At 71.5% G+C, this 55,662-nt stretch carries 51 protein-coding genes, 2 tRNA genes and 1 riboswitch (2 of these 54 running past the window's edge); of the genes, 25 read left to right on the forward strand and 28 right to left on the reverse strand.

Going from position 1 to position 55,662, the window contains the following annotated elements; all coding sequences use genetic code 11:
- Together moaC and DK419_RS01615 are read left to right on the forward strand one after the other, a co-directional pair.
- A protein-coding gene (moaC, locus tag DK419_RS01610) for a cyclic pyranopterin monophosphate synthase MoaC (protein WP_109957554.1) crosses the window boundary here: on the forward strand, nt 1-397 show its 3' portion. It extends 98 nt beyond the left edge of the window; 397 of the gene's 495 nt are visible here — the last part of the coding sequence; its start codon lies beyond the left edge, outside the window; its stop codon occupies nt 395-397.
- Nucleotides 394-1,629, forward strand: coding sequence for a molybdopterin molybdotransferase MoeA (locus tag DK419_RS01615; protein WP_109957555.1), 1,236 nt, complete (start codon nt 394-396; stop codon nt 1,627-1,629). The genes moaC and DK419_RS01615 overlap by 4 nt, the downstream gene beginning before the upstream one ends.
- A gap of 71 nt (nt 1,630-1,700) precedes the next feature.
- Here DK419_RS01615 and DK419_RS01620 read toward each other — a convergent pair whose 3' ends face one another.
- A complete protein-coding gene (locus DK419_RS01620) occupies nt 1,701-1,985 on the reverse strand; it encodes a hypothetical protein (protein WP_109957556.1) in 285 nt (94 codons plus the stop codon).
- 385 nt (nt 1,986-2,370) lie between these two features.
- On the opposite strand from DK419_RS01620, the gene DK419_RS01625 reads away from it, so the two are divergent.
- The 3 genes from DK419_RS01625 (at nt 2,371) to DK419_RS01635 (ending at nt 3,656) form a co-directional block, all read left to right on the forward strand.
- Nucleotides 2,371-2,646, forward strand: coding sequence for a NepR family anti-sigma factor (locus tag DK419_RS01625; protein WP_109957557.1), 276 nt, complete (start codon nt 2,371-2,373; stop codon nt 2,644-2,646).
- An 8-nt stretch (nt 2,647-2,654) separates the two neighbouring features.
- The gene (locus tag DK419_RS01630) at nt 2,655-3,200 is read left to right on the forward strand and encodes a sigma-70 family RNA polymerase sigma factor (protein ID WP_109962056.1); all 546 of its coding nucleotides are present in this window, start codon (nt 2,655-2,657) and stop codon (nt 3,198-3,200) included.
- A 219-nt stretch (nt 3,201-3,419) separates the two neighbouring features.
- Nucleotides 3,420-3,656: a hypothetical protein gene (locus tag DK419_RS01635; protein ID WP_109957558.1), complete on the forward strand. Its 237-nt coding sequence runs from the start codon at nt 3,420-3,422 to the stop codon at nt 3,654-3,656.
- Nucleotides 3,657-3,682: 26 nt separating this feature from the next.
- Here the strand turns inward: DK419_RS01635 and DK419_RS01640 are convergent, their stop codons facing one another.
- Nucleotides 3,683-6,754 (reverse strand): glycosyltransferase, encoded by a 3,072-nt coding sequence (locus tag DK419_RS01640; RefSeq protein WP_162561113.1) that lies wholly within the window; start codon nt 6,752-6,754, stop codon nt 3,683-3,685.
- Nucleotides 6,755-7,009: 255 nt separating this feature from the next.
- Nucleotides 7,010-7,090: riboswitch (ZMP/ZTP riboswitch) on the forward strand.
- 15 nt (nt 7,091-7,105) lie between these two features.
- Between DK419_RS01640 and DK419_RS01645 the strand changes: the two genes are divergently transcribed.
- Nucleotides 7,106-7,738 carry a LysE family translocator gene (locus DK419_RS01645; RefSeq protein ID WP_109957560.1) on the forward strand — a complete coding sequence of 211 codons (633 nt, stop codon included), beginning with the start codon at nt 7,106-7,108 and terminating at the stop codon, nt 7,736-7,738.
- A 59-nt stretch (nt 7,739-7,797) separates the two neighbouring features.
- Here DK419_RS01645 and DK419_RS01650 read toward each other — a convergent pair whose 3' ends face one another.
- Nucleotides 7,798-9,231 carry a cobyric acid synthase gene (locus tag DK419_RS01650; protein ID WP_109957561.1) on the reverse strand — a complete coding sequence of 478 codons (1,434 nt, stop codon included), beginning with the start codon at nt 9,229-9,231 and terminating at the stop codon, nt 7,798-7,800.
- Between the two features lie 217 nt (nt 9,232-9,448).
- Between DK419_RS01650 and DK419_RS01655 the strand changes: the two genes are divergently transcribed.
- Entirely contained in the window at nt 9,449-10,357 is a 909-nt protein-coding gene (locus tag DK419_RS01655; protein WP_109957562.1) for an outer membrane protein, read from the forward strand.
- Nucleotides 10,358-10,531: 174 nt separating this feature from the next.
- Here DK419_RS01655 and DK419_RS01660 read toward each other — a convergent pair whose 3' ends face one another.
- Nucleotides 10,532-10,987: an Rrf2 family transcriptional regulator gene (locus DK419_RS01660; RefSeq protein ID WP_109957563.1), complete on the reverse strand. Its 456-nt coding sequence runs from the start codon at nt 10,985-10,987 to the stop codon at nt 10,532-10,534.
- Nucleotides 10,988-11,072: 85 nt separating this feature from the next.
- On the opposite strand from DK419_RS01660, the gene DK419_RS01665 reads away from it, so the two are divergent.
- Nucleotides 11,073-11,852 (forward strand): class I SAM-dependent methyltransferase, encoded by a 780-nt coding sequence (locus DK419_RS01665; protein WP_109957564.1) that lies wholly within the window; start codon nt 11,073-11,075, stop codon nt 11,850-11,852.
- 66 nt (nt 11,853-11,918) lie between these two features.
- On the opposite strand, the gene mmsB is transcribed toward DK419_RS01665, so the two are convergent.
- The 3 genes from mmsB to DK419_RS01680 all read right to left on the reverse strand — a co-directional run bounded on the left by mmsB (nt 11,919) and on the right by DK419_RS01680 (nt 15,785).
- Nucleotides 11,919-12,806 carry a 3-hydroxyisobutyrate dehydrogenase gene (gene mmsB / locus DK419_RS01670; protein ID WP_109957565.1) on the reverse strand — a complete coding sequence of 296 codons (888 nt, stop codon included), beginning with the start codon at nt 12,804-12,806 and terminating at the stop codon, nt 11,919-11,921.
- A gap of 61 nt (nt 12,807-12,867) precedes the next feature.
- Nucleotides 12,868-14,010, reverse strand: a complete 1,143-nt coding sequence (locus DK419_RS01675; RefSeq protein WP_109957566.1) for an acyl-CoA dehydrogenase family protein — start codon at nt 14,008-14,010, stop codon at nt 12,868-12,870.
- 275 nt (nt 14,011-14,285) lie between these two features.
- Nucleotides 14,286-15,785: a CoA-acylating methylmalonate-semialdehyde dehydrogenase gene (locus DK419_RS01680; RefSeq protein ID WP_109957567.1), complete on the reverse strand. Its 1,500-nt coding sequence runs from the start codon at nt 15,783-15,785 to the stop codon at nt 14,286-14,288.
- A gap of 96 nt (nt 15,786-15,881) precedes the next feature.
- Between DK419_RS01680 and DK419_RS01685 the strand changes: the two genes are divergently transcribed.
- On the forward strand, nt 15,882-16,802 hold the full coding sequence (locus DK419_RS01685) for a LysR family transcriptional regulator (protein ID WP_109957568.1): 921 nt from the start codon (nt 15,882-15,884) through the stop codon (nt 16,800-16,802).
- A gap of 79 nt (nt 16,803-16,881) precedes the next feature.
- On the opposite strand, the gene DK419_RS01690 is transcribed toward DK419_RS01685, so the two are convergent.
- Nucleotides 16,882-17,583, reverse strand: a complete 702-nt coding sequence (locus DK419_RS01690; RefSeq protein ID WP_109957569.1) for a hypothetical protein — start codon at nt 17,581-17,583, stop codon at nt 16,882-16,884.
- Between the two features lie 95 nt (nt 17,584-17,678).
- Nucleotides 17,679-18,701, reverse strand: a complete 1,023-nt coding sequence (locus tag DK419_RS01695) for a TRAP transporter substrate-binding protein (RefSeq protein ID WP_245442788.1) — start codon at nt 18,699-18,701, stop codon at nt 17,679-17,681.
- A 137-nt stretch (nt 18,702-18,838) separates the two neighbouring features.
- On the opposite strand from DK419_RS01695, the gene DK419_RS01700 reads away from it, so the two are divergent.
- On the forward strand, nt 18,839-19,642 hold the full coding sequence (locus tag DK419_RS01700) for an IclR family transcriptional regulator (protein WP_109957571.1): 804 nt from the start codon (nt 18,839-18,841) through the stop codon (nt 19,640-19,642).
- 46 nt (nt 19,643-19,688) lie between these two features.
- Here DK419_RS01700 and glgX read toward each other — a convergent pair whose 3' ends face one another.
- The 3 genes from glgX to DK419_RS01715 form a co-directional block, all read right to left on the reverse strand.
- Nucleotides 19,689-21,773 carry a glycogen debranching protein GlgX gene (gene glgX, locus DK419_RS01705; RefSeq protein ID WP_109962057.1) on the reverse strand — a complete coding sequence of 695 codons (2,085 nt, stop codon included), beginning with the start codon at nt 21,771-21,773 and terminating at the stop codon, nt 19,689-19,691.
- Between the two features lie 90 nt (nt 21,774-21,863).
- On the reverse strand, nt 21,864-22,883 hold the full coding sequence (dusA, locus tag DK419_RS01710) for a tRNA dihydrouridine(20/20a) synthase DusA (RefSeq protein ID WP_109957572.1): 1,020 nt from the start codon (nt 22,881-22,883) through the stop codon (nt 21,864-21,866).
- Between the two features lie 68 nt (nt 22,884-22,951).
- Entirely contained in the window at nt 22,952-23,587 is a 636-nt protein-coding gene (locus DK419_RS01715) for an urease accessory protein UreE (RefSeq protein WP_109962058.1), read from the reverse strand.
- A gap of 241 nt (nt 23,588-23,828) precedes the next feature.
- Here DK419_RS01715 and DK419_RS01720 point away from each other — a divergent pair, with 241 nt between their 5' ends.
- The 5 genes from DK419_RS01720 to sorU all read left to right on the forward strand — a co-directional run bounded on the left by DK419_RS01720 (nt 23,829) and on the right by sorU (nt 27,524).
- Nucleotides 23,829-24,098 carry a hypothetical protein gene (locus DK419_RS01720; protein WP_109957573.1) on the forward strand — a complete coding sequence of 90 codons (270 nt, stop codon included), beginning with the start codon at nt 23,829-23,831 and terminating at the stop codon, nt 24,096-24,098.
- Nucleotides 24,099-24,249: 151 nt separating this feature from the next.
- Nucleotides 24,250-24,975 carry a J domain-containing protein gene (locus tag DK419_RS01725; RefSeq protein ID WP_109957574.1) on the forward strand — a complete coding sequence of 242 codons (726 nt, stop codon included), beginning with the start codon at nt 24,250-24,252 and terminating at the stop codon, nt 24,973-24,975.
- Nucleotides 24,976-24,996: 21 nt separating this feature from the next.
- The gene (locus DK419_RS01730) at nt 24,997-25,752 is read left to right on the forward strand and encodes an N-acetylmuramoyl-L-alanine amidase (RefSeq protein WP_109957575.1); all 756 of its coding nucleotides are present in this window, start codon (nt 24,997-24,999) and stop codon (nt 25,750-25,752) included.
- A 117-nt stretch (nt 25,753-25,869) separates the two neighbouring features.
- Nucleotides 25,870-27,141, forward strand: coding sequence for a SorT family sulfite dehydrogenase catalytic subunit (sorT, locus tag DK419_RS01735; RefSeq protein WP_245442789.1), 1,272 nt, complete (start codon nt 25,870-25,872; stop codon nt 27,139-27,141).
- A gap of 56 nt (nt 27,142-27,197) precedes the next feature.
- Nucleotides 27,198-27,524, forward strand: a complete 327-nt coding sequence (sorU, locus tag DK419_RS01740; RefSeq protein ID WP_109957576.1) for a SorU family sulfite dehydrogenase c-type cytochrome subunit — start codon at nt 27,198-27,200, stop codon at nt 27,522-27,524.
- 64 nt (nt 27,525-27,588) lie between these two features.
- Here sorU and DK419_RS01745 read toward each other — a convergent pair whose 3' ends face one another.
- Nucleotides 27,589-28,656, reverse strand: coding sequence for a TerC family protein (locus DK419_RS01745; RefSeq protein ID WP_109962060.1), 1,068 nt, complete (start codon nt 28,654-28,656; stop codon nt 27,589-27,591).
- A 238-nt stretch (nt 28,657-28,894) separates the two neighbouring features.
- Here DK419_RS01745 and DK419_RS01750 point away from each other — a divergent pair, with 238 nt between their 5' ends.
- Entirely contained in the window at nt 28,895-30,103 is a 1,209-nt protein-coding gene (locus DK419_RS01750) for a TIGR03862 family flavoprotein (RefSeq protein WP_425352625.1), read from the forward strand.
- Nucleotides 30,104-30,345: 242 nt separating this feature from the next.
- On the opposite strand, the gene DK419_RS01755 is transcribed toward DK419_RS01750, so the two are convergent.
- Together DK419_RS01755 and DK419_RS01760 are read right to left on the reverse strand one after the other, a co-directional pair.
- Nucleotides 30,346-31,191, reverse strand: coding sequence for a collagen-like domain-containing protein (locus DK419_RS01755; RefSeq protein ID WP_109957578.1), 846 nt, complete (start codon nt 31,189-31,191; stop codon nt 30,346-30,348).
- 107 nt (nt 31,192-31,298) lie between these two features.
- The gene (locus DK419_RS01760; RefSeq protein ID WP_109957579.1) at nt 31,299-31,844 is read right to left on the reverse strand and encodes a formaldehyde-activating enzyme; all 546 of its coding nucleotides are present in this window, start codon (nt 31,842-31,844) and stop codon (nt 31,299-31,301) included.
- Nucleotides 31,845-31,994: 150 nt separating this feature from the next.
- Here DK419_RS01760 and DK419_RS01765 point away from each other — a divergent pair, with 150 nt between their 5' ends.
- Nucleotides 31,995-32,207: a hypothetical protein gene (locus DK419_RS01765; RefSeq protein ID WP_109957580.1), complete on the forward strand. Its 213-nt coding sequence runs from the start codon at nt 31,995-31,997 to the stop codon at nt 32,205-32,207.
- A gap of 10 nt (nt 32,208-32,217) precedes the next feature.
- On the opposite strand, the gene DK419_RS01770 is transcribed toward DK419_RS01765, so the two are convergent.
- The 5 genes from DK419_RS01770 to DK419_RS01790 all read right to left on the reverse strand — a co-directional run bounded on the left by DK419_RS01770 (nt 32,218) and on the right by DK419_RS01790 (nt 39,462).
- Nucleotides 32,218-32,727, reverse strand: a complete 510-nt coding sequence (locus DK419_RS01770) for a DUF3016 domain-containing protein (protein WP_245442790.1) — start codon at nt 32,725-32,727, stop codon at nt 32,218-32,220.
- Between the two features lie 83 nt (nt 32,728-32,810).
- Nucleotides 32,811-33,236, reverse strand: coding sequence for a hypothetical protein (locus DK419_RS01775; RefSeq protein WP_109957581.1), 426 nt, complete (start codon nt 33,234-33,236; stop codon nt 32,811-32,813).
- Nucleotides 33,237-33,665: 429 nt separating this feature from the next.
- Entirely contained in the window at nt 33,666-37,415 is a 3,750-nt protein-coding gene (metH, locus tag DK419_RS01780) for a methionine synthase (protein WP_109957582.1), read from the reverse strand.
- Nucleotides 37,416-37,512: 97 nt separating this feature from the next.
- On the reverse strand, nt 37,513-38,427 hold the full coding sequence (gene metF, locus DK419_RS01785) for a methylenetetrahydrofolate reductase [NAD(P)H] (RefSeq protein WP_109957583.1): 915 nt from the start codon (nt 38,425-38,427) through the stop codon (nt 37,513-37,515).
- A 33-nt stretch (nt 38,428-38,460) separates the two neighbouring features.
- Nucleotides 38,461-39,462, reverse strand: a complete 1,002-nt coding sequence (locus DK419_RS01790; protein ID WP_109957584.1) for an ArsR/SmtB family transcription factor — start codon at nt 39,460-39,462, stop codon at nt 38,461-38,463.
- Nucleotides 39,463-39,773: 311 nt separating this feature from the next.
- Here DK419_RS01790 and DK419_RS01795 point away from each other — a divergent pair, with 311 nt between their 5' ends.
- The 3 genes from DK419_RS01795 (at nt 39,774) to DK419_RS01805 (ending at nt 42,503) form a co-directional block, all read left to right on the forward strand.
- Nucleotides 39,774-42,158 carry a type IA DNA topoisomerase gene (locus tag DK419_RS01795; protein WP_208642265.1) on the forward strand — a complete coding sequence of 795 codons (2,385 nt, stop codon included), beginning with the start codon at nt 39,774-39,776 and terminating at the stop codon, nt 42,156-42,158.
- A 108-nt stretch (nt 42,159-42,266) separates the two neighbouring features.
- Nucleotides 42,267-42,342: transfer RNA gene (locus DK419_RS01800), tRNA-Phe, on the forward strand.
- An 85-nt stretch (nt 42,343-42,427) separates the two neighbouring features.
- Nucleotides 42,428-42,503, forward strand: a tRNA-Phe gene (locus tag DK419_RS01805).
- A gap of 209 nt (nt 42,504-42,712) precedes the next feature.
- Here the strand turns inward: DK419_RS01805 and cyoD are convergent.
- The 5 genes from cyoD to DK419_RS01830 all read right to left on the reverse strand — a co-directional run bounded on the left by cyoD (nt 42,713) and on the right by DK419_RS01830 (nt 47,327).
- The gene (cyoD, locus tag DK419_RS01810) at nt 42,713-43,171 is read right to left on the reverse strand and encodes a cytochrome o ubiquinol oxidase subunit IV (RefSeq protein WP_109957585.1); all 459 of its coding nucleotides are present in this window, start codon (nt 43,169-43,171) and stop codon (nt 42,713-42,715) included.
- Nucleotides 43,168-43,863 (reverse strand): cytochrome o ubiquinol oxidase subunit III, encoded by a 696-nt coding sequence (gene cyoC, locus DK419_RS01815; protein WP_245442791.1) that lies wholly within the window; start codon nt 43,861-43,863, stop codon nt 43,168-43,170. Before cyoC ends, cyoD begins: the two co-directional genes overlap by 4 nt.
- Entirely contained in the window at nt 43,860-45,869 is a 2,010-nt protein-coding gene (locus tag DK419_RS01820) for a cbb3-type cytochrome c oxidase subunit I (RefSeq protein WP_109957586.1), read from the reverse strand. The genes cyoC and DK419_RS01820 overlap by 4 nt, the downstream gene beginning before the upstream one ends.
- A gap of 2 nt (nt 45,870-45,871) precedes the next feature.
- Nucleotides 45,872-46,813, reverse strand: coding sequence for a ubiquinol oxidase subunit II (gene cyoA / locus DK419_RS01825; protein ID WP_109957587.1), 942 nt, complete (start codon nt 46,811-46,813; stop codon nt 45,872-45,874).
- Nucleotides 46,814-47,099: 286 nt separating this feature from the next.
- Nucleotides 47,100-47,327, reverse strand: a complete 228-nt coding sequence (locus DK419_RS01830; RefSeq protein WP_109957588.1) for a hypothetical protein — start codon at nt 47,325-47,327, stop codon at nt 47,100-47,102.
- Nucleotides 47,328-47,422: 95 nt separating this feature from the next.
- Between DK419_RS01830 and DK419_RS01835 the strand changes: the two genes are divergently transcribed.
- Nucleotides 47,423-49,756 (forward strand): FdhF/YdeP family oxidoreductase, encoded by a 2,334-nt coding sequence (locus tag DK419_RS01835; RefSeq protein WP_109957589.1) that lies wholly within the window; start codon nt 47,423-47,425, stop codon nt 49,754-49,756.
- Between the two features lie 94 nt (nt 49,757-49,850).
- Here the strand turns inward: DK419_RS01835 and DK419_RS01840 are convergent, their stop codons facing one another.
- The gene (locus DK419_RS01840) at nt 49,851-50,807 is read right to left on the reverse strand and encodes a protein-methionine-sulfoxide reductase heme-binding subunit MsrQ (protein ID WP_109957590.1); all 957 of its coding nucleotides are present in this window, start codon (nt 50,805-50,807) and stop codon (nt 49,851-49,853) included.
- 148 nt (nt 50,808-50,955) lie between these two features.
- On the opposite strand from DK419_RS01840, the gene DK419_RS01845 reads away from it, so the two are divergent.
- Nucleotides 50,956-51,267 (forward strand): hypothetical protein, encoded by a 312-nt coding sequence (locus tag DK419_RS01845; RefSeq protein ID WP_109962064.1) that lies wholly within the window; start codon nt 50,956-50,958, stop codon nt 51,265-51,267.
- A gap of 40 nt (nt 51,268-51,307) precedes the next feature.
- Here DK419_RS01845 and DK419_RS01850 read toward each other — a convergent pair whose 3' ends face one another.
- Together DK419_RS01850 and DK419_RS01855 are read right to left on the reverse strand one after the other, a co-directional pair.
- Nucleotides 51,308-53,419, reverse strand: a complete 2,112-nt coding sequence (locus DK419_RS01850; RefSeq protein ID WP_109957591.1) for a multicopper oxidase family protein — start codon at nt 53,417-53,419, stop codon at nt 51,308-51,310.
- A gap of 47 nt (nt 53,420-53,466) precedes the next feature.
- The gene (locus DK419_RS01855; protein WP_162561114.1) at nt 53,467-53,766 is read right to left on the reverse strand and encodes a hypothetical protein; all 300 of its coding nucleotides are present in this window, start codon (nt 53,764-53,766) and stop codon (nt 53,467-53,469) included.
- A gap of 546 nt (nt 53,767-54,312) precedes the next feature.
- Here DK419_RS01855 and DK419_RS29285 point away from each other — a divergent pair.
- From DK419_RS29285 to DK419_RS01865, 3 genes are all read left to right on the forward strand, one after another.
- Entirely contained in the window at nt 54,313-54,597 is a 285-nt protein-coding gene (locus DK419_RS29285) for a Uma2 family endonuclease (protein WP_245442792.1), read from the forward strand.
- Between the two features lie 42 nt (nt 54,598-54,639).
- Nucleotides 54,640-54,783: a hypothetical protein gene (locus tag DK419_RS29290; protein ID WP_245442793.1), complete on the forward strand. Its 144-nt coding sequence runs from the start codon at nt 54,640-54,642 to the stop codon at nt 54,781-54,783.
- Nucleotides 54,784-54,851: 68 nt separating this feature from the next.
- Nucleotides 54,852-55,662: the 5' portion of an adenosine kinase gene (locus tag DK419_RS01865; protein WP_109957593.1), read on the forward strand. The gene runs 185 nt beyond the window's last position; only the first 811 of its 996 coding nucleotides appear in the window; it begins with the start codon at nt 54,852-54,854; its stop codon lies off the right edge, out of view.

Consider the following 55,662-nt stretch of genomic DNA (forward strand, 5'->3'; position numbering starts at 1 on the left):
GGTGGTGATGAACCCCGACACCCTGCGGCTGATCCGCGAGGGCGACGCCAAGAAGGGCGACGTGCTCGGCACCGCGCGGCTCGCCGGCATCATGGCGGCCAAGCGCACCCATGAGCTGATCCCGCTCTGCCACCCGCTGCTCCTCACGAAGGTCCGCGTCGAGTGCGAGCCCGACGACGGCCTGCCCGGCATCCGGATCACCGCGGAGGTGCGGGTGCAGGGCCCGACCGGGGTCGAGATGGAGGCGCTGACCGCCGTCTCGGTCGCGTGCCTGACCGTCTACGACATGGTGAAAGCCGCCGACCGGGGCATGCGGGTCGAGGGCGTGCGGCTGCTGCACAAGAGCGGCGGGCGCTCGGGGGTGTGGCAGGCGGATTCGTCGGAGATGGGCGCGTGAGCGCGCTCCTCCCCGTCTCCGAGGCGCTGGCGCGCATCCTGGCGGGCGCGAGCCCGGTCGAGGCCGAGACCGTCGCCATCACGGAAGCGGCCGGCCGCACCCTCGCCGAGGACGTGCGGGCCCTGCGCACCCAGCCGCCCTTCTCGACCTCGGCGATGGACGGCTACGCCGTGCGCGCCGCCGACGTCGCCGGTGCCTCGCCGGAGGCCCCCGTGCGCCTGATCGTCACCGCCACCAGCGCCGCCGGCCACGGCGCCCGCGGGCCGGTGGGCCCGGGCGAGGCGATCCGCATCTTCACCGGCGCGCCGCTGCCGTCGGGCGCCGACACGGTGGTGATCCAGGAGGACACGGAGCGCGACGGCGACGCGGTCCTGGCGAGGGCCGGCAACCCGCCGGGGCGCCACATCCGCGGCAGCGGCCTCGATTTCCGCGAGGGCGACCGGCTGCTCCAGGCCGGCGAGCGCCTCGACGGCTGGCGGGTGGCGCTCGCCGCCGCGGGCGGGAACCCGTCCTTACGCGTCCGGCGCCGTCCCCGGGTCGCGGTGCTCGCCACCGGCGACGAGCTGGTGCGGCCGGGCGAGCCGGCCGAATGGGACCAGATCGTCGCCTCGAACGGCCTGGCGCTCGCCGCGATGGCGGAGGGCGCCGGAGCCGAGGCGATCGATCTCGGCATCGCCGGCGACAGCTTCGCCGACCTCGAAGCCGCCATCACCCGCGCCCGCGACGAACGCGCCGACCTCCTGGTGACGTTAGGGGGCGCCTCGGTCGGCGACCACGACCTCGTGCAGTCGGCGCTGACGCGCCAGGGGCTCGACCTCGGCTTCTGGCGCATCGCGCTCCGGCCGGGCAAGCCGCTGATGCACGGCCGTCTCGGCCCGATGGCGGTGCTGGGACTGCCGGGCAACCCGGTCTCGTCGGTGGTGTGCGGGCTGCTCTTCGTCCAGCCGCTGATCCGGGCATTGCTGGGCGATCCGGAGGCCGGGGCCGACCGCAGCGAGCCGGGCCTGCTCGGGCGCGACCTGCCGGCCAATGACGGGCGCCAGGACTACATGCGGGCCGCCCTCGACACCGCGCCGGACCGGCTGCCCGTGGTCCACCCGGCCGAGCGCCAGGATTCCTCGATGCTCTCGGTGCTCGCCCGCTCCGAGGCGCTGCTGATCCGCGCGCCCCACGCACCGGCGGCCCTGGCCGGCGATCCCTGCCGCATCCTGCGGCTCGACAGGGGGCTGTGATCCTGAGTCCCAGAGGCCGGGGGACCGGCGGGTCCCCCGATGCCTCGCCGACGCGTCCGGCGAGCCCCCGGTCAGTCGTCCGACGAATTCTTGCCGCCGGTCTTGCGGTCGTAGGCGGTGATCGCCGCCCGGCACTGGGGCGAGAGCTTGGCGCGGTTGCGCGTGAAGCAGCGCTCCACTTCCGGGCTGTCCGGATCGGCCCCGGCGCAGAGCTTGAAGTAGTCGCCGGCACAATTCATCTGGAGGCCCTGATCGTCCCGCTGGGCGAGGGCCGGCGTCGCCGCCAGGGAGGTCAGGGCCAGAAGCGTCAGGAAGGCCGCGGTGGCGGCGGGCGCACGAAGCGACGTCGGGTTCAAGGTGTCATCCCCGCTGGAGAAGCTGAGGCCCTAGGGTAGGTGTCCCGGGCCGCCGGACAAGCGCGGAGAGGTCACACAGGCGCGGGGATGCGCGCCGCGCCGGCGTCGCACCCGTCGGGCCGGCGGGCCGCGCCGCGCTTCTCAGATCTTGGCCGTATTCTTGCCGCAGCGCCAAGTTCAAGATGCCGGCCGCGGGCAGACGAGCTTGCCTCTCAAGGCCAAGCTTGGATTAAAGTTCGCTGAATATCGTTTTCAGATCGCATTAAAATCCACGGCTTTATTGCGGCGCCAACGAAGCACGAGGCGGCTCCCATCGGCGCCCGCGGCTCCGGCAGGCATTCCGTCCGCCGCGGCCCGGCCCCGTCAGCCGCGAGGCCATGCGGCGATGCGCGACGACGAGACCGACACCGACGCTCCGGCCGGACCGGAGCCGGTATCCCGCGAGCGGCCCGCGGGGCCGCCGAGGGCCGAACTCGACGCCGGCACCCGGCGCCGCCTCGGCCGGGCGCTGCGCGCCCATTACGCCGACCTGCTGAGCGCTCCGGTGCCGGACCGCTTCGCCGCGCTCATCGCCGGGCTCGACGGGGGACCCCCGCCCGCGAACGCCGCCGGACCGGCCGATAGCCCCGAGGCCGCCCCCGGCCAGGAGGACGCCCGATGACGCCCGCGATGAAACCCGTCGATCCCGAGATGCGCGCGCTGCTGCTCGGCTCGATCCCGGCCCTGCGCGCCTTCGCGTTCTCGCTGACCCGCGACTTCGACCGCAGCGACGACCTCGTGCAGGAGACCCTGGTGCGGGCCTGGACCAAGGCCGACAGCTTCACCCCCGGCACCAACCTCTATGCCTGGCTGTTCACCATCCTGCGCAACCTGTTCTACTCCGAGCAGCGCAAGCGCCGGCGCGAGGTCGAGGATGCCGACGGGGTGATGGCCGGGCGCCTCACCGCCCTGCCGGACCAGGAGGCGCGGGTCGAGCTCTCGGCCTTCCAGGCGGCGCTGAGCACCCTGCCGGCGAACCAGCGCGAGGCGCTGGTGCTGGTGGGCGCCCAGAACTTCACCTACGAGGAGGCGGCCGAGATCTGCGGCGTCGCCGTCGGCACGATCAAGAGCCGGGTCAGCCGGGCCCGCGGCCGCCTGGTCGAGCTGCTCGGCATGACCGGCCCCGACGACATCGGCAGCGACGGCGCGACGCTGGCGGCCATGAGTCATCCATGATCAGTCATCCATGATCGGTCATCCATGATGGGTCATCCCTGATGGGTCCTGCGCGATCGGGGCTCCCCATGACCGGCCGTCCGCCGTCGGGCGGGGACGCCCGCGCCGGCCCCGGCGCGGGCCGGAACGCCGCATCCCGGAACAGTTTCCCGGGCTGCACGGTTTCGACGACCCAGCGGCAGTTCCGCCGCGCCACCTGCATCCGTGGAGTTGGTCTCGATGCCCCGCCCCTACGAAGCCGTCGCGGACGCGATCCGCATCGCCCGCGCCATCGTGATGCACGAGGGCTCCGCGCTCGCCGCGGCGGCGCGGACGGGAAACGATGCGGCGCTCGATGCGGCGAGCTGCGACCTCGTCAGCCGGATCGCCCAGGCGATCCTCGACGCCGAGAACGAGGCCATGGCCCGGACCGTCCTCGCCGCCGATCCCTTTCCGGAGAGGCGTCTGAGCGCGTGAGGCTCCGCCCCGCCTGACGCCGCGCCTCAGAGGTCCGATCCCTCCGCCGCGATCGCCGCTTCGTAGGCCGCCAGGCTCGGCGCCTCGGCCGGCAGGGACGGGATCGCGACCTCCGCGAGCCGGGAGCGGGCCTCGACCAGGGCGTCGAGCAGGATCGCGGTGTCGCGGGTGAACGGCAGCAGCAGGCCGCCGCCCTGGGCACGGATGCGCTCGGCCGGGGCGCCCGCATCGAGGGCGACCACCTTGTAGCCCGCCGCCCACACCTCCGACAGGACGTAGGAGTAGGTCTCGGGCCAGACGCTCGACAGGAACACGTAGTCGGGGTCGACATCGGCGAGGAGGTGCGGCAGTTCCTCCGGCCGGTAGGAGCCCGTCACCGCGAGGGTGCCGAGGCCCTCGACCCGCGTGAGGTCGGCGACGGAGCCGATCACCGTGAAGGCGATCGGGCGACGCTCCCGTGCCGCGCGCTCGGCGAGCGCCACCACGAGCTCGAACCCCTTGTGAGCGCCGATGCCGCCGACGAGGGCGACCCGCACGGCGCCGGTGCGCGGCCGGCGCGCGCGCTCGGCGATGGGGCCGGGCGCCGCGTCGGGATGCGGCACCACCGCGATGCCGGTCAGGCCGAGGCGGCGGGCATAGCGCTCGGCGGTGTCGCGGGAGGGCGCCACGAGGCGCCGGGCCCCGCGCAGGATGCGCTCGTTCGTCGCGAGCCAGCCGTCGAGGCCGCCGCCCATCAGGGCGTTCTGGTCGGCGTAGTCGTAGGCGACGCCGCTCACCGTGCACTGGCGGCAGATGTCGGCCGGCGGCTCCTCGCAGTAGAAGTTGCGTCCGTCGACCAGATGAACCTTCGGGCAGTACCACTGGTAGTCGTGCAGCGTGACCGCGTAGGGCCAGCGGCCCGAGAACAGCCGGTCGAGGAGGGCCGCGTCGTAGCCGATGCGCGCGTTGAGGTGGAGATCGACGGCGACGCCGCGCGCCTCGAGCGCCTCGAGGAGCCCGAGCAGCTCGTCGGGCCGCAGGGTGACGCTCGCCGCGGCGGCGTGGAGGGCGAGGATCAGGCGCCTGGCCGGGCCCCGACCCGTCGGCGCCAGGGACCCGATCTCGTGGTCACCCGCCCGGGCGAGGCCGGAGACCTGGTCGATGTACCGCCCCGCGCCGCCGCCGAAGCCGTGGCCGACATGGAGGGTCAGGCGGCGGACGCGCTCGGCGAGCAGGGTGCCGAGGACGGCGGTCCGCAGCGGGCGCAGCGGGTCGGCGGCGATGAAGGCGTCGACCTCGTCCTGATACTCGGGGTAGAGGGCGAGGAGGCGGTCGTGGTTGCGCTCCAGGATCGCCAGCCGCTCCGACTTCCCGAACGACACCGAGCCCTCGTGCTCGACGTAAGCATCGGTGGCCGCGACGTGGATCCAGCCGAGGTCGCGGGCCTTGAGGCACCAATCGACCTCCTCGCAATAGCCCCGGCCCCATTCCGGCGAGAGCGCCCCGACCTCGTCGAGGGCCTGCCGGTTCAGGTAGAGGCAGAAGCCGACCCCCGTCGGGATCGTGACGGCGCCGAACCCTGCCGCCTCGAGGGCGGCGTCGATCGCCGCGGGGGGCAGCCCGAGGAGCGGCCCTTGCGCCTCCGGCATGCCCGGGAAGCCCAGGATGGTGGCGTTGTTCGAGAGCGGCGTGGCGCTGGCGATGCCGGGGCGGCGGTGGCAGGCGCGGGCGAGCTTCTCCAGCGCCCGGGGCGCCAGCACCGTGTCGGCGTTGACGAGGACGCAGTCCTCGCCGGGCTCGAGCAGGGCGAGGCCGCCGTTGACCGTGCCGATGAAGCCGAGATTCTCGCGGTTGCGCAGCACCGTCAGGGCCGGATGCCCCGCGGCCGCGAGGTCGTCGAGGGCGCGGGTGACCGCCGGATCGGGCGAGGCATCGTCGATCACCAGGGCGCGCATCCGCCCGGGGGCGAGCTGCGGCAGCAGCGAAGCGAGGCAGGCCTCGAGGTCGGACAGGCCGTTATAGACCGGCACGATCGCGCAGGCCGGGGGCGGCGTGCGGCCGCTCTCCGGCACCGGCTCGGGCGCCGCCGGCTCGGCGAGGACGAGGCGCGCGCCGCCCCCGGGCCGGATCGCCGCGACGAGGCGCTCGCGCAGGGCCAGGCGCTCGTCGCGCGTCGCCGCCGGGTCGTTGGGCAGGAGGAGCGCCCGCGCCTCCGCCCGGGCGAGCTCGATGGTGCCGCGCAGGTGGCCGATGACCTCGCCGGCCCCGACGGGGCCGACCGCGAGGTCGGTGCCGGGCGTGAGCGCGCCGGGCGGGAAGGCGAAGGCGGCCGAGTGGCGGCCGAACAGCTCCAGCAGGTCGGCCCGCGGGTGGGTCTCGACCTGCGCCACCTCCTCGCCGTCGCGCACCGCCCGCACGGTGCTCGGCCTGTCGGGCCCGGCGGCGTCGAAGACCCAGCCGGTGACGCGGCTCGGGGCCTCGACGTGGAGGCTGGAGCGCAGCCGCGGGGCGTAGGCGCCGAGATCCGCCACGGTGTCGCCGGCCCGCACCGCGATGCCGTGGGGCCGCCCGTCGAGGGCCCAGGCCGGCAGGCTCAGGCGAAAGCCGTTCCAGCCGCCCTCGCGCCCGCCGAAGCGCAGCTCCGGACGGTAGAGCCCGGGCCGGACCGGCTCGCCCTCGAGCCCGTCGACGACGAGGTGCACGGCCGGCAGCGGCTCGGCGGACAAGGACGAGACCCAGCCCGTCAGCACGCCGCCGACGACGCCGTCGAGGTGGACCGCGTGGCATCCCGGCCCGACCGCGATCCGCTGCTGGTCGGCGCGGCCCGGCTCGGTCACCGTCAGGCGCAGCGTCGCCGGACCAGCGAGGAGCGCCGGATCGAGGGCGGCGTGCAGGTAGGCGGTGCCGTCCTCGACGAAGCGGCGGTCGACCGGCAGCGCGTGCTCACGCTCGGAGCCCCGCGCCAGGGCCAGCTCGACCGCGTCCGGATCGGCCTCCGGGTTGAGGGCGACCAGGATTCCGCAATTGTAGGCCCGGGTCCAGGCGACCGGGCCGGGCGGAGGCACGAACCACTGGCGCCCCGTCTCCGCGAGGCGCCGCGCGCGTTTCAGGATCGTCACGTCGCTATAGACCGCACACAGGAGGGAGCCGCCGGCACGGAACCGGGGCCGTCGATCTCCTCTAACCGAGACCACGGCCGTGTGCGAACTGCCGCGGCGTCACACTGTTCCGTGCCGTCCGCAGAAACCGGTGGCGGCAACCGGGACGGTCGCGCGGATCCGGTCGGAGGCGTCCGGCGACGCCTGTGCTGGTGTCCTCGAGCGCCGGGATCTCAGCCGGGGCTTTCCGTGCGGGAGCCATGGCGGTAGGATCCGACGACCTCGCGTGACTGACGCTGGAGATGGGCAACCATCGGGGAGCGCGAGCGGACATCGCCGCGCGTCTGGGCATCCTCCTGCAATGGAACAGTGATGCCCACCTTGAGCAACCTTCTTGCTTTCGCGGCGATCGCGCTCGGCATGGTCCTGACGCCTGGGCCCAACATGATCTACCTGATCTCGCGCTCCATCTGCCAGGGCAGGATCGCGGGTTTGATCTCCCTCGGCGGCGTGGCCTTGGGCTTCGTCTTCTACATGCTCTGCGCGGCCCTCGGCATCACCGCCTTCGTCCTCGCAGTGCCCTACGCCTACGACGCGATCCGCATCGGTGGCGCGCTCTACCTGCTCTGGCTCGCGTGGCAGGCCGTCCGGCCCGGCGGACGCTCGCCCTTCGAGGTCAAGAACCTGCCGAAGGACAGCCCGCGAAAGCTGTTCCTCATGGGCCTCCTGACCAACCTGCTCAATCCGAAGATCGCGGTCATGTATCTCTCGCTGCTGCCGCAGTTCATCGATCCCGCGGCCGGCGGCGTGCTGGGCCAGGCCCTCGTGCTCGGCGCGACGCAGATCGTCATCAGCGTCCTCGTCAACGCGACCATCGCGGTCGCGGCCGGATCAATCGCGCTGTTCCTGACCCGCCGGCCGTCCTTCGCGGTCGTGCAGCGCTGGATCATGGGAACGGTGCTGGCCGCGCTGGCCGTCCGGATGATGACGGAGGCTCGCCGCTGAAGCGGGCGGTCTGAACCCGGTCTCTCGCATCCGCCGAACGCGCGGCTCGGCGCTGAGCTCTAGACCGCCAGCGCCAGCAGCCGGTCGCAATCGACATGCGCCTCGAGGTGGTCGGCGAGGCGGTCGAGCACGCCCTCGATCACCGCCTCGTAAGCCTCCGGGCCCGGCGCGGCGCCGAGGCGGGCCAGCCACAGGGCGCGCTGGCCCTCGTCGGAGAACAGCCCGTGGACGTAGGTGCCGCTGACGAGCCCGTCGGCGGAGACCGCGCCGTCGGTGCGGCCGTCGGCGAGGCGCAGCAGCGGCCGGGCGGCGTCGGGCCCGCCGGTCTCGCCGACATGCATCTCGTAGCCGGTGAACGGGGTCCCGTCCGGCAGGCTCACGCCGCTCGCCGCGGCCAGCCGCTTCTCGGCGGTCATCACCGTCGCCACGTCGAGGAGGCCGAGGCCCGCCACCGTGCCGGGCGGGCCCTCGATGCCCTGCGGGTCGCTCAGGGTCGTGCCGAGCATCTGGTAGCCGCCGCACAGGCCGAGCACCCGCCCGCCCCGGCGGCGATGGGCCAGGATGTCGATGTCCCAGCCTTGCGCGCGCAGGAAGGCGAGGTCGGGGATCGTGGTCTTCGAGCCCGGCAGCAGCACGAGGTCGGCCGGCGGGATCGGCCGGCCGGGATCGACCAGCACCACGCTCACCCCCGGCTCGGCCCGCAAGGGGTCGAGATCGTCGAAATTGGCGATGCGGGGCAGGACCGGCACCGCCACGACCCTCCCACCCGGCCGCTCGGCCCCTTTCAGCCCCATCACGTCCTCCGCCGGCAGCCGGGCGGCCTCGGGGAAGTGCGGGATCAGCCCGAGCGCCTCCCAGCCGGTGCGGGCGGCGATGAGCCCCATGCCGTCGGCAAACAGCGACGGGTCGCCCCGGAAGCGGTTGACGAGGAAGCCCCGCACCATCGCGGCATCCTCGGGATCGATCACCGCCTTCGTGCCGACGAGGCTCGCGATCACCCCGCCGCGGTCGATGTCGCCGAGCAGCACCACCGGCGTCCCGGTGGCGCGGGCAAACCCCATATTGGCGATGTCGCCGCGGCGCAGGTTGACCTCGGAGGCCGAGCCCGCGCCCTCGACCAGCACCAGGTCGGATTCCGCCCGCAGCCGCCCGAAGCTCTCGACGACCGCCGCAAGGAGGCGCGGCTTCCAGGCCTGGTACTCGCGGGCCCGCGCGGTGCCGACCATCCGCCCCTGCACCACCACCTGGGAGCCGGTCTCGCTCTGGGGCTTGAGGAGCACCGGGTTCATGTGGACCGAGGGCGCCACGCCCGCCGCCCGGGCCTGGAGCGCCTGGGCGCGGCCGATCTCGCCGCCGTCGGCCGTCACGGCGGCGTTGTTCGACATGTTCTGCGGCTTGAACGGCCGCACCCGCAGGCCCCGTCGCGCGTAGAGGCGGGCGAGCCCGGCGACGATCAGCGACTTGCCGACATCCGAGCCGGTGCCCTGGATCATCAGGGCCCGCGGCCTCGATTCGTCTCGTGCGGGCATGGATCCTCGGGATTGGCCGGTCGGGTGCACCGGCGGTTCTTGCCGGGACCGTGCGGCAGCGCACGGAAAAAATTCAGAAACCGTGGCGGTCGACAGGCGGGTGTGGCGCCGCGGTCATAGGCGCCCGGCCACGGTCAAGGTAGCGTCCCGGCATATATCCGTTCAACCGGGGCGTATTCCAGTGATCAAGAAGCTCATGCTCGCCGGCGCCGCGACGTCGCTCCTCGCCGGAGCGGCCTCCGCGGCCGACCTGCCGCGCCGCGTCGCCCCGCCGCCGGTCTTCACGGCCGTGCCGGTCTTCACCTGGACCGGCTTCTACGCCGGCCTGCACACCGACTACACCTTCACCGACCGCCAGCGCATCACCACGATCGGCAACGACGTGGCGCCGACCAACACGATCGGCAACGTCGCGACCCTGCGTCGCCCGCCGTCGGTGCGCAACGAGCAGGACGGGCTGGCCAACATCGGCGGCGGCTTCGGCTACAACTACCAGTTCACGCCGGGCTCGGGCTTCGTGGTCGGCGTCCAGGCCGACTGGGCCTGGACCGACCTCCACAAGAACACCTTCTACCTCGGCCCGCAGCTCGCCGCGAATGGCGGCTTCTCCGACCCGAGCGCCTTCCGCCAGGAGCTGTCCTGGCTCGGCACCGTCGTCGGCCGCGTCGGCTACGCCTTTGACCGCGTCTTCGTCTACGGCATGGGCGGCTTCGCCTATGGCGGCGTCGATTACCGCGCCAACTTCTACACCACGGCCGGCGCCACCCCGCCGCTGGCGCTCGCCTATAGCGGCCGCTACAACCAGCTCGAGACCGGCTACGCCTATGGCGGCGGCATCGAGTACGCGCTCCCGACCGACTCGTTCCTGGCCCGCTTCAGCCTGCTCGGCCTGCTCGGCATCCAGTCCCAGGCCGTGACGATCAAGGCCGAGTACCTCCACTACGACCTCGGCAGCCGCAACGTGCTCGTCAACAACACCGGCCTCACGGTGGCCGCCGCCGCCCAGCCGCGCGGCTCCTACACCTCGCGCTTCCACACCGAGGGCAACCTCGTCCGCGCCGGGTTCAGCTACAAGTTCAACGGCCTCTGATCCCCGGATCGGCTGAGCCGCATCGGCGGGCCTGCTCAAGGCCCGCCTCTCTTCACGGCCGCGGGGCAGATCGCCCGGCGGCCGTTTTTGCTTGAACCTCCCGGCTCTCGCATCCACCGGGTTCCATTCAGCGGAGCAGCGCGGGCAGACTCCCCGGCGGATGGGCGGGCCGCCTCACTCGCAGACCGCCGCCGCCCCGGACCCGGCCGGGCGACACCGCGCATCGAAGCCGCGCGCCAGTTCCGCGAGGCTGACCGAGGCCAGCCGCGCGACCAGCAGCGCCTCGGCCTCCCGCAAGGTCCCCTCCACCGCCTCGTTCACGACCCTCTCGACGGCGCAGGCGGGATCCGGGCGATCGCTGCCGATCGCGAAGAGGCGCGGGCCGCCGACGGCGCGATGCACGTCGAGCAGCGACACGTCTTCCAGGTTCGCGGCGAGGGTCCACCCGCCGCCGTGCCCCTTCTCCGACCTGACGTAACCGGCCTTGCGCAGCCCCGCCATCGTACGGCGGACGACGACCGGATTCGTGCCCAGCATCCGCCCGATCGCCTCGGAGGTCATCGGCGCGTCGCTCCGTGCCATGTGGAGGAGCACGTGGAGCGTTCGGGAGAGGCGGCTGTCGGTGCGCACGCCGCCATCCTCCACGCACCGACCGGATTGGCAAGCGCGACCTCTTACGATACTTTTGGAGTTACATGACGAGGAGACGCCGACGATGCGCGAGTTCGAGGACCCCGCCCGGTGGGACAAGGTCGCCGAGCATTACGAGGAGACCGCCCACCCGTTCACCGCGCGCTTCGCCGAGGCGGCGCTCGCGCGGGTGGCGCTGACTTCCGACAGCCGGATCCTCGACGTCGCGACGGGGACGGGCGCCCTGGCGCGCGCCGCGGCACGGACGGGCGCGCAGGTGCTGGCGATCGATTTCTCGCCCGGCATGGTCGCCCGCGTCGCGGCCTCGCGGTGCCCGACCATCGAGGCGGCGGTGATGGACGGGCAGGCCCTCGCCCTGCCGGATGCCGGCTTCGATGCCGTATTCTCGATCTTCGGGGTGATCATGTTCCCCGATTGGCGCCGGGGGCTCGCCGAGATGGCCCGGGTCACGAAGCCCGGCGGCCACGGCGTCGTGGCGACGTGGCAGGAGCAGGGTGCGGCCACCTTCCTGCTGCTCCGCCGGATCCGCGAGACGCTGTTTCCCGACCGCGAGGCGATGCCGATGCCCGAGGGCGCGACGGCCTTGGGCGATCCGGACCGGCTTTCCCGGGAGATGGTCGCGGCGGGCTACCGCGCCCCGCGGATCACCCGGGCCGTCTTCGACTACGAGCTCGCCGTCGCGAGGCTCGACGCGCCCGACACGGTGTTCGGCCTGTCGCCCGACTGGACGGGCCTGAGCGACGCGGACCAGGCGGCGGTCGTCGCCGAAGCGCACCGGCTGGCGGCGGGGCGCCCCATCCTGCCGATCGCCTCCACCGCCCTGATCGCCGTGGCCGAGCGCTGAGACCGGCGTCGTTTGCGCCCGCTCGACCGGGCGGAGCGCGCGTGCGACCCGGTGCCGGCGGCGGGGCTACTCCCGCCCCGCCTCCCGCAGGTGGCGGATGATGCCCGAGAAGTCGGTGCCCCCCTGCCCCGCCGCCTCGAAGGCGGCGTAGATGGCCTCCGCGTGCGCGCCGAGCGGCGTCGCGGCGCCGGCGCTCGTCGCGGCCTCCTGCGACAGGCGCAGGTCCTTCAGCATCAGGGCGGCGGCGAAGCCCGGCTTGTAGTCATTGTTGGCCGGCGAGGCCGGGACGGGACCCGGGACCGGGCAGTAGGTGGTGAGCGACCAGCACTGGCCCGAGGAGGTCGAGGCGACGTCGAACAGGGCCTGGTGCGAGAGGCCGAGCTTCTCCGCCAGCACGAAGGCCTCGGCGACGCCGATCATCGAGATGCCGAGGATCATGTTGTTGCAGATCTTGGCCGCCTGGCCGGCGCCGGCCTCGCCGCAATGCACGACCTTGCGGCCCATCCTCGCCAGCACCGGCTCGGCCCGGGCGAAGGCCTCCGGGGAGCCCCCCGCCATGAAGGTCAGGGTCGCGCCCTTGGCCCCGCCGACGCCGCCGGAGACCGGGGCGTCGAGGCCGGCGAGCCCGCGCTCGCGCGCCTTGTCGTGGGCCGCCCGGGCGCTGGCGACGTCGATGGTCGAGCAGTCGATCATCAGCGCGCCCTCGGCCACGTGCGGCAGCACCGCGTCGTAGACCGCGAGCACGTGACGCCCCGCCGGCAGCATGGTGACGACGATCTCGGCCCCCTCGACCGCGTCCTCGGCGCTCCCCCCCACGGCGATTCCCGCCGCGCGGGCGGCGTCCAGCGCCTCCGGCATCAGGTCGAAGCCCGTCACCGCGTGACCGGCCGCGACGAGGTTGGCGGCCATCGGGCCGCCCATGTTGCCGAGGCCCAGGAAGGCGATCTGCGTCATGGCTCAGCGTTTCCTCTGTTGATCTCTGCTTTTGCGACGCGGGGCTGCCGACGGCACGGTCTCAGCCCGCGACGAGGCCGCGGGCCACGATCACCCGCATGATCTCGTTGGTGCCCTCCAGGATCTGGTGCACCCGCAGGTCGCGGACGATCTTCTCCACGCCGTATTCCGACAGGTAGCCGTAGCCGCCGTGGAGCTGGAGCGCCTCGTTGGCGACCCGGAAGCCGGTATCGGTCGCGAAGCGCTTGGCCATCGCCGAGCGCTGGGTGGCGTCGGGATCCTTCCGGTCGAGGGCGGCCGCGGCGCCGTAGAGGAGCGCGCGGGCGGCCTCGAGCTCGGTCGCCATGTCGGCGAGGCGGAACTGCAGCGCCTGGAACGCGTCGAGGCGCTTCCCGAAGGCCTTGCGCTCGGCCATGTAGGCGAGGCTCTTGTCGAGCGCCGCTTGCGCCCCGCCGAGGGAGCAGGCGCCGATGTTGAGCCGGCCGCCGTCGAGCCCCGCCATGGCGATGCGAAAGCCGATCCCCTCCTCGCCGAGGCGGTTCTCCACCGGCACCCGGCACTCCTCGAAGATCACGGCGCGGGTCGGCTGGGCGTTCCAGCCCATCTTGCGCTCGTTCGGGCCGAAGGACAGGCCCGGCGCGTCGGACGGCACCACCAGGGTCGAGATGCCCTTCGGCCCCGCCTCGCCGGTGCGCACCATCGTCACGTAGAGGTCGGCCGCGCCGGCGCCCGAGATGAACTGCTTGGCGCCGTCGAGGACGTAATGGTCGCCCTCCCGCCGGGCGGTGGTGCGGAGCGAAGCCGCATCCGAGCCGGAGCCGGGCTCGGTCAGGCAGTAGGCGGCGACCTGATCCATCCGGCACAGGCCCGGCAGGAAGCGCTCGCGCTGGGCCGCCGATCCGAACCTGTCGATCATCCACGCGGCCATGTTGTGGATCGACAGGAACGCCGCCACCGTCGGGCAGCCGAGGCTCAGGGCCTCGAAGATCAGGGCGGCGTCGAGCCGGGTCAGGCCGGAGCCGCCATGCTCCTCGGAAATGTAGATGCCGCCCATGCCGAGGGAGGCCGCCTCCCGCAGCACGTCGAGGGGGAAATGCTTGCGCTCGTCCCAGTCGAGGGCGTGCGGCGCGATCCGCTCGGCCGCGAAGCTGCGCGCCATGTCGCGAATGGCGACCTGGTCCTCGGGGAGGGTGAACAGGGTCATGGCGGCGGTTCCTCCCGTTCTGTTTAGGTTTTTGTCTCTAACCCAGCGCCAAAAAAGGCGCCGCCTTCCCCTCTCCCCGCGGGCGGGGAGAGGGCTGCGTCTCCGTTCAGGAGACACAGCGAGGCGTCAGCCGAGGGTGAGGGGGAGGTGCCGGATGTGACTCCTCCGGAAACGCCCCCTCACCCTCGCCCTTCGGGCTTGCTGCATTCCCTGAACAGGAATGCAGCCCTCTCCCCGCCCACGGGAGAGGAGAAGGCCCGCGCGTCCCGTCTTGCCTACTGCATCACCGGCATCGAGAACTGCGCGCCTTCCTTGACCCCCGACGGCCAGCGCTGGGTGACCGTCTTGGTCTTGGTGTAGAAGCGCACCGCATCGGGCCCGTGCTGGTTGAGGTCGCCGAAGCCCGAGCGCTTCCAGCCGCCGAAGGTGTAGTAGGCCAGCGGCACTGGGATCGGCACGTTGATGCCGACCATGCCGACCTGCACCTTCGCGGCGAAGTCGCGGGCCGCGTCGCCGTCGCGGGTGAAGATCGCGACGCCGTTGCCGTATTCGTGCTCGTTGGGGAGCCGCAGGGCCTCGGCGTAGTCCTTGGCGCGCACCACCGAGAGCACGGGGCCGAAGATCTCCTCCTTGTAGATCCGCATCTCCGGCGTCACGTGGTCGAACAGGCAGCCGCCCATGTAGAAGCCGTTCTCGTAGCCCTGCATCTTGAAGGCCCGGCCGTCGACCGCGAGCTTGGCGCCCTCGTTCACGCCGATCTCGACGTAGTTGCGCACCCGCTCCAACGCCGCCTTGGTGACGAGCGGGCCATAATCGGCGCTCGGGTCGGTGGACGGGCCGATCTTCAGGCTCTCGACCCGCGGGATCAGCTTGCTCATCAGCGCGTCGGCGGTCTTCTCGCCGACCGGCACCGCCACCGACACCGCCATGCAGCGCTCGCCGGCCGAGCCGAAGCCGGCGCCCATCAGGGCGTCGACGGCCTGGTCCATGTCGGCGTCCGGCATGATGATCATGTGGTTCTTGGCGCCGCCGAAGCACTGGGCGCGCTTTCCCGTGGCGGTGGCCCGGGCATAGACGTACTGGGCGATGTCGGAGGAGCCGACGAAGCCGACCGCCTGGATGATGTCGTCGTCGAGGATCGCGTCGACCGCCTCCTTGTCGCCGTTGACGACGTTGAGGATGCCGGCCGGGAGCCCGGCCTCGATCATGAGTTCGGCAAGCCGCATCGGCACGCCCGGATCGCGCTCCGAGGGCTTGAGGATGAAGGCGTTGCCGCAGGCGATGGCGGGCGCGAACTTCCACATCGGGATCATGGCGGGGAAGTTGAACGGCGTGATGCCGGCGACCACGCCCAGCGGCTGGCGCATCGAGTAGATGTCGATGCCGGGGCCGGCGCCTTCCGTGTACTCGCCCTTCTGCAGGTGCGGGATGCCGCAGGCGAACTCCACCACCTCGACGCCGCGCTGGATGTCGCCCTTGGCGTCGGGGATGGTCTTGCCGTGCTCGCGGGCGAGGAGATCGGCGAGGCTGTCCATCTCGCGCGCCACGAGGTCGAGGAAGCGCATCATCACCCGCGCGCGGCGCTGCGGGTTGGTGGCAGCCCAGGTCACCTGCGCCTTGGCGGCGTTCTCGATCGCGGCGCGCATCTCGGCCCGGCTCGCCAGCGCCAGGCGCCCGATCACCTCGCCGGTCATCGGCTGGTAGATGTCGGAGGTGCGGCCCGAGCGGCCGGGAACGTGCTCGCCGCCGATGAAGTGCCCGACTTCGCGCGCCATTGGGGATCCTCCCTGGATCAATCGTGTGTTGGGGGGCACCTTGCCCTGGCGATCCCCATAGCGGAAGGGGCGTGGGAGCGGAACGGGTGTGCGCGGATGCGGGAACCGGAGGGTGGAAAAGGCGACGTGTGGGACGATTACCGCTTCGTGCTGGCGGTGCACCGGGCCGGCACGGTCTCGGCGGCGGCGCGCCGGCTCGGGGTCGACCACGCGACGGTGATCCGCCGCATCGACCGCCTCGAGCGGCGCCTGAGCGAGAAGCTCTTCCACCGGCGCGCCTCGGGCTACACCGCGACGCAAGCGGGCCTCGCGCTCGTGGCGACGGCGGATGCCGTCGAATCGGCGATCATCCACGGCGAGGCGGCGGTCGGCCGGGCGGCGTCGCAGCTGGTGGGCACGGTGCGGATCGGCGCGCCGGACGGCTTCGGCAGCACCTTCCTGGCCCCCCGCCTCGCCGGCCTCGTCGAGCGCCACCCCGAGCTCGACATCGAGCTCGTGGCGACGGCCCGGCTGTTCAGCCTGTCGAAGCGCGAGGCCGACATCGCCATCGGGCTGAGCCTGCCGCCGGAGGGGCGGATCGTCGGGCGCAAGCTCACCGACTACGCGCTCCGGCTCTACGCCGCCCCGGCCTACCTCGCGCAGCACCCGCCGATCCGGACGAAGGCCGACCTCGAGGGCCACCGCTTCGTCGGCTACATCGACGAGCTGCTCTACTCGCCGGAGCTCGACTACCTGCAGCAGGTCGCGCCGGGGGTGAGCGCCCGCTTACGGAGCGCCAACCTCAACGCCCAGCTCCAGGCGACGGTGGCGGGCCTCGGCCTCGCGGTGCTGCCCTGCTTCATGGCGGCCGGGCGGAGCGACCTGACCTGCGTGCTGCCGGACGAAATCACGCTCACCCGCGGCTTCTGGCTGATGATGCACGCCGACAGCCGCGACCTCGCCCGGATCCGGGCAGTGGCGGAGCACATCTACGCGGTGGTCGAGGCGGAGCGGGCGCTGTTCGGGCCGGTGGGATGAGGGGCGGGACCTCAACCCGGACGACTCGACTGCGCACCGAGCCGGCAGGGTCAGCCCCATCGTCACGGTGCCGCCGCGCTCACACCGCAGCCGATGATGCGCCAACATCCACGGCCGTCATGCAGAAGGACAATCGATGGTGGCCGACGATGACGGGACGATCCTCGTTCAGGCCGTGAAGGGTGCTCGCGGAGACATGCTGCGTCACGCAAGCCTGGACACGAGCCGGATCGTAGCCCGAGACCAGCACGACCCAGTCGGCCGTGCGGTCGCCGCCGCGGATTTCCTGCTCGCGCGTCGGGGCGCGCGCGCGCGGCGTATCCGTCACCAGGAGATGCGCGCCGGTCAGGCCAGGCTCGGAGGCGAGATTCGCGAGCCTGCCGACGATCCGGTCGCGCAAGGCCGACCTGTCCCCGTCCCCGGGCGACAGCCGGACCGTGGCGAGGGAGAGCGCCACGCCGCCGCCGAAGCTCGCCTCGACGCGGCATTGGCTGCGCACCATTCCCAAGTGGTGGGGCATCATCGTCGTGGACCAGGGCGTCGGCGCGTTGAGCCGGTCCAGATACCCTTGCGAGGTGAGCGTCTCGTAAGCCTCGAGCTCGTAGAGCACGAAAAACCCGCCGTCCTCCAGCGTGCTCGCCCAGCGCGACCCGCGCAGGAAACCGGGGATGCTCAGCCGTTCCGGGAAATGCTCGTGAGAATGCCAGTCACCGAACTCCGCCCGCATCTCCGGTTCGATGCTCCACCACATGGCGACCGCGGCGCGGCCCAGTAAAGACATGCTGGCCTCTCAGACTCGCGTGGTATCGGGCGGCAGCTCTGCAGGAATGCACCGGACCGCCCGTCCCCCCATGACGGCACCGGTCCCGCGCGGCCTCAGCCGAAGGACGCCCCGGCGGCCTCTTCCAGGATCTGGAACGCCTGGTCGCCGAACTTGCGGCGAACGTCCGTGTAGTAGCCGGCAGATCTCAGCTTGGCGCGAAACGAGTCGGCATCGACGTCGTTGAACGCGATCCCGCTCCTGACCATCGTGTCGCGATAGCTCTGCTCGAGCCCGGCGAGATCGTTGCGCTGCGCCCGCCCCGCCTCGTTCAGCCGGCTTTCGACGATCTCCTGAAGCGCCTCCGGGATACCCTTCCAGACGCGGCCGTTGAACAGGACCCAGTTGCCCTGCCAGATGTGATTGCTCAGGGAGCAGAATTTCTGAACTTCATGGAAGCGCGACGTCACGATCAGGCTGAGCGGGTTTTCCTGCGCATCGACGATCCGGGTCTGCAACGCGGGATAGACGTCGGTGAACTGCACGCTGGTCGGCGCCGCGTCCAGCGCCTTGAACAGGCTCGTATAGGCGGCGGCGCTCGGAACGCGGATCTTCAGCCCGCTCAGGTCCGCGACCGTCCGGATCGGCTTCACCGACGTGGTGATCTCCCGGAAGCCGAGGTCCCAGGACGTGCGAGCGGCGTACAGGTTGCTCTTCGCGAATGCGTCCCGGATGTGGGCGCCGAGCTTGCCATCCATGGCCGGCCAGACCTTCGAGGCATCGCTGAAGGCGAACCCGGTTCCGTCCAGGGCCGCCGCGGGCACGACCGTCGACACGACGAGGCCGCCGATGACGTAACCTTCGACGGCTCCGGACCGCAGCTGGCTGAGGGTGTCCGCTTCGCCCCCGAGCTGGCCGTTCGGAAAGATCCGCAGCTCGACCCGGCCGTCCGTGTCCTTCGCGATCCTGTCGGCGGCCTCCAGGAGACGGGTGTTCGTCGGATGTGCCGCGGCCAGCGGGTGCGCGATCTTGAGGCTGAACTCGGCGGCGGCGGCACGACGGACGAACGGTGCGGCGACGAACGGCACGGCTGCGATCGCGGGCAGCGCAGTCCTGCGGTGAATGAGGCCCATCCCCATCGTGGTCGCCCTCCCCTGTCGAGCTGTCGCTATTCGCGCCCTGAACTCCCGCATCGTGCCGGCCACGAATCGACCAGGCAACATTTTTTGACTATCTTTCAAATTTTGAAAGCAAGAGCAGATCGCGAGAGGTCGGCATGAGCGGTTCGATGGAGAAGGCGCTGGCTATTCTGGAGTATCTGGCATCCCGCCCGCACGGAGCACCGCTCGTGGCGATCGCGACCGATCTCAATCAGATCCGCAGCGGCTGCCATCGCACCCTGAACGAGCTGGTGAAGTCCGGTTACGTCCGGCCGCTTCGGCGCGGGGAATACGCCCTCACCACGAAACTCTCCTCGATGGGCATGAGCTTCCTGAGCAAGTCCGGCATCATCGACATCGCGCAGCCGGTCATGAACAGGTTGGCCCGGGAGACGGACGAACTCGTTCGTCTCGCCATCCTCGACGGAAACCGGCTGACCCTGGTCGCGAAGGCGGTGGGGTCGAAGGTCGGTCTGCTCTACGATCCCGACATGGGCATCGACCTGACGCTCTCATGCAGCGCGGCGGGCCATGCCTGGCTTGCAACCCTGAGCGACCAGCAGGCGACCGAAATCGTGGTCCGTCAGGGCCTCGGCGATCCGGCGAGCTACGGGCCGAACGCGCCGGTCACCGTCGAGGCTCTCCTCCCGATGCTGCAGGCGCACCGGAAGCGGGGCTTCAGCATGATCCAGGACATGTATGCGTCCGGCATGAGCTCGGTGGCCGCGGTGGTGAGGCGCAAGGGCGAGCCGGCGGCGGGCGCCCTCGTCATCGCCGGTCCGTCCTCCCGCTTCACCGAGGAACGCATGCTCCGTCTCGGACCGAGCCTGGTGAAGATGGCGAACGAACTCGCGCTGATCGGAAGTGCGTCACCGCTTCTCAAGACGGACGGCCGCGGCACCTGGGGCAACATGGCGTGACGCCGTCCGACAAGCCGGTTCCGGACGGCCTTCCGGGCCGCGCGCGCTACGCCCCATCCCGCGCCAGCACCAGGAGCGCCCGCCCCGGCAGCCGCACGCTCCCCCCGCGCCGCACCGCCTCCCGCCCCGCCGGCCGCCCGTCCGCGACCGTGGTGTCGAACAGCGGCGTCCACGGCCCGCCGATCACCTTGGCGAGCCGGAACTCCAGCGCGCCCTCCCCGGCATTGGCGAGGATCAGGAGGCGGCGCCCGTCCGGCGCGTCGTTGCCGATCTGCATGCCGAAGGCGCGGCGCTCAGGCTCGCCCCAGGCGCCGTCGTCCATCTCGGCGCCGCAGGGCGAGAGCCAGTGCACGTCCTTGAAGCCCCCCGGCGCCACGGTCTCGCCGGTGAGGAACTTCCGCCGGCGCAGCGCCCGGTGATCGCGACGGAGCGCCAGGAGGTGGCGCACGAACTCGGTGAACTCGGCGTCGCCGCCGTCGCTCTCCCAGTCCATCCAGGAGGTGGGATTGTCCTGGCAATAGGCGTTGTTGTTACCGCCCTGGCTGCGCGAGCGCTCGTCGCCCATCAGCAGCATCGGCACGCCCTGCGCCAGCAGGATCGTGGCGAGCAGGTTGCGCTTCTGGCGCGCGCGCAAGGAGAGGATCTCGGGGTCGTCGGTCGGGCCCTCGACGCCGTAGTTGCGCGAGACGTTGTGGCCGTGGCCGTCGCGGTTGCCCTCGCCGTTGGCCTCGTTGTGCTTCTCCTCGTAGGCGACGACGTCGGCGAGCGTGTAGCCGTCGTGGGAGGCGATGAAGTTGATGCTGGCGGACGGCCCGCGGCCGGAAGCCGAAAAGATCTCCTTGGAGCCGGTCAGCCCTTGCGTCAGCTTCGGCAATTGGCCGGCGTCACCCCGCCAGAAGCCCCTTGCCGCGTCGCGGAACTGGTCGTTCCAGTCGCTCCAGCCGACCGGGAAGCCGCCGAGCTGGTAGCCGCCCATGCCGATGTCCCACGGCTCGGCGATGAGCTTGACCCGGGACAGGACCGGGTCCTGCGCCATCGCCTGCAGCACCGCGGCGCGGGGCGTGAAGTCGTGGGGGGAGCGGGCGAGGCTGGACGCCAGGTCGAAGCGGAAGCCGTCGATCCGGTACGCCTCGACCCAGTGGCGCAGCGAATCGAGCACCATCTGCATCACCCGCGGCACCGCGACGTCGAGGGTGTTGCCGCAGCCGGTGCAGTCGATGTCGCGGCGCGGATCGTCGGGCTGGAGCTTGTAGTAGCTCGCATTGTCGATGCCGCGGAACGACAGGCTCGGGCCGGTATGGTCGGCCTCGCAGGTATGGTTGTAGACCACGTCCATCAGCACCTCGATGCCGGCGGCATGGAGCTGGCGGATCGCGCTCCTCAGGCCGGGGATGCCGGCGGGGCCGAGGTAGCGCGGCTCGGGCGCGAAGTAGTTGAGCGGCGAGTAGCCCCAGAAGTTGGAGAGGTCCTTCTCGACCAGGAAGCGGTCGTCGACGAAGGCCTGGATCGGCAGCAATTCGACCGCCGTGACGCCGAGGCGCACCAGATGCTCGACGATCGCCGGGTGGCCGAGCGCCGCGTAGGTGCCGCGCCACGGCAGGGGCACCCCCGGATGGGTGTGGGTCAGGGCCCGGACATGGGCCTCGTAGATCACGCTGTCGACCAGCGGGTGGCGGAGCGGCGGGTCGTCGTGGACCGGTGCCTCGGGAGCCGTCACCACGCCCTTCGGCATCATCGGGGCGCTGTCGCGCCGGTCGAGCACGTCCTCGCGGTGGCTGCCGCGGCGATACGGGTAGAGCGCGTCGTGCCAGCGCACCCGGCCGTGCAGCTCGCGGGCATAGGGGTCGATCAGGAGCTTGTGCGGGTTGAAGCGGTGGCCCCGCCCCGGATCCCAGGGGCCGTGCACCCGGTAGCCGTAGAGCTGGCCCGGGAGCACCCCGGAGAGGTAGCCGTGCCAGACGTCGTCGGTGCGCCGCGGCAGCCGGACCACGTCGGTCTGGACGCGCCCCGTCGGATCGAACAGGCACAGGTCCACTGCCGTGGCGTGGGCGGAGAACAGCGCGAAGTTGACCCCGCGCCCGTCGAAATGGGCGCCGAGCGGGGCCGGGGCGCCGTCATCGAGTGCGATCATCCGGTCCGTCATTCCCTGGGGCACGAGCCTGTTCACGAGCGAACATGCCCGCGGACCGGCCGGCTGCCAAGCTGACGGATGCTCCCGTCCTCAGGCCGCCGCGCTCGCCGGCTCGCGGGAGACGAGTGCCACCGCCTCGCGCAGCGTGTCGAGGCCCGCATCCGGCCGCGTGCCGGCGACCGAGAGGTGGCGGCGGTAGGGCCGTGCCCCGGGCCGTCCGTTGAACAGGCCGAGCATGTGCCGGGTCATGGTGTGCAGGCGCACGCCCTCCTGGAGCCGCTTCGCGATGTAGGGCGCGTAGGCCTCGATCGCCGCGAACGGATCCGTCACCGGGGCCAGCTCGCCGAACAGCTCCGGATCGACGCCCAGCAGCAGCGCCGGCTCGGCATAGGCCGCGCGGCCGAGCATCACCCCGTCGAGGGCGATCCCGTCCCGCGGCGCGAGCTCGGCCGCGGCGATCGCGAGATCCTGCAGGCCGCCGTTGAGGGCGATCGGCAGATCCGGGTTCGCGCGCTTGAGGCGGTGGACCCGGCTGTAATCGAGGGGCGGGATGTCCCGGTTCTCCTTAGGCGACAGGCCCTTCAGCCACGCCTTGCGGGCATGCACGATGAGCGCGTCGACCCCCGCCGCCCGGACGGCGGCGGTGAGCGCGTCGAGCGCCGCCTCCGGGTCCTGGTCGTCGACGCCGATGCGGCACTTCACCGTCACCGGCACCGAGACGGCCGCCTTCATGGCGGCGACGCACTCAGCCACCAGGCCTGGCTCGCGCATCAGGCAGGCGCCGAAGCGCCCGTCCTGCACCCGGTCCGAGGGGCAGCCGACATTGAGGTTCACCTCGCGGTAGCCGAACTCTTCCGCGATGCGGGCGGCCGCCGCGAGGTCGCCCGGATCCGACCCGCCGAGCTGGATCGCCACCGGATGCTCGGCCGCATCGAAGCCGATCAGCCGCTCCCGCGGCCCGTGCAGCACGGCGCCCGTCGTCACCATCTCGGTGTAGAGCAGGGCGCGGGCCGAGAGGATGCGGTGGAACGCCCGGCAGTGGCGGTCGGTCCAGTCCATCATCGGGGCGACGGAGAAGCGCCAGGGCGAGGAAGGAGCAGTATCGGTCATGGTCGTGAGGTGGTGATCCGCCCGGTCTGGTCCATGCCGGGACCCGTCATGAGATGGGGAGCGCGGCGTCAGTGCCCGTGCTTGCAGTTCGGACCGTGGACGTGCCCGTGATCGTGCGGGTGGCCATGGTCATGGTGGTGATCGTGATGGGCGTGGTCGTGATGGGCGTGGTCGTGATGCCCGTGATCGTGGTCCCCGTGACCATGGTCGCGGTGGTCGTGCTCAGCGTGGGCATGACCATGGTGATGGTCGTGCCCGCAGGTGCTGTGGTCGTGGGCCGCCGCCTCCTTCTCGGGGCGGAACGGGCGCTGGAGCGCGCTCGCGGTGCAGCCCTGGCCGCGGATCAGCTCGGCCACCACCGGGTCGTCGAGGACGTAGAGCGCGTCGGCCGTCACCTCGGCCTGGACGTGGTTGCTGCCGAGCTGCCAGGCGAGGCGGGTCAGGCGGAGCGGGTTCTCGGCCTTGACCGCGAGCAGGGCCTGCGGGGCGGCGAGGATGCGCACCAGGCGCCCGTCCTCCAGGCGCACCGCGTCGCCGTCCTCGAGGGTGGTCTCGCGGTCGAGGTCGAGACGGAAGGCGAGGCCGCCCCGCGCCGTCAGCTCGGCGCTGCGGCGCGAGCGGGCGGCGTGGTCGAGGGCGACCTCGTCGGCGACGGCGTCGGGGCGCACGGCGGCTTTGCGGACGATGGTGGTGGCGCGCTGCATCGGGTCCTCGCGGGCGTTCAAGCCGGGCATGTCCGGCCCCTTTAGAGCATTTGGCGCCCGGGCGGCAGGGGCCCGGGCCTGTGGCCTGCGCGCCGCACCGCCCCGATTCGCGCCTCGGGCCCGGGAACCATCGGACGGCCAAGCTCATTTTGCGTTCAGGCACGGTACGGCTAAGCTGCCGGACAGCGGCGCGGGCGCGACGCCCGGAGCCAGACCGCGAGACGCACGAGGGGACAACACCATGAAGAAGCTCATCGCCGCCACGCTCGCCGGCGCCCTGGCCCTGTCGGTCGGCGCCTGCAACACCCCCGGCGACCGCGCCGCCGGCGGCGCCGCCCTCGGCGGCCTGACCGGCGCGGCGATCGGCGCGGCGGCCACCGGCCGGGCCGGCGGCGCGCTCGCGGGCGGCCTGATCGGCGCGGCCGGCGGCGCCGTGGTCGGCGCGGCCACCGCCCCCCAGTGCCCCTACGGCACCTACCGCGACCCCTACGGCAACGTCTACTGCCGCTGATCGGCCTCGCCTGAGCGCCCCGGCGGTCTTGCCGCCGGGTGCGCTACCACATTCCGCGGAACGCGCGGGGGCGCTACAAGGGCCCCATGACGCGCCCGCTCCCCCGAGACCCGATCCCCCTCCCCCGCCCGACCGAGATCCGGAGGCGGGCGTGAGCCAGGGCGTGTGGGGCAAGCTCGGCGGTGCCGGCCTCGGGCTCGCCGCCGGCGGTCCGCTCGGCGCGCTGATCGGCGCCGTCGCCGGCCACTTCCTCCTCGACCGCGAGGGCTCGCTGTTCGGGCCCACCCCCCGCGAGGTGGTGTTCACCACCGGCCTCGTCGCGCTCGCCGCCAAGATGGCGAAGTCGGACGGGGTGGTGACGCCCTCCGAGGTCGCGGCCTTCGCCGAGATCGTGCGGGTGCCCGAGGACGAGCGCGCCGGGGTCGAGCGGCTGTTCGACCTCGCCAAGCGCACCACCAGCGGCTTCGAGGGCTATGCCCGCCAGGTCGCCGAGGCCTTCCACGACGAGCCCGCCCTGCTCGAGGACGTGCTCGACGGCCTGTTCCACATCGCCAAGGCGGACGGCGCCGTGCACGAGAGCGAGGCGCGCTACCTCGCCGAGGTGGCGGCGATCTTCGGCTTCGACGAGGCGCGCTTCGCAGGCATCACCGCCCGGCACGTGCGGCTGGCCGACGATCCCTACGAGGTGCTGGGCGCCGCGCGCTCGCTGACCGATGCCGAGCTGAAGGCGCGCTACCGGGCGCTCGTCTCGGAGAACCATCCCGACCGGGCGGTGGCCCGCGGCCTGCCGCCCGCGGCGGTGGCCATCGCGACCCGGCGCCTCGCCGCCATCAACGCCGCCTACGACCGCATCGCCGCCGAGCGGCGCCCGAGTTGAGCCCAAGGTCTCGCCGCCCGCATGAGCCTCACCCCCGACAGCCCGGTCGCCACCCAGGTGGTGCCCTCCCCCAACCACGACGAGCGGACCCTGCCGGTCGACGCGCTGATCCTGCACTACACCGGCATGGCGAGCGCCGCCGAGGCGCTGCTGCGGCTCTGCAACCCGCTCGCCAAGGTCTCGTCGCACTACCTCGTCTTCGAGGAGGGCCGGGTGGTGCAGATGGTGCCGGAGGCCCGCCGCGCCTGGCACGCCGGCGTCTCGGCCTGGGAAGGCGTGCGCGACATGAACTCGCGCTCGATCGGGATCGAGATCGCGCATCCCGGGCACGCCGAGGACGGCAGCCTCGCGCCCTACCCGGAGGCGCAGATGGCGGCGGTGACGGCGCTCTGCCGCGACATCCTCGGACGTTGGCCGATCCGGCCCGACCGGGTGCTGGCTCATTCCGACATCGCGCCCGAGCGCAAGATCGATCCGGGCGAGAGCTTTCCCTGGGGCGCCCTCTCCCGGGACGGCATCGGCCACTGGGTGCCCCCGGCCCCGATCCGCGACGGGCGCTTCTTCTCCGAGGGCGATGCCGGCCAGCCGATCGAGGCGCTGCAATCGATGTTCGCGCTCTACGGCTACGACCTGCCGGTGAGCGGCACCTTCGACGCCAGGACCCGCGCGGCGGTGACGGCGTTCCAGCGCCACTTCCGCCCGGCCCGGGTCGACGGGGTGGCCGATGCCTCGACCATCACGACGCTGCGGGACCTCCTGGCGGGCAAGCCGGGGTGAAGGGCGCCCGACGGAGCGGGAGGACCCGTCGTCGCACGGCGCCCTCCGCTTGACGGCCCGAAGGCCGCGCCGCAGAAACATCTTCTCCAAAGAAAGAAAACGGGAGGATGTTGTCGCGTGTCCGAGCCGACGATCCTGCATCGACGCCGCTTCCTCGCCGGCACGGCCATGGGGGCGGTCGGCGTCGCCTCCGCCGCGCGCGCCCAGGGCCCCGCGGCGGATCCGGCCAGGCCGGCGCCGCCGAAGCCCGACGCCAAGGGGACGTCGGACGCCAAGGGGAAGCCCGACGCCAAGGGCTTGCCGGGCACCATCGCCTGGAAGGACCCGGACGCCCTCATCGTTCACTCCAACCAGACCGTGGAGACGAAGCGCGGCTTCATCGGCAGCGGCATCGTCACGCCGATCGGCCGGCTGTTCATCCGCAACAACGTCGCCCCGCCCCCGGACGGCATCGTCGCCGATCGGGATGCGTGGCGGCTCGAGATCGCGGGCGTGGCCGATCCGAGGACGCTGACGCTGGCCGAGCTGAAGCGCCTCGGCCTCGCGAGCGTCGCCACCGTGCTGCAATGCTCCGGCAACGGCCGCAAGTACATGCAGGACGCGCTGCAGCCGGGCCAGAAGATCTCGGGCACGCCGTGGACCGTCGGGGCGGCGGGCTGCGTGATCTGGAGCGGCGTGCCGCTCAGGGCCGTGGTCGACGCGCTCGGCGGCCCGGCGGCCGGCATGCGGTTCGTCACCGGCACGGGCGGGGAGGAACTGCCGGCCGGGCTCAAGCCCAAGGACGTGATCGTCGAGCGCTCGGTCCCGATCGCGACCCTCGACACGGTGCTCCTGGCCTGGGAGATGAACGGCGAGCCGCTTCCCCTGGCGCATGGCGGCCCGTTGCGGATGATCGTGCCGGGCTACTCGGGCGTGAACAACGTCAAGTACGTCAAGACGGTGGCGCTGACGGCCGTCGAGACCGACGCCAAGATCCAGGCCGCGAGCTACCGCATGCACGGCGTCGGCGAGCGGGCCGGCCCCGGGCAGCCCTCGATCTGGGAACAGCCGGTGCGGTCGTGGATCACCGCACCCCTGGAGGACGGGGCGGCGGGCCGCGCGGTCGTCACCGGCATCGCCTTCGGCGGCGTGAACGCGGTGGCGCGCGTCGAGGTCTCGGTCGACGGCGGCCGCAGCTGGAGCGACGCTCCCTTCATCGGGCCCGACCTCGGCCGGTACGCCTGGCGGCAATTCGCCCTCGCGCTCGACCTGCCGGCGGGGACGCACGTCCTGGTGAGCCGGGCGACCGACGCGGCCGGCAACGTTCAGCCCGAGGAGACGCCGCCGAACGGCGGCGGCTACAGCTACAACGGCTGGCGCGGACCGGCCGTGAGCCTGAGAACCGCCTGAAGTCCCTCCCGCCCCGACGGTCCGCATCCCGGCGATGCGGGCCGCGAAAGCCCGTGATGAAAGCTGCGACCCGCCTCGCTCTCTGCGTCGTCCTGGCTCTCGCCGCGGCTCCGGCCTCGGCGGACCCGGCACGCCTCGCCCTCGGCAAGCGCGTGTTCACCGAGCTGGCCGAGCCGGGATGCGGCGTCTGCCACGCGCTCGCGGATGCGGGCACGACCGGAGCGGTCGGGCCGGCCCTCGACACGCTGAAGCCGGATGCGGGCCGCGTGGCGACGGCGGTGACGAACGGCATCGGGGTGATGCCGGCCTTCGAGGACCTGACCCCGGAGCAGGTCGCCGCCGTCGCGCTCTACGTCGCGACCGTCACCGGCGCCCAGCGATAGGCCGGCCCGGCGCGAGGCCGAGAGACGATGAGGGGCGCGACGGCGCGCCCCTCGCGACCTCCATTCACCCGTGGCTGCTGCCGAGCCGTCCGCGCGGCGCGTCGGCCTGGGGCAGACCTTGCGGCGGGGCCTGGGGCAGTGCGGCCGGCGTCTCGGCGGCGCCGCGGGTGCGCCACAGGCTGTAGACGATGCCGCCGGCGAGCAGGACCACCGTCACCACCAGGGCGACCCAGGGCTGGATCTCGATCAGCCCGAACGTGTCCGCCACCACGATCTTCAGGCCGATGAAGATCAGGATCAGGGCGAGCGCGGTCTTGAGGTAGGCGAAGCGGTCGACCATCGCCGCGAGCGCGAAGTAGAGCGCGCGCAACCCCAAGATCGCGAAGATGTTCGAGGTGTAGACCACGTAGGTGTCGGTGGTGATGGCGAAGATCGCCGGCACGCTGTCGACCGCGAAGATCACGTCGGCGCCGTTCACCAGCACCAGCGCCAGGGCGAGCGGCGTCAGCCACAGCACCGGCTTGCCGGTCTTCGGGTCGGGCCGGCGTGTGGTGAACTTCTGGCCGTCGAGCTCGTCGGTCACCCGCATGTGCCGGCGCATGAAGCCGGTGAAGCGGTCGGCGGACTTGTTCTCGCCCTCCTCCTCGTCGCCCGAGACCAGCATCTTGATGCCGGCATAGATCAGGAAGGCGGCGAAGATCGTCAGCACCCACTCGGCCTGGTGGACGAGGGCGGCGCCGAGCCCGATCATCAGGCCGCGCAGCACGATCGCCGCCAGGATGCCCCAGAGCAGCACCCGGTGCTGCGCGTTGCGGGGGATGCCGAGGTAGCCGAAGATCACCGCGATGACGAAGACGTTGTCCATCGACAGCGACTTCTCGACGATGAGGCCGGCGAGGTATTCCTGGCCCGCCTGCGGGCCGATGTACCACCAGACCCAGCCGCCGAAGATGAGGCCGAGGGTGAGGTAGAAGGCGGTGAGGAGCAGGCTCTCCTTCACGCCGATCTCGCGACTCTTGTCGCGATGCAGGAGACCGAGATCGAGGGCGAGCAGGATGAAGATGACGGCGTGGAAACCCAGCCACATCCAGACCGGCTTGCCGAGCCACGTCATGTACAGGAAATCGACCATCGCGGGACCGTGATGCTTCGAGGAGGAAAGCATCGGCTCCGACATCACGAGCGCGAGAAGCGCAGCTCGCCAGAGGGGCCCGCAGCCGATGGCGACGACTTATGTTCCGGATGGCGGCGGATCAAGGGCAGCCGGAGCCGACGGCCACGCTCTTATTTTTTCGCCCTGCCCGCGCGGCAGGTTGACAGCGCCGCCCGCGTCGCGGCCTTGGGCGCGGATGACGAAGCCGAGCGCGCGAGTGTCCGTGAACGTGGCGGTGATCGGAGGCGGCCCCGCGGGCCTCTCCGCCGCCGAGATCCTGGCAGCGGGCGGCCTGCGGGTGACCGTGATCGAGCGGATGCCCTCGCCGGCCCGCAAGCTGCTGATCGCCGGACGCGGCGGCCTCAACCTCACGCACAGCGAGCCGCTGGAGCGCTTCCTCGCCCGCTACGCCCCGCCGGAGCGACGCCTTGACGCAGCGATTCGGGAATTTCCGCCTCAGGCCCTGCGCGACTGGTGTGCGGATCTGGGCCAGCCCACCTTCGTCGGCTCGAGCGGCCGGGTGTTCCCGGAGGCCTTCAAGGCTTCGCCGCTGCTGCGGGCCTGGCTCGCCCGGCTCGACGGCCTCGGCGTGGCCCTGCGCACCCGCACCCGCTGGACCGGCTGGGACGAGGGCGGGGCGCTGACCCTCGCGGGAGACGAGGGCCCGGAGACCCTGTCCGCCGACGCGACGGTGCTGGCCCTGGGCGGGGCGAGCTGGCCGCGGCTCGGCTCGGACGGGGCCTGGGTGCCGGTGCTGGCGGCCGAGGGCATCCCCGTCGCTCCCCTGCGGCCGGCCAATGCGGGCTTCACCGCGGCGTGGTCGCCGGTCTTCGCCGAGCGCTTCGCCGGGGAACCGCTCAAGCGCATCGCGCTCCGCCTCGGCTCCGGAACCGTGCGGGGCGAGGCGGTGATCACCCGCGAGGGGATCGAGGGCGGCGCGATCTACGCCCTGTCCCGCCCGATCCGCGAGGCGATCGAGGCCCGAGGCGAGGCCGTGGTGCAGCTCGACCTGCGGCCCGATCTCGACGCGGCGGCTCTGGCCCGCCGCCTCGCCGGCGCCCGGCCGAAGGAATCCCGCGCCACGGTGCTGCGCAAGGCCGCGGGGCTGAGCCCGCCGGCGGCCGGCCTGCTGCGCGAGGCGGTCCGCGACCTGCCGACGGAGCACGCTTCGCTCGCGGACCTGATCAAGGCGGTGCCGCTGCGCCTGACCGGCCTGCGGCCGATCGAGCGGGCGATCTCGACCGCCGGCGGCGTCGCCTTCGCGGCCCTCGACGAGCGCTTCATGCTGCGGGCACGACCCGGCACCTTCCTCGCCGGCGAGATGCTCGACTGGGAGGCGCCGACCGGCGGCTACCTGCTCCAGGCGAGCTTCGCCAGCGGTCGGGCGGCGGCGGCGGGGGTGCTGGAATGGCTGGCGGAGCGGTGACGGCCGGCCGTCCCTTCGCCGATCGAGGTCGATGCGACCCGCACATCGACACTGCTCCGCGTCGTCCCGGGGCTCGCCGGAGGCGAGAGCCCGGGATCCGTCACCGCCGACGGTGCGGAACAGGGCGACCGGCGATCCGCTTGATCCTGCGACCATCGGCGTTCGTGGATCCCGGGCTCCGCTCCGGCGGCCCCGGGATGGCCGGGAGGGTGCGGGTCCGGCCGAGAGAGCCGGACCAATCGTCAGAGCTTCGCGCAGAACCCGACCATGCCCGACGAATCCGACGGGCACATCGCCACCGCCTCGCCGCTCTCGCGGCGGGTGAAGTTCGGGGTGCCGCCGCGCAGGCAATAGGCGGACACGAAGGTCTCGCCCTCGTCGCAGGCGAGCTCGCAATGCGGCTTGGCGCAGCCGTCGGTGCGCAGCATCCGGAACGGCAGGGCGGCACTCGCCGTCGCGGCGCTCCCCGCCGATCCGGCCGGCCCCTGCGGCCCGGCCGGGCCCGCATCGCCCTTCGGGCCTGCGGCGCCCCTGGGACCCGCCTCGCCCTTGGGACCGGCGTCGCCTTTGGGACCTGCCTCGCCCTTGGGCCCGGCGTCGCCTTTGGGGCCCGTCTCGCCGCGGGGCCCCGCAGGGCCCGGCTCGCCTTTCGGCCCCGCGTCGCCCTTCGGCCCGGCGAGCCCGGCCATGCCCTGCGGCCCGGTCAGGCCCGGCTCGCCCTTGGCGCCCGGGGCGCCGGTGGCGCCGCAATTCGCCACCGCGATCTCGCGCGAGGCCTCGCCGGCCTTGAGCGTCGCGACGCAGTTCTGCGGCACGTAGGGCACCTTCAGGGTGAAGCGCCCGCGCTTGTCGGAGGTGACCGGGATGTCGTCGTCGAGGGTGACGACCACGCCGGCCTTGCCGACGCTGCCGGAGACGGTGAGGTCGCCGGCCTCGATCCGGGCGTCCCAGACCGTGATGGCCGGCTGCGCCGGGGCGGCGGCGCGTCCGCCGGCCGGGGCCGGCTGCTGCGCGAGGCCCGGGCCTGCCAGGACGGCACCCGCGGACAGGAGAGCGGACAGGATCAACGCGGCGCGGCGTGGACGCATCGTTCGGCCCCAAGGCATGACGGGAAGCCCCGCTCTCGCGGGCGGCGCACCTTGGGGCGCGGTCAAGCTGCGGTCAACTGCGTAGATCCGGCCCGGTCGGGCGGTCCTCAGGCCTCGTCGTCGAGCACGCCCTCGAGGGCGTAGTGGCGCACCGTGCGGCGGTTGGCGATCAGCTCGTCGACGCTCGGCTCGCCCTTCAGCGCCCGGGCGATGGCGAGCTTCGTCGCCTCGTAGTTGGTGCGGTAGAGGTCCTTCCGGTCGAGGTTCGGGTCCTCGGGGCAGCGCGGGTCGAGCCAGATCATGATGATCATGCAGAGCTCGTCGAGCCCGTCGCGCGGCAGGATGCCCTCGATGATGCAGTCGACGATGGCGTCGCCGGTGGCGGCCTGGACTACGCCGCCGAGGAGCTCGACGTACTCGGCGGTGTGGATCGTCGCCTTGGTGGTCATCATCGTGGCCGGGCGCACCAGCTGGTTGAGGTCGCGCACCACGAACATCCGGGTATGGCCCTGGACCTGCCCCATCATCGAGGCGAAGGCCTGACCGACCGGCCCGCGCACCGAACCGATCAGCACCTCGGGCATCGCGTCGGTGTACTGGCCCTCGGCCGCCAGCACCGTGGCCTCGCCGGTCCGGAAGACGATCTCGCTCATGGTCCGATTCCTCGTTGGATTTCCGGCGCGGGTCGACCACGGCGGCGGTCGCAGCGTCAACGGTGCCGAACCCATCGACCTGCCCGGAAATTGGTCTATAGGGCCGAGACCACGGGGACTTGGCACCCGTGAAACAGCTGAAGCGGACGGATGAGCGATCGCGACTGGACCCTGCGGGTGACGCCGACCGAGGCGGGCGTGCGGCTCGAACTGGACCTCGCCGACCTCGACGGCGCGCCGGTCACGGCGGCGATCGCCCTCGACCGGGCGGAGGCGCGCCACTTCGCCCGCGCGATGCTGGCCGCCGCCGGCGACGCGGCCGAGCGCACCTTCCCCCACCCGCCGACCGGGCGCGAGGACTGACCGGCACGGGTCAGCTCCGCGGCGGTTCCCGCCGCCCGATCCGCGCCGCGAACCAGTCGGCGAGGATGTCGCGCTCGTAGGCGAGGGCGGACGCCCCTCCCCTCCGGGCGCGCAGCAGGAAGTTGACGTCCGTCACCGTCTCCTCGGCCGCCAGGACCACCCGGCCGCGCTCCCGCAGGGCGTAGCGCAGGCGCAGGCGCGGCGGGGTGGCGTCGGTGACGAGGCGCGGGGCGGTGGGACCGGCGCCGGGCAGGTCGGTGCCGGCGAGGTCGACGTCGAGCACGTCGACGGCGAGGCTCTGCCCGGGTCGGAGCGTCCGCGCGGCGAGGTCCCGGAAGATCCGCTCCAATTCGCCGATCGTCGTGCGCAGGGTCGGGCCGGAGCCGAAGCGGCTCTCGGCGTCGGTGTAGCGCTCGGGCGCGACGAAGGTGAGGCTGAAGGGCGACTCGGGACGCGCGGCTTGCGCGCCCGCGGCGGCGACGAGGCCGAGACACAGGCAGATCGCCAGGACGCTCCGCACGGCCGAACCCCTCCCACCTGGCGGCACCTCGCCGCGATCGAGGGTCCAACGCGGCGGGGAAGCCGGGGTTCTGCCGCCCGCGGTCAGTACCGGCCCGGCAGGCGCGGCACCTTCGTGCCGGGCTTCTCGATCGGCTCGGCGCAGGAATAGACGAACTCGGTCTGGAGATCGGTGAACACCGTCTCGCCGACGATGGTGCAGGTCTCCCGCGCCGTCTCCTTGAGGTAGGTCGCGGCGGCCTCCGAGAAGCGGCGCCGGCGGGTGAGCGCCGGGTCCTGGCCGGACAGGCCGCAGCCGGTGAGCTCGCGCAGGTTGTTCGAGACGATCAGGACCTTGCGCTCCCGGCGCTGGTCGTAGACCTCGTAGGGATCGTTGCAGCCGATCGTGACCACCTGCGGCTGGAGGCCGACATAGGTCTTCGAGATGTAGGAGAACTCGGTGCAGCCGGCCGCCGCCGCGACGGCGCCCGCCACGGCGACGAGGGCGAGCCTCCCTGGTCCTGTCCGCATCCCCGATCCTTCCCGCCCAATCTCTTCGGCGCCCTCAAGCCCAAGCTTTGAGCCGGGGCGGGCGCGGCGGTCAAGCCCGGGTCGGGAGGTGGGATCAAGCTCCTCCACTGCGTCGTCCGCAGGGCTGTCCAAGGGAAAGAAAAAGGCGCGGGTTTCCCCTCTCCCCGCTGGCGGGGAGAGGCCTGAGCTCCGAAGGGGCTCAGGAAGCCCGAAGGGCGAGGGTGAGGGGGTGTTTCCGGAGGAGCCTCATCCTGAGACACCCCCTCACCCTCGCTCCGGCTTTCGCCTGCGCTCACTGCGGACCCAACAAGGGGTCCGCAGTCCTCTCCCCGCCCGCGGGGAGAGGAGAAACCCGCGCTATGCTCGTCTCGAAGGTCTCCTCAGATAGCCATGCGTCGTCCGACGGGCCGCCCCCGGAGGCGAGCCCCCCTACTCCGCCGCCGCGCGGTACCGCGCCGTGTCGTAGTTCAGCACCGGCCCGAGCCAGCGCTCGACTTCCGCAACGTCCATCCCCTTGCGAGCGGCGTAATCCTCGACCTGATCGCGTTCCACCTTGGCGACGCCGAAGTAATGCGCGTCCGGATGGGCGATGTAGAGGCCGGAGACCGAGGAGCCCGGCCACATCGCGTAGGATTCGGTGAGCTTGACGCCGATGCGCGGCTCGGCCTGGAGCAGGTCGAACAGCGTCGTCTTCTCGGTGTGGTCGGGCTGGGCCGGGTAGCCCGGGGCCGGACGGATGCCGGCATAGGGCTCGGTGACGAGGTCGGCCGGCGAGTAGGTCTCGTCGGCCGCGTAGGCCCAGAACTCCCGGCGTACCCGCTCGTGCATTCGCTCGGCGAAGGCCTCGGCGATGCGGTCGGCGAGCGCCTTGACCAGGATCGACTTGTAATCGTCGTTCTGGCGCTCGAACCGCTCGGCGATGCGGACCTCCTCGAGGCCCGCCGTGACGACGAAGCCGCCGACATAGTCGGGGAGCCCGGTCTCGCGAGGGGCCACGAAGTCCGACAGGCAGGTATTGGGCCGCCCGTCGCGCTTCGAGAGCTGCTGGCGCAGACCGTGGAAGGTGGCGAGCGTGTCGGTCCGGCTCTCGCCGGTGAACAGCCGGATGTCGTCGCCGACCCCGTTGGCCGGCCAGAAGCCGATCACCGCCTTCGGGTTGAACCAGCGCTCCTCGACGATCTGGCGCAGCATGGCTTGCGCGTCCTCGAACAGGGCGCGGGCGGCCGGTCCCTGCTCGGGATCGTCGAGGATCGCCGGATAGCGGCCCTTGAACTCGTAGGTCTGGAGGAACGGCGTCCAGTCGATGTAGGGGACGAGCTCCGCCACCTCGTAGCTGCGGAACACCCGCGTGCCGGTGAAGGTCGGCTTGACCGGCTTGTACGCCGCCCAGTCGGCCTTGAAGGCGTTGGCGCGAGCTTTCGCTAGGGCCAAGCGCTGCTTGTCGGCCTCCGAGCGGGCATGGGCCTCGGCGACGCGCTTGTACTCGGCCCGCACCGCCTCGATCGTCTGCACCTTCGAGTCCGGCGAGAGCAGGTTCGAGACCACGCCGACCGCGCGGCTCGCATCGGTCACGTAGACCGCCTGGCCCTTGGCGTAGGCCGGGTGGATCTTCACTGCGGTGTGGACCCGGCTCGTCGTCGCCCCGCCGATGAGGAGCGGCACGTCGAACCCCTCGCGCTCCATCTCGGCCGCGACGTGGACCATCTCGTCCAGAGACGGCGTGATGAGGCCCGACAACCCGACGATGTCGACGTTCTCACGCCGCGCCGTATCGAGGATCTTCGCCGCCGGCACCATCACGCCGAGATCGATGATCTCGTAGTTGTTGCAGGCGAGCACGACGCCGACGATGTTCTTGCCGATGTCGTGGACGTCGCCCTTCACGGTCGCCATCAGCACCTTGCCGGCCGCCTGTCGGCCGCCGACGCCACCATTGGCGGCTTTCTCCGCCTCCATGAACGGCATCAGGTAGGCCACCGCCTGCTTCATCACGCGGGCGGACTTCACCACCTGCGGCAGGAACATCTTGCCGGCGCCGAACAGGTCGCCGACCACGTTCATGCCGGCCATCAGCGGGCCCTCGATGACGTGGAGCGGGCGGGCGGCCTTGGCGCGCGCCTCCTCGGTATCGGCCTCGATGTACTCGGTGATGCCGTTGACCAGCGCGTGCTCCAGGCGCTTCTCGACCGGGGCCTCGCGCCAGGCGAGATCGGCGGTCTTGTCGCGCGCTTGTCCCCCCTCCTTGAAGCGGGCGGCGGCGTCGAGCAGGCGCTCGGTCGCGTCCTCGCGCCGGTTGAGAACCACGTCCTCGCACAATTCGCGGAGCTCGGCGGGCAGCTCGTCGTAGACCGCGAGCTGGCCGGCATTCACGATGCCCATGTCCATGCCGACCCTGATCGCATGGTACAGGAACACCGCGTGCATCGCCTCGCGCACCGGCTCGTTGCCGCGGAAGGCGAAGGACAGGTTCGAGATGCCGCCCGAGATATGGGCGTGGGGCAGGGTCTCGCGGATGATCCGGGCCGCCTCGATGAAGGCGACGCCGTAGCCGTTATGCTCCTCGATGCCCGTCGCCACCGCGAAGACGTTGGGATCGAAGATGATGTCCTCAGGGGGAAAGCCGACCGTCTCGGTCAGCACCTCGTAGGCGCGGGTGCAGATCGCGACCTTGCGCTCGAGCGTGTCGGCCTGGCCCTGCTCGTCGAAGGCCATCACCACGACGGCGGCACCGTAGGAGCGGCAGATCTTCGCCTCGTGGATGAACTTCTCCTCGCCCTCCTTGAGCGAGATCGAGTTCACGATCGCCTTGCCCTGCACGCATTTCAGGCCGGCCTCGATGACCGAGAACTTCGAGGAGTCGATCATCACCGGCACGCGGGCGATGTCGGGCTCGGCGGCAACGAGGTTCAGGAACTCGACCATCGCCTTCTGCGAATCGAGCAGGCCCTCGTCCATGTTGACGTCGATCACCTGGGCGCCGGCCGCGACCTGGTCGCGGGCGACATCCAGGGCGGCGGCGTAGTCGCCGTTGGTGACGAGCTTGCGGAAGCGCGCAGAGCCGGTGACGTTGGTCCGCTCGCCCACGTTCACGAACGGGATCTCGGGCGTCAGCGTGAACGGCTCCAGCCCTGAGAGCCGCATCAGGGGCTTCACGGTCGGCGCCCGGCGCGGTGCCTTGCCGGCCACCGCCCCGGCGATCGCCCGGATGTGGTCCGGCGTGGTGCCGCAGCAGCCGCCGACCATGTTGACGAGGCCGCTCTCGGCGAACTCGCCGACGAGCTTGGCCATCGCCTCCGGGCTCTCGTCGTAGAGGCCGAACTCGTTCGGCAGGCCGGCATTCGGGTAGGCGCAGACCAGCGTGTCGCAGGTGCGCGACAGTTCGTCGATATGGGCGCGCATCTCGCGGGCGCCGAGCGCGCAGTTGAGGCCGAAGGTGACCGGATCGGCGTGGCGCAGCGAGTGCCAGAAGGCGGTGGGCGTCTGGCCCGACAGGGTGCGGCCCGACAGATCCGTGATGGTGCCCGAGATCATGATCGGCAGGCGGATGCCGGTCTCGTCAAAAACCTGCCAGGACGCCGCCACCGCCGCCTTGGCGTTCAGCGTGTCGAAGATCGTCTCGATCAGGATGAGTTCCGCGCCGCCGGCGATCAGGCCGCGCACCTGCTCGGCGTAAGCGTCGCGGACCTGGTCGAAGGTCACGGCGCGGTAGCCCGGGTTGTTGACGTCCGGCGAGATCGACAGGGTGCGGTTCGTCGGGCCGATCGCGCCGGCGACGAAGCGGCGGCGTCCGTCCTGCTTCTCGGCGAGCAAAGCCGCCTCGCGGGCAAGCCGCGCGCCTTGCGCGTTCAGCTCGTGGATCACCGATTCCATGCCGTAATCGGCCTGGGCAATGGTGGTGCCCGAGAAGGTGTTGGTCTCGACGACGTCGGCGCCGGCGAGGAAGTAGTCGAGGTGGATCTGCCGGATCGCGTCGGGCTGACTGAGGATCAGGAGGTCGTTGTTGCCCTTCTGGTCATGGGCATGATCGCGGAAGCGCTCGCTGCGGAAATCCGTCTCGGTCAGGCCGAGGCGCTGGATCACCGTGCCCATCGCCCCGTCGAGGACGAGGATCTTCTCCGCCGCGCGCCGGCGCAGGGCGGTCAGGATGTCGGCACCGTCGGCGGGGCGGAAGTCGGTCATCGGGGTGGGGTTCCAGCGGGTCGGGCAGGTGCGGAATCGGACCGGGCCGCGCTATGCGGCCCGGGAACATGTCAGTGGTGAGGAGACCTTGGGGAAATCAGGCCGCCGCCTTCTCCGCCGCCACCGGCGCCGCGCGCAAGCCCAGCAGGTGGCAGATCGCGTAGACGAGGTCGGCGCGGTTCATGGTGTAGAAGTGGAAATCGGTGACGCCGCGGTCGACGAGATCCAGCACCTGCTCGGCGGCGACCGCCGCGGCCACCAGCTTGCGGGTGGCGACGTCGTCCTCCAGCCCCTCGAAGCGGGCGGCGAGCCAGTCCGGCACCGAGGCGCCGGTGCGGCGGGCGAAGTTGGCGGCCTGCTTGAAGTTCTGCACCGGCAGGATGCCGGGGATGATCGGGATGTCGATGCCGCGCGACTGCACCCGGTCGAGGTAGCGGAAGAACAGGTCGTTGTCGAAGAAGAACTGGGTGATGGCGCGGTCGGCGCCGCAATCGACCTTGGCCTTCAGCGCGTCGAGATCCTGGTCGAGGGAGCCGGCTTCGGGGTGGCGCTCGGGATAGGCCGAGACCGAGACCTCGAAGTCGCCGATGCGCTTGATGCCGGCGACGAGGTCGCAGGACCGTTCGTAGCCGCCCTGATGCGCCGAGTAGGCGGTGCCGACGCCCTCCGCCGGGTCGCCGCGCAGGGCCACGATGTGGCGCACGCCGGCCTCGTGGTAGGCGCGCACCACGTCGTCGACCTCAGCCTTGGTGGCCGCCACGCAGGTGAGGTGGGCGGCGGGCTTCAGGTCGGTCTCGCGCACGAGGCGAGACACGGTGTTGTGGGTGCGCTCGCGGGTCGAGCCGCCGGCGCCGTAGGTCACCGAGACGAAGCTGGGGTTCAGCGGCGCGAGGCGCTCGATCGACGACCACAGGGTCGTCTCCATCTCGGGGGTCTTCGGGGGAAAGAACTCGAACGAGACCCGGATCGGGCGGCAGCTCTCGCGGCTCGGGCGGAAGGAGGTGGCGTACATCGGCGGCCTCGGGCGAAAAAGACGGTGACGGGTTCAGGCGACGGCGCGGTCGGGCAGGCCGATCTGTCGATCGGCAGCGGCCTGCGCGTGATGGGCGAGCCAGAGCGTGACGGTGAGCTGGTGCTCCGCGCCCCCGGAGGGCGCGAGGTGGCGCAGCCGCACGTCGGTCAGGCCGGCCTCGGAGAGCCACCCCGCGACCTGCTCCGGGGCGAAGCCGAGGCGGCGATGCGCCTCGTCCGCGCGGAGGAATTCCAGGCTGTGGGGGGCGAAATCGACGACAAGGAGGCGGCCGCCGGGGGCGACGAGGCGGGCGGCCTCGCGCAGGGCCCGGGCCGGGTCGTCGAGGTAGTGCAGCACCTGATGGATCAGCACGAGGTCGAAGCTCGCCCGGCCGAAGGGCGGGGCGTGGATGTCGCCCTGGCGCAGGTCGACCCGGGTCAGGCCCTGGCGCTCCAGGTTGGCGCGGGCCACCGACAGCATCGCGTGGTTGGCGTCGAGTCCCGTCGCCCGGGCGGCGCGCGGCGCCAGGAGGCCGAGCATCCGGCCCGTGCCGGTGCCGAGATCGACGAGGCTGCCGATCGGATCCGTCCCGAGCGCGTCGAGCACCGCCGCCTCGACGGTGGCCTCCGGCACGTGGAGCGAGCGCACCCGGTCCCATTGCGGCGCGAGCCGGGCGAAGAAGCTCTGGGCGGCGTCGGCGCGCTGCGCCCGCACCGCCTGGAGCCGGGCGCGGTCCTCGGAGAGCGGCGGCTCGGCGGCGTCGAGCGCGGCGATGAGCGGCGCCACCAGCCCGGACGCGCCCTCGCGCAGGCGGAAGAACGCCCAGGCGCCCTCGCGGTGGCGCACCACCAGCCCGGCCTCGACCAGGAGCTTGAGGTGCCGGGAGATCCGCGGCTGCGACTGGCCCAGGATGTCGGTGAGATCGGAGACCGACAGCTCGCCGTCGCCGAGCAGCACCAGGATGCGCAACCGCGTCTCCTCCGCGGCGGCCCGCAGCACGCCCAGGGCGTCGGCGAAGGGGACGGTGGCGGTCATTCCGGGGTGCTCCTCGCCTCCAATACGAAACATAAAGATATCTTTATGTGAGGAATACGGAGGGCGCAAGCGGCGTTTCGTGGGCGGGATCGTGGCAGGGCGGGTGGATTGACCGGGATGGCGGCGGGACGGTGTCCGTCGGGCCGACAGGGCGAGGTAGGCGCGGGTCGTCGCCTCTCCCCGCGGGCGGGGAGAAGAGAGGCCCACGCCCAATCTTTTCCCCGCAGCCCCGCGTTGACCGGCCCCGTCCTCCTCCGCTATGTTCCCGCTTCGTTCGGGCCACCCCGCCCGTCCAGGAGCGTCCCGCTGCCATGGCGCAGGCCACCTCCCCCGGCAAACCCACTTCCGGCAAACCCACTTCCGGCAAGACGCTGTTCTTCTTCGAGAAGCCCTCGGCGATGCGCCAGGTGCAGCGGTTCTTCCGTTCGCCGAGCACGGTCTGCGTCGCGGCCGAGGGGCACCTCCTGGAGGTGGCGGAGCCCGGGGAGATCCGGCCGGACTGGAAGCCCTGGCGCTTCGACGCGCTGCCGATCGCCATGGAACGGCTGCCGGTCGCCCCCGGCCACGGCCGCTCGGGGCAATCGCACGCGCCGAAGCTCGCGGCGATCCGCCAGGCGCTCAGCGGCGTCGAGCGCGTCATCATCGCCACCGATCCGGGCCGGGAAGGCTCGATGATCGCCTGGGAGGTCCTGGAGCATCTCGGCTGGCGCGGCCGGGTCGATCGCCTCCGCCTCGGGGCGCTCGACGAGATCTCGATCCGCCGCGCCTTCGGGCTGCTGGCGCGCGAGGACGATTCCGGCGAGCGCGACTACGCGGCCTATCTCGAGGCCCTGTGCCGGCAATACGAGGACTGGCATCTCGGCCTCAACGGCACCCGGGCGGTGTCGTTGCGCCTGCGTCCGCCGGCCTTCCGCGAGCCCTGGCGCTTCGGCGGCGTGCAGACGCCGACGCTGGCGATCCTCGCCGACCTCGAGGAGCGCATCCGCCACTTCGTGCCGCGCGACTTCTACAAGATCGCCCTGCCGGTGACGACCGAGAGCGGCGCGAGCCTGACGCTCTGGCACGCGCCGAAGGAGAAGATCTTCGAGATCGAACAGGCCGAGACGATCCGCGACGCGGCGGCGGGCTGGGCAGGCCCGCTCGCGGTGGCGCAGAAGGACGTGCGCCGGGCGCCGCCGAAGCTGTTCTCGAAGGACACCCTGGCGCGCGCCTGCGCCAAGCGCTTCGGCTGGGACCCGCAGGTGACCGCGCGCCACGCGCAGGCGCTCTACGACAAGGGATATCTCAGCTATCCCCGCACCGAATCGATCCATCTGCCGGAGTCGCAAGCCAAGGACGCCGCCGCGGTGATCGAGGCGATCGCCAAGGCCGACAAGGACATCGCCGCCCACGCGCCCGCGACGCCGCAGATCCGCCGCGGCCCGAAGGGTCATTACGTCAAGGATCCGGGCGAGCACCACGCCATCGTGCCCCTGCGCAAGGTGCCGGGGCCGGGCGACGTCGCGCCCGAGGCGTTGCGGCTGTGGCTGCTCGTCGCCAAGAACTTCCTCGCCGCCCACATGGCCGACGGGATCGACGCCCGCACCACGGTCACGGCGGAGGTCAGGACGCCGCTCGGCCCGAAGCGCTTCGCCATCACCGGCAGCGTGGTGAAGGTGCCGGGCTGGCGCGCCCTCTACGGCACCGAGGCCGACGAGGACGAGGTCGTGCCCGGCAAGGCCAAGGCCGACGACGAGCCGACCACCGGGCGGCTGCCGCCGGTGCGCGACGGCGAGGGAGGCCAAGGCGGCGAGCCGACGATCGAGACCGCCCGGACCGAGCCGCCGCGGCGCATCACCCGGGGCGAGTTGCCGGTGGTGATGGGCCGGCTGATCGACCAGATCGAGGACCCGGCCCTGAAGCGGGCGCTGGAGAACCCCGCCAACCCCACCGAGCCGAAGGGCCTCGGCACCGCGGCCACCCGCGACGCGGTGCTGCCGAAGCTGATCAAGAGCCACTACGTCACGCTGCTCAAGGGCAAGGACCCGGCCATCACCGTGACGGAGGTCGGCCTCGCCTTCGTCGCCGCGGTGCGCCGGGTGTTTCCGGCCTACGGCGACCCGGTCGGGCGGGCGGTGTTCGAATCGGAACTGGCCGAGATCGGCCGGGCGACGACCAGGGCGGAAGCGTTACGCCGGGCCGAGGCCTTCCGGCAGCGCACCCGCGAGCGGGTCGAGGCGCTGATCGGCGCGGTCTCGGGCGCCGAGCGGCTGGCGGTGGACGCCGATGCGCCATCCCGGAGCGGCCGCGCGCCGACCGCCGCGATGGTGTCGTTCGCGCGTTCGCTGGCTGCCCGCAAGGGGATCCCCCTCCCCCCGGAGGCGACGCGCGAGGTCGGCGCCTGCCGGGTGTTCCTCAACACCCATGCGGGGCCGAAGCTCGCCCCGGCGGGCGAGGGCGGAACCCGCCCGCCGACCCCGGCGATGCTGCGCTTCGCCGCCTCGCTCGCCCGCGAGAAGCGGATGGAGGCGCTGCCGCCCGAGATCGAGACCGACTTCGCGGCCTGCCGCGCCTTCCTCGACGCCCATGCGGGCGGCGACGGCACGACGGGGAAGGCGCCCCCCACCCGCGAGGCCCCGGCGAAGAAGTCCCGCCGCCCCCGCGCGGCGGGCCCAGCCCGCGCCCCGCGCCGACGCCGCGCCGCCGGCGGGGCGTGAGGGGAGCGCCGGCAAACAATCGCCCGCGCGCCCGCACGAGACGGCTGGACAGGCGATCCGAGCGTCTCTATACCGCCGCTCAACGCCGCTGCCCCAGGCAGCCGGCGGGCCCGGGTAGCTCAGTTGGTAGAGCATGCGACTGAAAATCGCAGTGTCGGCGGTTCGACTCCGTCCCCGGGCACCACTTCCTCGTCCCTGACGTGAGTGGTGCCGTCCTTGGACAAGGACGATCTCTGGTGCTTGGACCGTCGCCTTCGCGCGGCCGGTGCGCCCGGGTAGCTCAGTTGGTAGAGCATGCGACTGAAAATCGCAGTGTCGGCGGTTCGACTCCGTCCCCGGGCACCATTTCTTCAGACATTCTGAGCAATAGCCTGATGCTGGCGCGAGAGCTGACCAAGCTCTTGAATCGCTCTCTCGACTTGTTGGACGGACAATAACTCGCATTCATATGCGAGTTGAGCGTCAGGCAATGACTCCCTCCGCGTCATTCCTGGGCTCGCCGCAGGCGAGAACCCAGGACGACGCGGAGTGTTGTCACCGGCCTCGTCAGCCACTCAATGATGCCCGCCACCCCCATGCTGCATCGGCATCCCCGGCCCCGGCTGCAGCGGCACCCCCTTCTGCAACGGCATCCTCACCCCGCCCTCGATCGGCGCCATCATGTTGGTATTCATGTGGTGCATGATCCACACCGACCCGCCGAACAGCAGGAAGACGATCAGCACGCCGAACGCCAATGCCATGATGTTGTTGGTGTTGTCCGGCCCGCTGGTGAGGTGGAGGAAGAAGACGAGGTGCACGCCCATCTGCGCGATGGCGAAGGTGAGGAGCGCGACGGGGATCGCCGGCGCCCACATCACCTGCGTGTGCGTGACCCAGAACGAGGCGGCAGTGAGGAGCAGTGCCAGGGCGAGCCCGATCAGGTAGCTGCGCAGGCCCGAGCCGAATTCCTCGTGGGCGTATTCGTCGCCGGGGGCGACATCGGCATGCGCCCGGTCGTCAGTCTGGCTCATGCGGCGGATCCCATCAGGTAGACGACCGTGAAGACGGCGACCCAGACGATGTCGAGGGCGTGCCAGAACAGCGAGAAGCACATCACCCGGCGCAGGATGTCCGGGCGAAACCCCTTGGCGAAGACCTGCGCCATCATGGTGAGCAGCCAGAGCAGGCCGGCGGTGACGTGCAGGCCGTGGCAGCCGACGACGGTGAAGAAGGCCGACAGGAAGGCGCTGCGGGTCGGTCCGGCGTCCCGGGCGACGAGGTCGGTGAACTCGCGCAGCTCCAGCGCCAGGAAGCCGGCGCCGAGGAGGAAGGTCACCGCCATCGCGGCCTGGAAGAGGAGGGCCCGGCGGGCGTTCAGCGCCAGCGTGGCGACGCCGCAGGCGAAGCTCGAGAGCAGCAGCAGGACCGTCTCGATCGCCACGTTGGCGATGTCGAACAGCTCCGCGCCGGTCGGGCCTCCGGCGGTGCCGCCGCGCAGGACCGCGAAGGCCGCGAAGAACGCGGCGAACATCACGATGTCGCTGAGGAGGAAGATCCAGAAGCCGTAGGCGACGACGATGCGCTTCGACGACGGACCGCCGGTGCCGTGCCCGGTGGCACGGCTCTCCCCCTCCCCGGCGGCGTGGTGGCCGAGATGGTTGGGGTCGCGCCGCATCGGCACGACGTCCGGGAGACCGCCCGGGATCGCGGCCGAGCTGCTCATGCGGCCTCCTTGCGGCGGGCCTGCTGCAAGGCGTCGAGGCGGCTCGCCCGGTTCTCGCGGTTGATGCGCGCGACGGCGTCCGCCGGGATCTCGTACTCGACCCGGTCGCGCCAGGCGAAGGCCACGAAGGTGGCGAAGGCGCCGGCGAGCCCCAAAGCCGCCAGCCACCAGATGTGCCAGATCATCGCGAAGCCCACGAGCGTGGCGAAGAAGGCGCAGACGAAGCCGGTCGGGCTGTTCAGCGGCATCTCGACCGGCTCGTAATCCGGCTCCTCGCGCAGGCGCGCCTGCTCGCGGGCGCGCTGCTTGATCGCCCAGTAGGCCTCCTCGCCCTCGACGTGGGGCATGACCGCGAAGTTGAACGAGGGCGGCGGCGAGGCGGTGGCCCATTCGAGGGAGCGACCGTCCCACGGGTCGCCGGTGAGATCACGAAGCTGTTCGCGGCGCCGGATGCTGACGACGAGCTGCACCACCTGGCAGACCACGCCGACCGCCATCACGATGACGCCGAGGCTCGCGGCGACGATCCACGGATACCACTCGGCGACGGAGAAATGCTGCATCCGCCGCGTCATGCCCATCAGGCCGACGACGTAGAGCGGCGTGAACACCCAGACGTAGCCGACGAGGGAGAACCAGAACGCCGCCTTGCCCCACCGCTCGTCGAGGGTGAAGCCGAAGGCTTTCGGGAACCAGTAGGCGTAGCCGGCGAACGCCGCGAACACGACCGCGCTGACGATGACGTTGTGGAAGTGGGCGACCAGGAACAGCGAGTTGTGCAGGACGAAGTCGGCCGGCGGGATCGCCAGCAGCACGCCGGTGGCGCCGCCGACCACGAAGGTGACGAGGAAGGCCACCGACCACAGCATCGGCGTGGTGAAGCGCACCCGGCCGCCGTACATCGTGAACATCCAGTCGAAGATCTTCACCCCCGTCGGCACCGCGATGATCATCGAGGTGATGCCGAAGACGCCGTTGACGTCGCCGCCCGGCCCCATGGTGAAGAAGTGGTGCAGCCAGACGGTGAAGGAGAGCAGGCAGATCGCCAGCGTCGCCCAGACCATCGAGCGGTAGGCGAAGAGCGGCTTGCCCGAGAAGGTCGAGATGACTTCCGAGAAGATGCCGTAGGCCGGCAGCGCCAGGATGTAGACCTCCGGATGCCCCCACGCCCAGAAGAGGTTCATGAACAGCATCGAGTTGCCGCCGGCCTCGTCGGTGAAGAAGTGGAAGCCGAGGTAGCGGTCGAGGGTCAGCATCGCGAGGGTCGCGGTCAGGATCGGGAAGGCCGCGATGATGAGGAGGTTGGAGGCGAGCGCGGTCCAGCAGAACATCGGCATGCGCAGGTAGCTCATGCCCGGCGCCCGCATCTTGAGGATGGTGGTCACGAGGTTGACGCCGGACATCAGCGTGCCGATGCCGGAGATCTGGATCGCCCAGAGATAGTAATCGACGCCGACCCCGGGCGAGTAGGTGGTTTCCGAGAGCGGCGGGGCCGGCCACCAGCCGGTGCGGGCGAACTCGCCCACCACCAGCGAGACGTTGACGAGGAGCGCCCCGGTCGCGGTGAGCCAGAAGCTGACCGAGTTGAGGGTCGGGAAGGCGACGTCGCGCACGCCGAGTTGCAGCGGCACCACGAAGTTCATCAGCCCGATCATGAACGGCATCGCGCCGAAGAAGATCATGATCGTGCCATGCGCCGAAAAGATCTGGTCGTAGTGCTCCGGCGGCAGGTAGCCCAGCGCGTTGTAGGCGAGCGCCTGGTGCGAGCGCATCAGGATCGCATCGGAGAAGCCGCGGATCAGCATGACGAGCCCGAGGAGGACGTACATCACGCCGATGCGCTTGTGGTCGACGCTCGTGATCCACTCGCGCCACAGGTACGGCAGCCAGCCCGCGACCGCCACCCAGGCGATGATTCCGAGGAGGACCACGCCGACCAGGGCCGCGGCGACGAGCGGAATCGGCTGGTCGAAGGGAATCGCCGACCAGGTCAGCTTGCCGAGCATGCTCACGAGCCCCCTTTGGGTTTGACGTTCGGAGGCGCTCCGTTGTCGGCGCCCTGCGCGGGGCCGGGGCCCTTCGGGATGGTCTGGTCGACGATGCGCCGGAACAGGTCGGGCTCGACGCTGCCGAAGGTGCGGGGAGCGTCGGCGATGCTCTGCTTCGCAAGCTCGGTGTAGGACGCGGTGTCGAGGACGGGACCGCCCCTGGCGCCCTGCACCCAGGCCGCGAAGGCGCCGTCCGACACCGCGCGGACCGGGAAGTGCATGTCGGAGAAGCCGTCGCCGCTGAAATGCGTCGAGAGGCCGTGCAGCGTGTCCTCCCGGTCGGCCATCAGGTTGAGCTGCGAGGTCATGCCCCGCATCGTGTAGATCATGCTGCCGAGCCGCGGCACGAAGAACGAGTTCCAGACGCTGCTCGAGGTCAGGATGAACTGCACCGGCGTGCCGGCCGGCACGACGAGTTCATTGACCGAGGCGACCTGCTGCTCGGGGTAGAGGAACAGCCACTTCCAGTCGAGCGAGACGACCTGGACCACCAGGGTCTTCTTGTCGGAGTCGAGGGGCACCGCCGGATCGAGCCGGTGCGCGCCGATCCAGGCGATGCCGCCGAGGAACACGATGGTGAGGAACGGCACCGACCAGACGACGAGCTCGATCTTGCCCGAGAACGCCCAGTCCGGCCGGTAGCGCGCCTTCGTGTTCGAGGCGCGGAACCACCAGGCGAAGACCAGCGTGACGACCATCGTCGGGACGATGATGGCGAGCATGATGATCGACGCCACGACCAGGATGTTCGCCTCGTCGGCGCCGATCGGGCCCTTGGCGTTGAGCAGGCTCATCTGGCAGCCGGACAGGGCGAGACCGGCGGCGATGACGGTGCCGAGACGGGAGAGCGTGGCGAGGACTTGCCTCCTCCGGCGCGGCGGCCGGCCCGCAGCCGCTCTCATCGGGGCGACGCTGGGCGAGATGCGGCACGAGACGTGGGCAGGAACTTGCCGACATCTCCGTGAGGCGGATTGCGTCGCATACGGCCCTCCGGCGCATCCGGTCGATCGAACGACGGTCGATCGGAGCCTACACCCCTGTTGTGCCGTCGAAAAAGACCGCGCTGCACTGACGCATGTTAAGAGAGAGCGGATTTAAGCGACGCTCGACCGAACGCTCGTCGCAGAAGATCTGGACTGCCGCGGCCTTGACCTATGTGGTTGCGCCGATGGGGACGATTCCGTCCTGTCAGAACGCCCGGCGCGGCCGCGTCATCGTCAGGGCGAGGCCGATCCCGGCGACGATCCCGAAGGCCAGGAGGGGGTTGCGGCGAGAGACGACGACCACCCGCTCGATCCCCGCCTCGACCGCGCCCGCCGCGTTGGCGAGCGCCGGTACCACCGTCTGATCCAGGAACAGCTTCGATGCCGAAGGTCCGGGAGGCTTCTCCAGCATGTAATCGCGGTCGATCAGCATACGTCGTGCTCCGGATGTGGTGACCCACAACCCCTAGCACGACGAGTTCGTCCCTCCCCCATCATCCGTCAACCTGAACCAGCGGAGCCGATTGCATGGCAAGACGCGTCACGTTCAGACCCTATGCGGGCCCGGCGGGGGGCTGGGGTTCGGCCCGGTCGGTCGGCACCATCCTGGCGCGGGAGAACGTGCTGGCCAGCGGCGCGCTGCTGCTCACCCGCCACAACAAGGTCGACGGCTTCCAGTGCGTCGGCTGCGCCTGGGTGAAGCCGGCCCAGCCGCTGCCGTTCGAGTTCTGCGAGAACGGCGCCAAGACGGTGGCCTGGGAGATCACCAACCACCGCTGCGGCCCCGAATTCTTCGCAGCGCACACCGTGACCGAGCTGCTCGACTGGGACGATTACCACCTCGAACGGCCCGGCCGCCTCACCCACCCGCTGCGCTACGACCCCGACACCGACAAGTACCGCCCGGTCTCCTGGGGCACGGCCCTCGACGAGATCGCCCGCGAGCTGCGGGCGAGCCGCGCGCGCGACCCGAAGCGCGCGGTGTTCTACTCGTCGGGCCGCTGCTCGAACGAGGCGAGCTACCTCTACGGGCTGTTCGCCCGGCTCTACGGCAACAACAACCTGCCGGATTCCTCGAACCTCTGCCACGAGACCACCTCGGTGGCGCTCCCCGAGAGCATCGGGCAGGCGGTCGGCAGCGTGTCGCTCGCCGATTGGGGCCACACCGACTGCATCCTGTTCTTCGGCCAGAACCCGGGCAGCAACAGCCCGCGGATGCTCCATCCGCTGCAGGAGGCGAGCGAGCGGGGCGTGCCGATCATCACCTACAATCCCCTGAAGGAGCGGGGGCTCGAGCGCTTCACCAATCCCCAATCGCCGACCGAGATGCTGACGACCCGGGAGACCCGGATCAGCTCGCAGTACCACCAGGTGAAGACCGGCGGCGACCTCGCGGCGCTGACCGGCATCTGCAAGGCGCTGCTGGAGCGCGAGGAGGCCGGGGAAGCGGCGCTCGATCACGCCTTCATCGCCGAGCACACCCACGGCTTCGCGGCGTTCGCGGCCTTCCTGCGCGCCCAGGACTGGGACGACCTCGTGCGCCGGGCCGGCCTGCCGCGCACGGCGATGGAGGCGACGGCGGCGGTCTATGCCCGGGCCCGCGCCACGATCGGCGTCTACGGGATGGGGCTGACCCAGCACCGCGCCGGCGTCGCGACGGTGCAGATGCTGGCGAACCTCCTCCTGATGCGCGGCAATATGGGCCGCAGCGGCGCCGGCATCTGCCCGGTGCGGGGACACTCCAACGTCCAGGGCCAGCGCACCATGGGCGTGACCGAGAAGCCGGAGCTCGTCCCCCTCGACCGGCTGGGCGCGCAATACGGCTTCGCGCCGCCGCGCGAGGCCGGCTACACGAGCGTCGAGGCCTGCGAGGCGATCCTCAGGGGCGAGGTCGATTGCTTCGTCGAGCTCGGCGGCAACTTCGTGCGCGCGGTGCCGGACCGCAGCCTCGTCGAGCCGGCCTGGCGCGGCCTGCGGCTTACCGTCAACGCCATCACCAAGCTCAACCGCACCGCCCTGATCCCCGGCGAGATCTCCTACATCCTGCCGGTGCTCGGCCGGATCGAGACCGACCGCCAGCGGACCGGGATCCAGTCCCTGTCGATGGAGGACACGACCGGGTGCGTGCACGGCTCGCGCGGGATGCGCCGACCGGCCTCGCCCCACCTCATCAGCGAGGTCCGGCTCGTCGCGGAACTGGGCAAGCGGGTGCTCGAACCGAACCCGCGGGTCCCGTGGGACGAGTGGTGCGACGATTACCGGCTGATCCGCGACGCGATCGGCGAGACCTACCCCGACACCTTCCACGATTACGACCGGCGGATGTGGGAGCCCGGCGGCTTCCAGCGGCCGCTGCCGGCCTGCAAGCGCGAATGGCACACGAAGACCGGGAAGGCGAACTTCCTCGTGCCGGGGAGCCTCGACGAGGATCCGGACATGCCGGAGGGCGGGCACGACGTGCTCCGGATGATGACTTTGCGCAGCAACGACCAGTTCAACACCACGGTGTTCGGCTACGACGACCGCTTCCGCGGCATCAAGGGCACCCGCGACGTGATCCTGATGAACCGCCTCGACATCGACCGGCTCGGCCTCGCCGACGGCGCGATGGTGCGGGTCGAGACGGTGGCGAATGACGGCGTCCGCCGCGAATTGCCGGGGCTCACAATCGTCGGTTACGACATCCCGGTCGGCTGCGTCGGCGCCTACTACCCGGAGGCGAACGTGCTGCTGCCGCTCTGGCACTACGCCGTCGGCAGCATGACGCCGGCGGCGAAGTCGATCCCGGTGCGGGTCCACCGGATGGACGGCGACGCCGCCCGCACCCGGCACGGCCGGCCGCAAGCGACGTTGCAGCCGTAATCTTCGACGGGTTCGACACCCGCGTCGTCGTCCTGGGTTCCGCTGCGCGGCCACGGGATGACGCGGAGGGTTTCAGTTCCGACGGTGCGATCGATCAGGCCTTCACTGCCCGCGCAGGCCGCGCCACCGGTCCCTTCGCCACCGGTCCCTTGCCAGCGGGCGCGTTCCGGTTCTGCCACAGGTTGAGCGGGACGATCAGGATCACCGTGCCGAGCACCCACCAGGCGGGCCGCACGTCGTAGGAGACGTCGAGGTTGGCCGCGAGCACGGCCTCGGCCGGCACCCCGGTGGCGATCGCGTACCACGCCGCCTCCAGGGCCGCGGTGGCGAGGCCGGCGGCCAGGCTCAACCCTAGGAGCGGCAGCGGCGCGGTCGGCACCTTGAACCGGTGCATCAGCCGCCAGCCCATCAGGGCCAGGAACAGACCGCTCCAGTAGACCGGCTTCGAGACGTCGATCTTCGATTGCAGGAAGAAGTGCAGCAGCGCCAGCGCGGTCAGGGGGTAGACCAGCCGGTGCAGCCGCGGCCAGGCCTTGCCGAGGCGGCGGATCATCCCGTCGGTCGAGGTGAGCCCGAGCACCACGAGCCCGAGCAGGCCGGCAAAGCCGATGGTGAGGTAGATGCGGAACACGATCTCGCTCGCCACGCGGGCGAGGTCGAACTTCTGGTCGGCGACGTAGAGCGTGAAATGGACCAGCGCGTAGGCGAGCGCGGTGAGCCCGAGCATCCGCCGCACCAGGATGAGCTTGGGCGCGTTGGCGATCCGCCGCATCGGCGTGACCGCGAGCGAGACGATCAGGAACCGCACCGACCAGTCGCCCATGGCGTGCAGGTAGGCGGTGAGGGGCTTCGCGCCGAGCTGGTCGAGGGCGTAGGCCCCGGTGAACCACAGGCCGGGCGCCAGCGCCAGGAGGAAGACCGCGAGCTTGAACCGCGACAGGCGGCCGGCCCGGTCGAGCCACGGCCAGGCGATGCTGGACGAAGAGATGCCGGACGAGGCGGGGCGCGGCGGAGCGGGACGAGGATCGGCGATCCGGGGGTGGACGGTCATGCGGGACCTGAATGCGGTGCGGAATGCGCCACAGATAAGCCGCGAGCGGAGGTTTGACCCGGGCCGCCGACCACACGATGGCGTGAGAGGCCTTCGCGGGCGCGAAGGCCCGCCCCCCTCGAGGAGACCCGCCATGCCCCGCACCGCCATGCCCCGCACCGCCCTCGCCGCCCTCCTGCTCCTGACGCCCGTCGCGGCCCACGCCGCCTGTACCGCGCCCGTGCCGCCGCCGGCGAGCGAGAAGCCGGTCAAGCCCGCCCTGCCGCAGAAGCCCGCCTGCCTCGACGCCAAGGGCGGCTGCCCGGGCTGGGAGGCCTACACCTACAATGACGGGATCAAGGCCTACAACGCGCAGCTCGGCCCCTACCGCACCGGCGCCGAAGCCTACGCCCGCAAGCTCAAGGCCTACGCCGACGGCAGCGTGGCCTACGCGAATTGCGAGATGCAGTCGCTGCAGTGACCCGCGGCACGCGGTTCGGGGCGCGCCGCGGGCGGGATCGTCAATGGTGCGGCCGCGGCGTCGCCACCTGGCCGGGGCGCAGCAGGCGGCCGCAATTGGTGCCGCTGCCGTTCGGCAGGTCGACGCAGACGTTCTGCATCATGCCCTGGTCCTCGTGGTCGAGGATGTGGCAGTGCAGGACGTACTCGCCGATGTAGCGCTGGTAGCGGGTGCGGACCTTGATCGTGTAGGTCGACGAGCCGAGCTTGCCGGGGAAGTCCGCTGGGTTGTTGATCAGGTTCTTGACCCAGAGCGTGTCCTTCCACACGCCCTTCAGGCCGGGATACTGGGAATCGGGGCCGCCGGCATCGTCGACCGCGCCCGGGGCGCTGACGTCGACCCCGTTGGGATCGCGGATCTCGACGATCTGGAACGGGTTGACGTGGATGTGGAACGGGTGGCTGACGAAGGCCGATTGCAGCGTCCACTCCTCGACCCCGCCGAGGGGCAGCAGCCGGTCGACGACGGCCGGATCGTAGGGCCGGGGCTTGAAGGTCGCCGGGTCGAACTTCTTCGGATCGAACGACGTGTTGCCGACCTCGAAGCTCACCCCCTTGCTGAGGTCGATGAAGAAGGTCAGCTCCTGGCGGCCGGTGACCTCGCCCGCGGCGATGTCGGGATGGGGCACGAAGCGGGTGAGCTTGAGGCCGTCCTTCAGGTCGGCGACGACGCCCGGCCTGACGGCCGGCGGCATGGTGCGCCCCGCCGCGGCGACGAGCGCGTCGGTCAGGGCCGCGCCGGCATCCGGTGCCGGAGTGCCGGGGGCGACCGCCACCGTGGCGAGCAGCTGGCGGTCGCGCGCGGCCTGCGTGACGCTGCCGGCGCTCACCACCGCCTCGTTCGTGACGCAGTAATCGCCGGCTTCGGGGAAGATCACGAGGGCGTCGTTGCGGTAGCCGGGCTGAAGCGTCGTGGCGGTGGTCTTGAACGCCGCCTTCATGGTCAGGCCGTCGGCGGCGACCAGATGGTAGGCGATCGGGGCGCCGTCGCAGTACTGGGTGAGGTACTGCGCGGTCTGCGCCCTGCCGAGGCCGGCGGGATCGGGGGCGCCCGGCTTGCGCGGCCGGAAGGCCAGCACGATCGTGTCGCGCACGCCGCCGTGGATCAGGCGCCAGCGCTCGACGCGCCCGGCCCGGGCCTCGAAATGCGGACGCATGAGGCCGTTGATCGTGGTGAAGCGTCCCGAGGCCTGCCAGGATCCCGGCCCGAACTGGTCGTAGCGGTTCGCGGGATTGGGGCCGAGCTCGATGCCGCCGACATCGCCCGGATCGCAGACCCAGCCGTCGGGTCCCGACTTGATCACCCCTTTGGCGTCCCGGCAGGCGTACTGGATTTGCTGCAGGACGAGCAGTCGCTCCTCCATGCGGCTGCCGTCGCCGTTGGTCAGCAGCGTGTCGACGTCGCCGTTGGCGTTCGCCTGCGGCAGGCGGTTCCCGCGCACGATCAGGGCGCCGGCCATGCCGCTCGACACCTGCAGCGCCGTCGAGCCGTGCCGGTGGGTGTGGTACCAGAAGGTGCCGGACGGGTGGTCGTCGGGCAGGTCGTAGTAGTAGGTGAAGCTCTGCTTCGGGTCGACCGACACCAGCACGTTGTCGCCGTTGCCGGCAGGGCTCACCCAGAGGCCGTGCGAGTGGAGGTTGGTGCTGTTCGCGCAGTGCGGCGTGTTCGGCACGGCGTGGCCGGCCGCGCAATCCGGCTCGGGATCGAGGTCGTTGTGCAGGGCGACGGTGACGCGCTGGCCCGGGGCGACCTCGATGACCGGCGCCACGTAGGGCGCCGACGGGTCGACGCCGTCGCCGGTGTAGCTGCGCAGGTCGACCTTGTCGTTCCGGCCCGTCGCCGGGTTGAACAGGGTGCCGGCGATCTTCCTGATGTGGAGATCGAGCTCCCGGCGCGGTGCCGGTGCCGTCACCGGCGCGCCCGGCGCGAGGCTCTGGAGCCGCGGCGTGCCCGCGCCCCGTTCGCCGAGGATCGGCGGGTTGGCGAAGAGCGGGCTCTTCACCTGCGCCGCCGCGGGCCGGCTCGCGAGGAAGCCTGTCGCGAGCGCCGCCAGGAGGGCGAGGGGCACGGCTCGCCGCCGGCCCGTCGGGCTTCGGGTCTGGTCGTGCGGCATCCGTCGGGCCTCCTCCCTGATCGGGTCGATGGGGTGCGCGCGAGGGCTCAGGCCTGCCTCACGGCGATGAACGAGGCGACGGTGCCGGCCGGGGCGCCGTCATGCGGCTTTGCCCGGATCACCGTGCCGACCAGCGCCGGGACCTGGTTGACGCCGTTCGGCCAGCGATGGGCGGGAGCGAAGCGGTAATCGTACTGCCAGCCCGCCGTCGGCGTCGCGTCGCGGCCCAGGCCGACGAGGGCGACGTCGCCCCCCGCCACGACCCCTCCCGAGAGGTCGAGGACGTAGCCGCCGCCCATGTCCAGCGTTCCGGCCACGCTCTCGCCGTCGAGGCGAAGATCGAACATCCCTTCTCCGAAGATGTTCTGTACCGCCTTGTCCGGATCACCGGAGATCATCGTGGGATCATTCCTGTAGCTGCGGTAAGTCCACAGACCGGACACGTCAGCCATGGATCGCCTCGCTTGCTTAGATGACAGGATTCATCCGGACACCCCCTCTTCCCGAGAGCGATGTCGATGCGTTTTCGTGAGTACTTGCTGGTCGTCGTGCGGCGACCGATTCGCTTGGAGCACCCGATGATTGGAGCATCTCAGTTGCCGTGACAACCCTATCGTTGTGGAAATGAAAATTGCTGCAGCACGCGACTGTCGCAGCCCGGCACTGGTCGATCCGTGCCGGAGCCCGGACCCGGATCCTAAAACGGCGGTCGACGCATCGCGGTCCGCCGAGGATCGCGCTCGCAGCGGGAGACCTCTTCGGCGAGCGGCCTGCTACGATGCCGGGGCAGGAGCCGTCGACAGGACCGACGCGAGGCGGCCGCCTTCGTGGACGCGCATGGACGTGGACGAGTGCCTCGCCTGGAGCGCGACGGATCCGGGCGATACGAACTGGTGCAGGGCGAAGGGTTCGCGATGGCGGCCGAGCGGGCCCGACACGCCAACACGCGGGTCGCCGTCTTCGACGCCCTGCGCAGCGGCTTGCGCGCGACCGGAATCCCCTGCCGGGCGATGCCGGACGGGATGACCGTCCGCATCGATGCACGCACCGCCCACGAACCGGACGCTCGGGTCTATGGCGGTCCCCGCATCGACCCCGACGCGGTCGAGATGAAGGCCCCGGTCATCGTCGTCGCGGCCTCGTCGCCGAGCCCCCGCCGGACCGACGCGGGCGAGTAGCTCACCGGCTACTTCCGGGTGCCGGGCATCCAGCACTCCCTGATGGTCGAACCCGACCGGCGCACCGTGAACCATCGTTGCCGGGCGGGAGAGGGAATCGAGACCACGTTCCTGCAGGACGGCACCCTCGCCCTCGACCCGCCGGGGCCCGAGCTCGCCATCCCGCCCCTGTTCGAGGAGCCGTGAGCCCCGCGCTTGACCCCTCCGACCGCGGATGCGACAGGCGGCCCGACCCCTTGCGCGCGAGCCCCTGCATGACCGCTTCCCTCGACCTCCTCGTCCTCGGCAACGCCATCGTCGACGTGATGGCCCGCACCGACGAGGCTTTCCTGGTCCGCGAGGGCGTGCACAAGGGCGCGATGCAGCTCATCGACGAGGCGCGGGCCGAGCACCTGTTTCAGGTGATGGGACCGGCCACGGTCATCTCGGGCGGCTCGGGCGCCAACACGGCGGTCGGGGCGGCACTCCTCGGCGCGCGCGCCGGCTTCATCGGCAAGGTGCGCGACGACGAGCTCGGCCGCCTGTTCGCGCACGACCTCAACGCCACCGGCGTCCGCTTCGGCGTCGCCCCGGCGGCGGAAGGCCCGGCCACCGCCCGCTGCTTCGTGCTGGTGACGCCGGACGGCGAGCGCACCATGAACACCTATCTGGGCGCCTGCCAGGGTCTCACCGCCGCGGACGTGGACGAGGACACCGTGAAGGGCGCCCGCCACGTCTACCTCGAGGGCTACCTGTGGGATCCGCCGGCCGCCAAGGAGGCGTTCCGCAAGGCGGCGAAGATCGCCCACGGCGCCGGCAACAAGGTCGCGCTCACCCTGTCGGACGCGTTCTGCGTCGACCGCTACCGCGACGAGTTCCTCGGCCTCATCCGCGACGGCAGCCTCGACATCCTGTTCGCCAACATCCACGAGCTGAAGAGCCTGTACCAGACCGCCGACGCCGACACGGCGCTCGCGGCGCTCCGCCAGGAGAGGGGCCTGCTCGGCGTCGTCACCCGCTCGGAGGAGGGCGCCCTGGTGGTGTCGGGCGACGACATCAAGCCGGTGCCGGCCTCACCCGTGCGGG

The organism is Methylobacterium terrae (assembly GCF_003173755.1).
GTDB lineage: Bacteria > Pseudomonadota > Alphaproteobacteria > Rhizobiales > Beijerinckiaceae > Methylobacterium > Methylobacterium terrae.

Coding starts and splice junctions, on each gene's coding strand:
- DK419_RS01820 (WP_109957586.1), bottom strand. CDS start 45,869: ATGCTCGGCAAGCTGACCTGGTCGGCGATTCCCTTCGACCAGCCGATT.
- DK419_RS01630 (WP_109962056.1), top strand. CDS start 2,655: ATGAAACCCGTCGATCCCGAGATGCGCGCGCTGCTGCTCGGCTCGATC.
- DK419_RS01650 (WP_109957561.1), bottom strand. CDS start 9,231: ATGATCCAGGGCACCGGCTCGGATGTCGGCAAGTCGCTGATCGTCGCC.
- DK419_RS01680 (WP_109957567.1), bottom strand. CDS start 15,785: ATGGCGCGCGAAGTCGGGCACTTCATCGGCGGCGAGCACGTTCCCGGC.
- DK419_RS01695 (WP_245442788.1), bottom strand. CDS start 18,701: ATGGGGATGGGCCTCATTCACCGCAGGACTGCGCTGCCCGCGATCGCA.
- glgX (WP_109962057.1), bottom strand. CDS start 21,773: ATGATCGCACTCGATGACGGCGCCCCGGCCCCGCTCGGCGCCCATTTC.
- DK419_RS01760 (WP_109957579.1), bottom strand. CDS start 31,844: ATGAGCGAGATCGTCTTCCGGACCGGCGAGGCCACGGTGCTGGCGGCC.
- DK419_RS01755 (WP_109957578.1), bottom strand. CDS start 31,191: ATGCGTCCACGCCGCGCCGCGTTGATCCTGTCCGCTCTCCTGTCCGCG.
- DK419_RS29290 (WP_245442793.1), top strand. CDS start 54,640: ATGGTCGAACCCGACCGGCGCACCGTGAACCATCGTTGCCGGGCGGGA.
- DK419_RS01845 (WP_109962064.1), top strand. CDS start 50,956: ATGCCCCGCACCGCCCTCGCCGCCCTCCTGCTCCTGACGCCCGTCGCG.
- DK419_RS01850 (WP_109957591.1), bottom strand. CDS start 53,419: ATGCCGCACGACCAGACCCGAAGCCCGACGGGCCGGCGGCGAGCCGTG.
- DK419_RS01840 (WP_109957590.1), bottom strand. CDS start 50,807: ATGACCGTCCACCCCCGGATCGCCGATCCTCGTCCCGCTCCGCCGCGC.
- cyoA (WP_109957587.1), bottom strand. CDS start 46,813: ATGAGAGCGGCTGCGGGCCGGCCGCCGCGCCGGAGGAGGCAAGTCCTC.
- DK419_RS01775 (WP_109957581.1), bottom strand. CDS start 33,236: ATGCGGACAGGACCAGGGAGGCTCGCCCTCGTCGCCGTGGCGGGCGCC.
- DK419_RS01665 (WP_109957564.1), top strand. CDS start 11,073: ATGCGCGAGTTCGAGGACCCCGCCCGGTGGGACAAGGTCGCCGAGCAT.
- DK419_RS01745 (WP_109962060.1), bottom strand. CDS start 28,656: ATGGTCGATTTCCTGTACATGACGTGGCTCGGCAAGCCGGTCTGGATG.
- sorU (WP_109957576.1), top strand. CDS start 27,198: ATGAAAGCTGCGACCCGCCTCGCTCTCTGCGTCGTCCTGGCTCTCGCC.
- DK419_RS01790 (WP_109957584.1), bottom strand. CDS start 39,462: ATGACCGCCACCGTCCCCTTCGCCGACGCCCTGGGCGTGCTGCGGGCC.
- DK419_RS01720 (WP_109957573.1), top strand. CDS start 23,829: ATGAAGAAGCTCATCGCCGCCACGCTCGCCGGCGCCCTGGCCCTGTCG.
- DK419_RS01855 (WP_162561114.1), bottom strand. CDS start 53,766: ATGTTCGATCTTCGCCTCGACGGCGAGAGCGTGGCCGGAACGCTGGAC.
- metF (WP_109957583.1), bottom strand. CDS start 38,427: ATGTACGCCACCTCCTTCCGCCCGAGCCGCGAGAGCTGCCGCCCGATC.
- DK419_RS01690 (WP_109957569.1), bottom strand. CDS start 17,583: ATGTCTTTACTGGGCCGCGCCGCGGTCGCCATGTGGTGGAGCATCGAA.
- DK419_RS01730 (WP_109957575.1), top strand. CDS start 24,997: ATGAGCCTCACCCCCGACAGCCCGGTCGCCACCCAGGTGGTGCCCTCC.
- DK419_RS01625 (WP_109957557.1), top strand. CDS start 2,371: ATGCGCGACGACGAGACCGACACCGACGCTCCGGCCGGACCGGAGCCG.
- DK419_RS01645 (WP_109957560.1), top strand. CDS start 7,106: ATGCCCACCTTGAGCAACCTTCTTGCTTTCGCGGCGATCGCGCTCGGC.
- DK419_RS01635 (WP_109957558.1), top strand. CDS start 3,420: ATGCCCCGCCCCTACGAAGCCGTCGCGGACGCGATCCGCATCGCCCGC.
- DK419_RS01700 (WP_109957571.1), top strand. CDS start 18,839: ATGAGCGGTTCGATGGAGAAGGCGCTGGCTATTCTGGAGTATCTGGCA.
- cyoD (WP_109957585.1), bottom strand. CDS start 43,171: ATGAGCCAGACTGACGACCGGGCGCATGCCGATGTCGCCCCCGGCGAC.
- DK419_RS01835 (WP_109957589.1), top strand. CDS start 47,423: ATGGCAAGACGCGTCACGTTCAGACCCTATGCGGGCCCGGCGGGGGGC.
- DK419_RS01830 (WP_109957588.1), bottom strand. CDS start 47,327: ATGCTGATCGACCGCGATTACATGCTGGAGAAGCCTCCCGGACCTTCG.
- mmsB (WP_109957565.1), bottom strand. CDS start 12,806: ATGACGCAGATCGCCTTCCTGGGCCTCGGCAACATGGGCGGCCCGATG.
- dusA (WP_109957572.1), bottom strand. CDS start 22,883: ATGACCGATACTGCTCCTTCCTCGCCCTGGCGCTTCTCCGTCGCCCCG.
- DK419_RS01715 (WP_109962058.1), bottom strand. CDS start 23,587: ATGCAGCGCGCCACCACCATCGTCCGCAAAGCCGCCGTGCGCCCCGAC.
- DK419_RS01795 (WP_208642265.1), top strand. CDS start 39,774: ATGGCGCAGGCCACCTCCCCCGGCAAACCCACTTCCGGCAAACCCACT.
- DK419_RS01765 (WP_109957580.1), top strand. CDS start 31,995: ATGAGCGATCGCGACTGGACCCTGCGGGTGACGCCGACCGAGGCGGGC.
- DK419_RS01675 (WP_109957566.1), bottom strand. CDS start 14,010: ATGACCCTGTTCACCCTCCCCGAGGACCAGGTCGCCATTCGCGACATG.
- cyoC (WP_245442791.1), bottom strand. CDS start 43,863: ATGAGCAGCTCGGCCGCGATCCCGGGCGGTCTCCCGGACGTCGTGCCG.
- DK419_RS01685 (WP_109957568.1), top strand. CDS start 15,882: ATGCGGGAACCGGAGGGTGGAAAAGGCGACGTGTGGGACGATTACCGC.
- metH (WP_109957582.1), bottom strand. CDS start 37,415: ATGACCGACTTCCGCCCCGCCGACGGTGCCGACATCCTGACCGCCCTG.